Origin of the sequence: Dactylosporangium cerinum (assembly GCF_042653625.1) — a bacterium.
Taxonomy (GTDB): Bacteria; Actinomycetota; Actinomycetes; order Mycobacteriales; family Micromonosporaceae; genus Dactylosporangium; species Dactylosporangium cerinum.
This window is the reverse complement of record NZ_JBHSIU010000046.1, coordinates 452,335-494,127: the sequence shown is the minus strand read 5'-3', so window position 1 is coordinate 494,127 and position 41,793 is coordinate 452,335. Positions and strand designations below refer to the sequence as shown.

Here is a 41,793-nt window from a genome sequence, read left to right as displayed (position 1 = left end):
CAGCATCGATCCCGGTGGCGGCGCCTCGACCCGGGCCGGCAGGCGCTGCTCGCCCTGGCCCACCTGCGCAACGGCGACACCTACACGCGCCTCGCCGCCGGGTTCGGGATCGGGGTCGCCACCGCCTGGCGATACGTGCGGGAGGCGATCACGTTGCTCGCCGCGGCCGCCGATGACTTGGCCGCGGCCATGGCACGCATCCGTGCCGTCGCCTTCGCGATCCTGGACGGCACGCTCATTCCGATCGATCGCGTCGCCGATCAGCGGCCGTACTACTCCGGCAAGCATCACCGACACGGGGTCAACGTGCAGGTCATCGCCGATGCCGCTGGACGACTCGTCTGGGCGTCGCCGGCGCTGCCGGGCTCGGTCCACGACCTGACCGCAGCCCGCACCCACGGCATCATCGACATCCTGACCAGCGCCGACGTCATGACGTTCGCTGACAAGGGCTACCAAGGCGCCGGCGGGACGGTCCGCACACCATTCAAGCGCCACCGGCACCGGCTGAGACTATCTCGCCGGCAGAAGGCGGTGAACAAGGCGCACGCCAAGATCCGCGCCTGCGGCGAGCGGGCGATCGCCGCCCTCAAGACCTGGAAAGTCCTCGCAAAGTTGCGTTGCTGCCCGCGCCGAGCCACCACGATCGTGCAGGCCATCCTCGTTCTGCACCACGTCGAGACCGGCCGCCACGCACGATGAAAGTGGCTCATTGGACACGAGACGTCACCTTCCTAGAAGACGACTCCCAGCTCAGGACCGCAACCGCACCACGAGTCCGGGACAGCTCCGCAACCTCGCCTAGAAACACCTTCTGCGGCATCTGGCAAACCGTAATCAAATCGGACACTCCCGGACAACACCGGCCGTGCCAGTGAACTGGGTATCCTTCGATTTGTCGGAAGGGTGCCCAGGTATTTATGGGCGTCGTCCACTCCAGGACCATCGGACGCTGCCGCACAGAATGTGGTGCTGACGAGGCGCAACCCTCGTCAGCGATACACGTCGCCTTATGAGCGTGGCCCCGAGCCCTACTTGGTTGAGCGCCCCATGCCGCCCAAGCCCGCCGTGGCGGTGATCTGTTTCATCCACGCAGCGATCTGGGGCTCGTCGAGGTCTTTCTCGGACGCCAGCTCCACGCCGCGGGTTGCCTTGCCCATGCCGATTGGAGTCACCGGCGGTACCGGGTCCAGCAGTGTCGAACCGTTGATGAACATGAGCTTCACGTGGTCGGCGAAGGCGCCGCAGCTGAAAGACCACCCCTTACCGACGCCGTAGTACGCCTGCCCCCATTTCACCGCCCGCTTGACGTCCGGCAACGTACTGGCCGCGAGAGCATCGATTTTTTCCGCGATACCCCGTTGGGGCTGCGGAAGGCTTTCGATGTACGCGAAGACCGGCACGTCGCCGACGGCCGCCTTCGCTGAGCTCGCCGCACCGGTCATGTCCGCCGGCAACGGTTCGGGGCCGGTCAGCGTCGCTCTCGTATTCGCCTGTTGTCCCTGGGGCTGGCCTGCCGTCGGCTCGTTCTTCCTCACAGGAGCTCCTTCTGTCTGTGCCCGGCGACGTCTGCTGCACCAAAGGGTGTATGACCGGGCTGCCACTCGGCAACACATTCGCCCGGCCGCCCAGGGGTACCGCACTTGCCGATAAGTGCGCGGCTCGGTCGGCGCGGAAGCCTCGGCGACCGGCCGCTCCACAGGTTTTGGTCGACAACTGTCCTACCTGGAGCCTCGCACCCATCGATCACCGGGTCTACCATACCTGCCCTGAGCTGCAAGATCAGCTTGGAAAGGCTCATTGTCCACAGCGGACTGCGCGGAGCTTGCTCATCAGTTCTTCCTCGCTGTCACCATCGCGAAGGTGAGGAACTCGCCGGCGTCGGCGGCGAGTAGGTCGATCACCGCCTGGCGATTGTTTGGTGAGCCAGTCCAGTCGCCTGTGTGCTCGGCCGCTGCCTGTGTCCATAGCAGCCAGTCCCGCCAGCCATCTTCCTGCAGTCGTGCCGATGTGACGGTCACGAGTTCGGTGACTTCCCACTGAAAGCGCCACCACTCGGCGGTGTGCCAGGCGATCGGCTCCCAGCCGAACAGTTCCTTGATGCGCTCGCGGATCGCCCCGAGTTCCCGGACCTCCTGGGTCATTCCCGGCGTCGCCACTCCGAGTTGGCCGCCGGGCCGCAGGAACCCCGCGAGGTATGGCAGGTACCAGTCAAACGCGCCGAAATACTTGAACGTGTCGATGATGACGATGGCGTCGAAGCTGTTCTTCCCGAACGGCAGGTTGTGCGCCTCGGCCCGCACGGCGGTCACCTGGCCAGAAACGCCAGCGTCGGCAAACACGGCCGCTGCCTCATCCGGCGCGATCCACCAGTCGGCCGCCACGACCCAGACGCCGTACTCACGGGCCAGGAACACGGACGTTGCTCCCTTGCCGGAGTCCAGTTACTCACCCTGCCGACAAGGACCTGCAAGGCGTCGATGCCCAGGCACGCCGTGCACCGACGGCCTGTCCATAGCAAGGTGTCGCGACGGCTCAGGACACGAAAGACACTGAAGAATGTGTCGCCATAGTCCCTTTTGTACGGTTAGCGAGATACAGGCGCCGCTGGTCCTGCCGCCGGATGGTGCGGTGCAGGTGCAGGTGTGGGTCGGTGGACCGCAGGAGTCGGGCCGGCGTCCGGTCAACATCTACTCCCGCCCCGAGACCGACCAGAGCGACGGTGATGGTGACGGTGATGTCTGGGTGCGTCACGCCACCGGTGTGGTGTCCCCGGCGATGCCGACGCCCGCGTTTGACTTGACGGTGTGGCCTCCGCAGGGCGCGGTACCGGTGGATGTCGACGGCGTGTATGAGCGGTTGGCGGAGTCCGGGTTCGGGTACGGACCGGTGTTCCAAGGTATGCAGGCCGTGTGGCGCCGCGATGGCGAGGTCTTCGCCGAGATCGCCCTGCCTGAACCGGCCGCTGAGGAGGCCGGCCTGTTCGCGATACACCCGGCCCTGCTGGACGCAGCCCGACATCCAACGTTGCTCGATGCCAAACAGCCCGACAGCGACGGTATCGACGGGGACTTGCGGTTGCCGTTCGCGTGGTCCGGCGTGTCGTTGTTCGCTGCCGGCGCCGCGGTGTTGCGGGTCCGGTTGACGCAGGCAGGCGATGACGGGGTGGCGCTGGCGGTGGCCGACGGGACCGGTATGCCGGTGGCGATGGTGGAATCGCTGGTGCTCCGTCCGGTCACTGCCGAACAACTGAACATCACGGGTGGTGTTGCCCCGGCCTTCGGTGACCGTCTGTTCCAGGTCGACTGGTTGGTCCCGGCCGGGGCTGCGGCAGTGTCGGCTGAGGCGCGGTGGGCGGTGGTCGGTCCGGACGGGTCGGGCTTGGCTGCTGGCTTGCGGTCGGTCGGGGCGGGGGTGCAGCAGTATCCGGACTTGGCCGGGTTGCGGCAGGCAGTCTCTGATGGCGCGCCGGTGCCTGATCTGGTGCTGGCCGCAGACATCCCGGTCCCTGCTGATGGTGAGACCGGCGAGCGAGTGCGGGCGGCGACGGGTTGGGTGTTGGAGTTTCTGCAGTCCTGGCTGGCCGATGACCAGCTGGTCGCGGCCCGGCTGGTGGTCCTGACCCAGAACGCGGTCGCCGTCGACGCCGGCGCCGCTGGGACCGGTCCTGTCAACGACAGCAGTGGTGTTGATGTGGTGCAGGCGCCGGTGTGGGGGTTGGTGCGTGCGGCGCAGTCGGAGCATCCGGATCGGTTCGTGTTGGTGGATGTGGATGACCGGCCGGCGTCTCGGCGGGTGTTGCCGACGCTACTGGGCGGGGATGAGCCGCAGCTGGCGATCCGTGACGGCAACGCCTTCGCTCCCCGGCTGGCCCGGACCACACTGGCACCCCGGGAAGGCATCGACGTCACCGAACCGCACGACAGTGCTGGTGGTGGTTTCGGCGCTGGGACGGTGTTGGTGACTGGGGGGACCGGGGGTGTGGGGGCGTTGGTGGCCCGGCATCTGGTGGTCCGGCATGGGGTGCGGCATCTGGTGTTGACCAGCCGCCGTGGCCTTGATGCCCCGGGGGCGGTGCAGCTGCAGGAGGAGCTGGCGGGTCTGGGTGCATTGGTGCAGGTGGTGGCGTGTGATGTGGCTGATCGGGGTGCGGTGGCGGCGGTGTTGGCCGGTGTGCCGGACGACCGGCCGTTGACGGCGGTGGTGCATGCGGCTGGTGTGTTGGATGACGGGGTGGTTTCGGCGTTGACCCGGCAGCGGGTTGATGTGGTGTTGCGGCCGAAGGTGGATGGGGCGTGGCATCTGCATGAGTTGACCCGGGATCTGGACCTGTCGGCGTTTGTGTTGTTCTCCTCGGTGGCGGGCACGCTCGGTGCTGCTGGTCAGGGCAACTACGCCGCGGCGAACACGTTCCTGGACGGGTTGGCGCAGACCCGCCGGGCTGCGGGCCTGCCCGGGGTGTCCCTGGCGTGGGGGTTGTGGGAACAGGCCAGTGGGATGACCGGTCACCTCAGCGACACCGATCTGGCCCGGATGAGCCGTTCGGGTGTGACGGCGTTGAGTGCACAGCAGGGTCTGGAGTTGCTCGACACAGCGGTGTTGGCCGGGTTGTCCGCGCCGGCGAACCTGGTCCCGGCGCTGCTGGATGTCAGATCCTTGCGGTCCTCGGCTGCGGCGGGTCCGGTCCCGGCGCTGCTCCGCGCTCTGGTGCGACGTCCAGCCCGCCGGGCCCAGGCCAGCACGTCTACGGGTGGGTCCGTCCTGGCCCGGCGCCTCACCGGAATACCCGTCACAGAGCAGCAGACGCTGGTCCTGGACGTGGTCCGCGGCGAGGTCGCCGCGGTCCTGGGCCACGTCAGCCCCGCCGCGGTAGACCCAGACCGGGCATTCACCGAGGCCGGATTCGACTCGTTGACCGCGGTGGAGCTGCGCAACCGGCTAGGGACCGTGACCGGGCTGCGGCTACCGGCCACCTTGGTGTTCGACCACCCGACCCCTGCTGCGCTGGCCGCCTACGTGACAAAGCAGGTCGCTGGGACGCCCCAGGGCGGCTCAGTGTCCGCCGAGCTTGATCGGCTCGAGGCCGTCATGTCGGCCGCGAACCCCGCCGATCTTTCGGGCATCACGTCACGCCTTGAGGCCCTCCTCGCCAAATTCAGCCAGACACCGGATGCAGATGGTGCGAACGTCGCGGAGAAGCTCAAATCGGCTACTGCCGATGAGATCTTCGCCTTCATCGACAACGAGCTGTGAGAGCTCGCCGACGCCCATGCCGTCGCGGTCATCGATGCCGCTGCGGATGTAGAACAGGTGGTGGTGCACCCGGGATGGCCTGCTCGAACAGCGTCCGCACCACCCGATTCTCACCCGTGGCGGCCGGCGCCAAGGGTGGTTCGTGACGTTTGCGGGTGGCCGTTGCGGGTCAGTGTGCGGGCATGGCAGATCTGTTCCTGGTCACCGGGGCGACCGGCAAGACCGGCGCGTACGCCGTCCGTCAGCTGCGGGATCGTGACGCGCCGGTGCGGGCGCTCGTGCATCGGGCCGACGCGCGGTCCGCGGAGCTGGCCGCGGCGGGTGCTGAGGTCATGGTCGCGGACCTGCTCGATCCGGCCGCGGTGAGCGCCGCGACCCGCGACGTCACGGCCGCCTACTTCACCTATCCGATCATCCCGGGGCTGCTGGAGGCGACCACGATCTTCGCGCAGGCGGCCGCGGAGGCCAGGGTCGCGGCTGTGGTGAACATGTCGCAGATCTCCGCGCGCCGGGAGGCGGGCAGCCACGCGGCGCGGCAGCACTGGCTGGCCGAGCGGGTTCTGGACTGGTCGCCGGTCGCGGTCACGCACCTGCGGCCGACGTTCTTCGCCGAGTGGCTGATCTCCTTCTACCAGCCCGACGGGACGCTGCGGCTGCCGTTCGGTGACGGGCGGCACGCGCCGATCGCCGCGGAGGACCAGGCCCGCGTCATCACCGCGATCCTGCGGGAGCCGGCGCCGCACGCGGGGCGGGTGTACCGGCTGTTCGGCCACGAGGAACTGAACCACCACGAGATCGCGGCGGAGATGTCGGCGGCGCTCGGCCGGGAGGTCCGGTACGTGCCGGTCAGCCTCGACGAGTTCGGCGAGCAGCTGCGCGACCGCGGTTTCGGCGAGCACATCATCCAGCACCTGCGGGCCGTCGCCGTCGACTACCGCAACGGGGTGTTCGCCGGTACCAACGACGTGGTGCGCACGATCGGCGGGACCGAGCCGATGAGCGTGCGGGAGTTCGTCACCCGCAACAAGCAGTACTACGACGACCGGTCCACGACTGCCGTCTGGTGATGCGGGTGCGGTGGCCGCGCCGGAGGTGCAGGTGGAAGGCGGCATAATCTGGGGCATGCCGTCGAGCCCGGATGAAGCGCCCGCCCGCGGTCGGCGTGGGCGCCGGCCGGGGCAGAGCGAGACCCGGCAGGCGATCCTCGACGCGGCCCGGGCCCGGTTCGCCGCGGACGGCTTCACCGCCACGACGATCCGGAAGATCGCCGCGGACGCCGGCGTGGACGCGTCGCTCGTCATCCAGTTCTTCAAGTCGAAGGACGAGCTGTTCGGCGCCGTGCTGTCCGTGCCGCCGGCGGCGCTGGAGCGCATGACCGACGCCTGGGGCGGCCCGGCGGACGGCCTCGGGGAGCGCGTCGCCCGCGCCTTCCTCAGCGTCTGGGAGCAGGACCCGGAGGCGTCCGGGCCGCTGCTGGCGATGCTGCGCGGGGCGATCGCCCAGGAGCAGGCGGCGGCGCAACTACGGGACTTCATCGAGGCGCGGCTGATGCGGGGCGTACACGCCCACCTGCGCGACGATCATGACACCAGGCTGCGGGTCGGTCTCGCCTCGGCCATGCTGATGGGCATCATCGTCGCGCGGTGCGTTGTGCGCGTGCCGACCATCGCCGACGAAGACCTCGACGCGATCGTGGCCACGACGAGCGGCGCGCTGCAGGCGCTGCTCGTGCCCTGACGCGTTCGCAGGCGGTTCACAGCTGGGTCACGGCTGGTTGTACACGTTCACCGACACAGTGGGTGCTGACCAGGCAAAACTGTGCGTAGTGAGCGGAGGAACGATGCGGAACCAGCCGACTTTCCAGGGGCGGCCGCTGGCCCGGCCCGATGAGGAGCTCGTCGACCAGGGGCTTGGGTTCGACCTCGGGACCCTGATGGGGCGCCGGCAGATCCTGCGGGTGTTCGGCATCGGCGCCGCCGCGGTCGGGCTGGCCGCGTGCGGCAGCGACCCGACCTCCGAGACGGGCACGTCGTCGTCCACCGGGTCCACCGGGTCCGCCGGGTCCGCCGGGTCGTCCGGAGAGATCCCGGACGAGACCGCCGGCCCATATCCTGGCGACGGATCGAACGGGCCGAACGTCCTGCAGCAGAGCGGGATCGTGCGCAGCGATATCCGGTCCAGCTTCGGCACCGCCAGCGGCACGGCCCAGGGCGTACCGATGACGCTCGAACTGACGATCAAGGACCTTGCCAACGGCGGCAAGGCGTTCGCCGGTGTCGCCGTCTACGTGTGGCACTGCGACCGGGAGGGCCGGTATTCGCTGTACTCCGAGGGTGTCACCGACCAGAACTACCTGCGTGGCGTGCAGGTCGCCGACGCTGCCGGCAAGGTCCGCTTCACCAGCATCTTCCCGGCCTGCTACTCGGGGCGCTGGCCGCACATCCACTTCGAGGTGTACCCGGACCAGGCCGGCATCACCGCCGCCACGAACGCGATCGCCACATCCCAGGTGGCGCTGCCGAAGGATGTCGCCGACACGGTGTACGCCACCACCGGCTACCAGGCGTCGATCACCAACCTCGCCCAGGTCACCCTCCAGGACGACAACGTCTTCGGCGACGACGACGGCGTCAGCCAGCTCGGCACCGTCACCGGCGACGTCGCGGGCGGCTACGCGGTCTCGCTGACCGTCGGGGTCGACACCGCCACCAAACCGACCGGCGGCAGCATGCCCGGCGGCGGCGCCCCTGGTGGTCCGGGCGGCTCTGGTGGTCCCGGTGGCTCTGGTGGTCCCGGCGGCCCCCGCCCGAGCGGCGCGCCCTCCTGACGGGCATGATCGGTGGCGATGCCTACTGACCGGAGCCTCCGCCACGACCGTGTTTCCGCCGCCCTCGCGGGTCGCACCGACGACGAGCTGGCCGCGTTGCTGCAAGCCGCGCCCGCCGGCGCCGTCGGTGTCGGCGGCGGGTCGTCGGTGATCGACGTCGAGGGCGTGCCGGTGTTCGCCAAACGGATCCCGATCACGGACCGGGAGCTGGCCCATCCGCACAGCACGGCGAACCTGTTCGACGTGCCGGTGTTCTGCCAGTACGGCATGCACAGCGTGGCCGGGCCCGGCTTCAGTGCGTGGCGGGAACTGGCCGCGAACCTCGCCGTCACCGAAGGGGTGCTCGCCGGTGAGGCTGAGTGCTTCGCGCTGCTGCATCACTGGCGGGTGCTGCCCGGCCGCCCGCCCGTCGCGGACGAGCACCTCGACGTCGACGCCGTCGTCGCCCACTTCGACGGTAGCCGGGCCGTGCGCACCCGCTTCGACGAGCTGGCGGCGGCGACCTCGAGCCTCGTGCTGTTCCTCGAGTTCGCCCCGTTCGCACTGCCCGACACGCTGACCGACGCGGTGGCGAGGGCCGCGACCATCGAGCGGCAGTTGTTCGACATCGTGGGCTTCCTCGGTACCCGCGAAATCCTGCACATGGACGGGCACTTCGGCAACATCCGGGCCGACGACGAGCGGATCTACCTCGTCGACTTCGGCCTCGCCACGTCACCGCGGTTCGACCTGTCGGCCGCCGAGCGCGCCTTCGTCGAGCGCAACCGGGGCCACGACGCCGACTACGCGGCGATGCGGCTGGTGAACTGGCTGGTGACCGAGGTGTGCGAGGTGCCGGTGGGCGAGGGCGTCGCGGCCCGCAACGCGTACGTCGACCGGTTCGCGACCGGCGACATCCCGCAGGACGTGCCGCCGGTCGTGGCGGAGATCCTGGCCCGGCACAGCCCGGCCGCGGCGCGGATGAATGACTTCATCTGGCGGCTGTACGGCGGCGACATCCACGCGGAGTACTCCAGGACGTGATGCACCGGCGCTAACCGTGGCTGCGGCGCCGTCCACGTGATCGACCAGCAGCTCCAGGTCAGACCGTGGGACGCCGCCAGGGCGTTCAGCCGGATGCCGCAACGGCGGGGCCGGTCACGACTCGGAGGTCGTGACCGGCAGCCCTGTCAGCGTTCTCTGGTCAGTTGAGCACCTCGGTGGTGGTGGTCACCTTGAACGGCGCCCGGATGGCGAAACGGGAGCTGCCGAACAGGTCCTTCGCCGCGAGCACGACGGCCGTGCCCGCGCCGCCGCCACCGGCGACCTTCATGACCTTCACGCCGGCGGAGCTGGGCAGGCCCGACGCACGGTTGTACACGTAGCGGTACGCGTCGCTGCCGGTCTCGGAAGCGGGACCGTAGTACCACTGCTGGGAGAGCTTGCCCGGGTCGCACGGCTGCTGGACCAGGGCGGCGCCGGACACGATGGCTCCGGCCACGTCGATGCACTGGCCGGAGTGGCGGGCCCGCAGCAGGAACGTGCCGCTGTAGCCGGCCGCCGGTGACGCCCCGACGCCTTCGAGCGAGAACTGTGTGTTGTGCTGGCTCACGTGGCTCGGCCAGGCAACGATCGGCTCACCGTTGATGGTGACGCCACGGTTCACGGCCAGGCCGTCGCCGCTGTGCTGCGCGGTGAGCGTGTCGTAGTAGGTCGTCGTGGTGGTGGCCGATGCCGCTGCGGCCTGGGACGGCTCAGCCGAGGCGGAACCGGTCACCAGCAACGCCGCCGCAGCGGCGGCCGTCAATCCGAAGAACACCTTCATGGTCGTGATTCGCATCCGGTACTCCGATGTCGTTGGGTGGGACGTTGACATCAAGGAGTCTTTGCGAAACGGGACTGAGCGTTCGTGCACAAGTACACGGAGCGACTGTCGCCGCCATCACACGGACCTGTGCTCGTGGAATCTGCCTCACCGCGGTGCCTGGCAGCACCCCGCCCAACAGCGAAGACGGCGCGTTCGACGGAGGCCCGCGATGGCGCATGTCACCCGGTGCGGCGTTGTCCCGCCGCGATCCGCTGCCTAGCCTCGCGCCATGCCCGCCGCCTGGACCCTCGCCGTCGCCCGTGACGATCTCGCCCGGACCGCCCTCGTCGAAGGACCGGTGCCAGAGCCGGCCGACGGCGAGGTGCTGCTGCGCGTGGACCGTGTCGGCCTGACCGCCAACAACGTCACCTACGCCGTGCTCGGCGAGTCGATGCGCTACTGGGAGTTCTTCCCGCCCGAGCCCCGCGGCCTCACCGCCGCTCAGGGACTGGTGCCGCTGTGGGGTTTCGCCGAGGTGGCGGTTTCCACGGTACCGGGAATCGACGCCGGACAGCGCCTCTACGGCTACCTCCCGCCGGCCAGCCACCTGGTGGTGCGCTCGGTCCGGGTCGACGCGACCGGCTTCCGCGACGGCGCCCCGCACCGCGCCGGGCTGCCGTCGCCGTACAACGCATACCGGCTGACGACCGGCGACGCTGCCTATCGCAGCGACCAGGAGGACCTGCTGATCCTGTTCCGGCCGCTGTTCTTCACCTCGTTCATGCTCGCCGACCAGCTCCTGGACAACGACTGCCACGGCGCGGCGCAGCTGCTGCTGTCCTCGGCGTCGAGCAAGACCGCCTACGCCACCGCCTTCGAGCTGCGCGGCCGCGGTCCGCAACTGATCGGGCTCACCTCCGCGGGCAATGTCGCCTTCACCGAGTCGCTCGGCTGCTACGACCGGGTCGTGTCGTACGCCGACGTCACCGCCCTCGACGTGGTGCCGACCGCCTACCTCGACCTGTCGGGTGCCCCCGCCACCCGCGCCGCCGTCCGCGAGCACTTCGGCGACCGGCTCGTTCGCGATATCGCCGTCGGCCTCACCAACCAGGTCCCGAACGCCGACGCCGCCGGCGAGGTCTTCTTCGCGCCGGACCAGATGCGCAAACGGACCACCGACTGGGGCCGCGACGGCCTCGACCGCCGTTTCAGCGAGGCCTGGCATCGCTTCGCGGCGGTCGCCGCCGGCTGGGTCGACGTCGAGACCGGCCACGGCCCGGAAGCACTGCGAGCCGCGTGGCTCGACGCGCTCGCCGGCCGCACCCCACCCCGCACGGGCAGCATCATCCAACTCTGAACGCCCCGCCACCGCTGAGCTGCGTCGGGCTCGGCCGCTTGTTGTTGATCGAAGTCGCTGGCTGGTTGCCGGGGTGGCCGCCCGGCTCCTTCGTCATGAGTTGGTGTGGGTGATCGTTGTTTGAGCTCTAGCGTGATCCGGCCAGTGTTGCGTTGCGGGGACGTCCCGATGCCGAATTGGGGCGGCCACCGCCGTCGAGGGTGTCGGTCGGTGGCGCCAAACAGTCGCGGCGATGATCAGGATGCATCGGACGAGCTGCTGCAGTAGGCCACGGTGGAACCTGGCTCTTGAACTACCTGGTGAATCACTGACCGCCGGTGGACACCGATTCACCAGGTAGTTCAAGATCACCGCTTCAAGGTGTTGGTATGGGCGATGGTTCTGAGGATCCATGATCTGATCGGTGGCAGGGTCGGGTCGTGTTCCTTCGTGCGGCGCCAAACGGCCCGGGCCGATGGCCTTGGTCGGCGGCTGGGCCGGGGGAGCGCTGCGCCTCGGACGGAGATCGTCGCGCAACGTCATGGCTGTCCGGGCGTGGGGTCTGGGCCGACTGCGACGCGGGCCGCTGCCACACCACGCCCGCCCGCCGCCGTGATCACGGAAGGTCGATGGCGACCCAGGCTCCTCGAGGCAGGACGCGGCCCGGCGGAGGCGGCGTGGTGGGTGCGGGCCCGGCGGGATACGCCCTGCAGGCCGCGGCGTGGTAGATGCGGGCCGGCAGGACGCGGCCCGGCGGGGTGCGGCCCGGGAGGGCCGGTGGCATCAGCGGTCTTCGGGACGCACCCACTCCCGATGGTCCGGTGCTTCGTGCTGCGACTCCTCCTCGTCGTCGGTCAGGCCGCACTCGTCGGCGAAGGCCAGTAGCTCGTGGCGCCGGCCGGTGTGTGGCTCGGCTGCGGCGAGTTCGGCGAGGAGTTGGACGAGCCGGTCGCGCTGGTCGTCGGGCAGGGCGAGGAGGTGCGAGACGACGCTCTCCTGCATTTTGACCGCCACGTCCAGGTCGATCTCGTCCTCGTCGCAGGCGCCCACCCACCATTGCACGTCGACGAAGATGCCTGCGACGGCGGGCAGGGACGCGGCGGCTGCCTTGCCGGCCTCGATGCGGGCACGTTCGTCGGCTGGCAGGCGGGCGAGCAGCCAGTCGACGCTGCGTCGCATGCGGGCCAGTGCGTCGGCGTCGACGTCCGGTTCGTCCTGATCGTCGGTGACGTGGGCGTCGAGCCACGACAGGGTGTCGGTTGCGAGGTGGTAGAGGGAGCGGGCGAGTGCGGCGTCGCGCTCAAGGGTGGTCATGGACGGTGCCTCGGATCGCGTCTGTGGGGGCTCTGGTGGCGAGGCGATTGTCGCGGATGGGTGCGGCGCTGCTCGCGGGTGAGCACGTCGATCTGGATTGCCGGGCGGAAGCTCGCAGCCGGCCTGCACCGGAGGACCGCCTGCAGGAGATGCCGGCCGGGACCAGGTCGCGCACGGACGGACGGCGCAGCACGGTCCGGGCCGTCAGCAGCAGCGGCACACGGCGCTACCCGGTCTGGTGCGGCCACAAGACCATGCGGTGGGTGGTTCTGGCGGCGTGGACAGGCGCGTTCGCTCATTGGTCGAGGATGTCGGTCACGTCGTCGAGCTCGGCTGAGGCCACAAGACCGTGCGCTGGGTGGTTCTGGCGGCGTGGACAGGCGCGCTCGCCCATTGGGTTGAGGATGTCGGTCACGTCGTCGAGCTCGGCTGCGGCTGCCAGACCATGCGGTGGATGGTTCTGGCGGCGTGGACAGGCGCGCTTGCCCATTGGGTTGAGGATGTCGGTCACGTCGTCGAGCTCGGCCGCGGCCACAAGACCGTGCGCCCGGTGGTTCTGGCGGCGTGGACAGGCGCGTTCGCTCATTGGCCGAGGATGTCGGTCAGGTCGCGGAGCACCTCTGAGGCGGTCACGTCGTCGAGTTCGGCGAACGGCAGCGTGAGGTGCTGGGGGAGCCAGTCGCCCCACGCGCGGTGGTTCAGCCAGACGGTGGTGACCTCCTGCTCGGGGGAGATGTCGAAGGCGCCGATCGGGATGCCCGGGTTGAGGTCGATGACGACGGCGCGGCCGGTCGGGGTGGGGCGCCAGATCCAGCCCTGGACACCGGCGTCCTGGGGCACACCGCGCTGCCAGCCGCGGCGTTCGAGACCGAGGAGCGTCGTCGTGGGCACCTTGCGGCCGGCGAACCGGGTGAGCTCGGCGGACGCCCGCTCCTCGGCGGTCAGCGCATGCACCGCGCGGCCCAGCTGGGCGAAGGGCTGGAGGATCTCGTAGTCGGCGAACACCTCCGCCCATCCGGCGACCTGCGAGCCGAGCTGCCGTGGGTGGGCGACGGCGACCGTCGCGGCGGGCGGCAGGTCGAAGGCGTTGTCGTCGGCGTCGGCGAAGGTGCCGTCCTCGGCGACCCGGAACGCGACCGGCGAAGCGTCGCCCGCGCCGCCCGGCGAAGCGTCGCCCAGGCCGACCGCGTCGCCCGCGCCGCCCGCGCCGGCCGGCGAAGCGTCGTCGGTGGAGGCCGTCCACACGAGGCGGCGCACGATGTGGCCCAGGAGGGGATGGGCGACGAGGTGGTCGCGGAACGAGGACGCGGGCCAGTGGCGTTGCGACACCATGGCGGCCTCGAGGCGGTGGATCTGGTCCGCGGCGATCGTGCGCACGTCCTTCTTCAGGCCGCTGTAGCGCAGGTACGCCGCCGGGGCGAGCGTCTCGTCGTCGCGGGTGCCGGGCTTCGGCAGGTCCTTGCGGCGGGCGCCGGTGGGGTCGGTGACGTAGGGCTTGAGGTGCTCGTCGAAGCCGACCACGAACTGCCGGGGGCCGTAGTCCAGGCGCAGGGTGCCGGTCGCGTCCAGGCCGAGGTCGGGGACGAGCCGGTCGGCCAGCTGCTCGGCGGTGAGGCCCAGGCCGGCCGCGACCTCGGCGACCTTCTCCGTGGCGCGCTCCTTGAGGCCCTTGAACTTCGCCTTCTGGGCGATGCCGTGCAGGTGGGTCAGCGCAAGGTCGGTGCCGATGCCGGCGAGCACGTCGAGGCCGGTCACCGCCTTGGCGTGGCCGCCCTCGCCGGGCCAGGCGCGGATCACCGGGGACAGCCGGCGGACGGTGTCGTCGTCGCCGAGCCACTGCAGCGCCTGCAGGGGCCAGGGCTCCTTCGGCGGCGCGCCGACGGACTGCCACTGCGTGAACAGGGCCCAGGCGAACTCGGCGACGGAACGCCGGTCGAGCTGGGGGAGCACCAGCGGCACGCCGGCATACACCTCGCCGGGCCGGGAGATGGCCAGCATGGTGCAGAAGTGCCGGGTCGGCTCGGTGCCGAGTGCGGCGGAGCGGTCCGCGAGCAGGATCCGGGGCAGCAGGCTCGGGTCCGCCCAGGCCGGCAGGTCGGGCATCCTTGCCGGGAGGGCCTCCAGCGAACCCTTGCCCAGCAACGACTCCAGGGCCGCGGCTGCGGCGGGGCCGTGCGTTGCGCCGGCGGCGAGGACGTCGTCGCGGTGCCGGATCGGGATCGCGCGCAGCGCCTCCTCGGCGGCCCGGCGGGCGGGGCCGGACGGGCCGAACGCGGCCGGGGTCAGCGCCCGGGCGGCGTAGGCCGGGTGCCGGTCGAGCCAGGCCAGCACCAGGCCGCGCAATGACTTGAACCGGACCAGGGTGGCGGCCATGTGCGTGGCGACGTCGGGGCTGGCGAACGGCAGCAGCAGCTGCGTGCACGCGGCCGCGTTCTTGCCGGCCAGGTGCAGGGCGGCGGGCAGGGCGGCCAGCTCGTAGCGGGCGGCGAGTTGCGGGAACCACTGCGGGGAGTCCCAGATCCGCTTCGGTTGCCACGCCGGCAGCAACGAGGCGATGAGCGCCGAAGGCCCGGTGATCATGAGGGTGGCCTCGTAGTGGCCTTGCAGGTCGCCGGCCCGGAACTGGGCAACGGCCGCGTCGAACGACCCCTCCAGGTTCCACCACGCCGCGGGCTGTGCGCGCATCGCGGCCCAGGTGTCGCGCTCGCCGGGCGCCCAGTCGACGACGGGCTCCGCGGCGGCGGTGAGTCCCTTGACGACCACCGGCTTGGAGGAGGCGCGCCGGGCCGTCCAGGGCGGCGTGACCAACACCTCGGGCAGCGCTGACGGCGGGGCGTCGGGGACGGCGCTCAGGTCGGCGAGGATCGCCTCGACCCGCTGCCGCGCGGGCGGTGGCAGCGCCGGCAGCTCCGCGGCGACGAGATCCTGGTTGGCGAGGACGTGGACGCGCAGCAGGTCGCGGGCCGCCCGGCCGTCGGCGGCGGCGAGGAGGCGCAGCGCCCGCCGCGGGTAGCGGCGGGCCGCGTCGAGGGTGGCGAGCGGCACGTACTTGCGGTCGAGGCGGGCGACCAGCGCGGCGAACGCCTCGTCGGTCGGAAACTGGGCGAGCATCCCGAGGAGCCGCTGCTGCACGTCGGCGGCGAAGGTGCCGGAGTCGAGCCAGGCAAGGGCGTGCGGGGTGACGGCGGTGCCGGTGCCGTCGACGGCGGTCGCGACGGCCTCGGGGTCGCGGGCCATCCACCAGCCGTTGGGCGGCGCAACCCGGTCCAGCTGCTCGGCGGTGTCGGCCGAACACCACAGCAGTTTGCGCAGATACTGCTGGTCGCCCCCGCCGAGGGCGGCACAGTCGTCATCGACCCACGATCCCTGGCCCGGGGCCAGGAACGACGTGGCGATGCGGCGCTGTAGCGACAGTCCCCGGTGGCCGTCGAGCGCGGCTACGGCAGCGGCGTGCTCGTCGTCGGCCGCGACGGCGAGGGCCGCCCGCACCCGCGTGGCGAGCATGAGCCAGTGCCGGGCAAACCCCCAGCCGTCGGCGCTGTGCCACAGCAGGCGCGGCGGGACCGCCTTGCCCATGTCCGTGTGCCCGCCGACCTCCACCCCGAGCGCCTCGACGGTGGCCTCGGCGGCGAACGCGACGCCGCGCGAAGCGATCCACAGGTCGGCGAGACCGTCAAGCCGTGCGGTCCTGTCCCAGCCCACGTGGAACAGCACCACCGCCGCGACGACCCCGGCGCCGGCGGCCGGCCCGGTGGCCGGGTCGACCTGATACGCCCGCCCGGCCGCGACGAGCCTGGGGTCGCTGTCAGCGTGGGTCAGCCGGGTCTCGATCACCGGTGCCGCCGCCGTGATCATGGCTGTCCCCAGGGCAGGGTCGAGCTTCAGTGCCGGCCCGGGCGCTCCGCCGCGGCGCGGGATGAACACCTTGCGCCACGCGGCGGAGAACACCAGCAGATCCTCGTCCATGCCGGTGACTGTAACGACGAGGTCTGACAAAAATCTCAGCCGCCGACGTACTCCGCCAGGTGCGTGCCGGTCAGTGTCGACTTCGCGGCCACCAGCGATGCAGGGGTCCCCTCGAACACGACCCGCCCGCCGTCGTGCCCGGCGCCCGGCCCGAGGTCGATGATCCAGTCCGCGTGCGCCATCACCGCCTGGTGGTGCTCGACGACGATGACCGATTTGCCCGAGTCGACAAGGCGGTCCAGCAACCCCAGCAGGTGCTCGACGTCCGCGAGGTGCAGCCCGGCGGTCGGCTCGTCGAGCACGTAGATGCCGCCCTTGTCGGCCATGTGGGTCGCCAGCTTGAGCCGCTGCCGCTCGCCGCCGGACAGCGTCGTCAGGGGCTGGCCGATGCTGAGGTATCCGAGCCCGACGTCGGAGAGCCGGGTGAGGATGGCGTGGGCGGCCGGAACATGAGAGGCCCCGGGACCGAAGAACGACAACGCGGTGGATACCGACATCGCCAGGACCTCGCTGATGTCCGAACCACCGAGCTTGTGCTCCAGCACCGATGCCTCGAACCGCTTGCCCTCACACACCTCGCACGTGGTGGCGACGCCCGCCATCACCACCAGGTCGGTGTAGATGACGCCGTTGCCGTTGCAGTTGGGGCAGGCGCCCTCGGAGTTCGCGCTGAACAGCGCCGGCTTCACCCCGTTGGCCTTCGCGAACGCCTTGCGGATCGGGTCGGCCAGCCCCGTGTACGTCGCCGGGCTGCTGCGCCGTGACCCCTTGATCGGGCTCTGGTCGACCGAGACGACGTTCGCCGAAGGGGGAACGGAACCGTGCACCAGGGAACTCTTCCCCGATCCGGCCACCCCGGTCACCACGCACAGCACCCCGAGCGGGATGTCGACGGACACGTCGTGCAGGTTGTGCAGCTTCGCGCCACGGATCTCCAAGACCTCAGAGAATGGGCGTACCGAGGATTTCAAACAAGAACGGTCGTCCAGGTGCCGGCCGGTGACCGTACCACTGGACCGCAGACCGTCGACAGAGCCCTCGAAACACACGGTGCCACCGCCCGAGCCCGCCCCGGGACCCAGGTCGACCACGTGGTCGGCGATCGCGATGACCTCGGGCTTGTGCTCCACCACGAGCACCGTGTTGCCCTTGTCGCGCAGGCGCACCAGCAGTTCGTTCATCCGCTGGATGTCGTGCGGGTGCAGCCCGACGGTCGGCTCGTCGAAGACATACGTGACGTCGGTCAGTGGCGAGCCCAGGTGCCGGATCATCTTCACCCGCTGCGACTCACCGCCGGACAGCGTGCCCGACGGCCGGTCCAGCGACAGGTATCCGAGGCCGATCTCCACGAACGAGTCGAGCGTGTGCTGCAGCGCGGCGACAAGAGGCGCCACCGACGAATCACCAATAGAGCCGACCCACGACGCCAGGTCGCTGATCTGCATCGAGCACGCGTCGGCGATGTTCTTGCCGTCGATCTTCGACGAGCGGGCCTCCTCGCTGAGCCGGCTGCCGCCGCACTCGGGGCAGACCGCGAACACCACCGCCCGCTCCACGAACGCGCGCACGTGCGACTGCAGCGCGTCGACGTCCTTGGACAGCATCGACTTCTGGATCTTCGGGATGAGCCCCTCGTACGTGAGGTTGATGCCGTCGACCTTGATCTTCGTCGGCTCCCGGTGCAGCAGGTCGTGCAGTTCCTTCTTCGTGTACTTGCGGATCGGCTTGTCCATGTCGAAGTAGCCGGAGCCGCTGAAGATGCGCCCGAACCAGCCGTCCATGCTGTACCCGGGGATCGTGAGCGCGCCCTCGGACAGGGACTTGCTGTCGTCGTACAGCTGCGAAAGGTCGATGTCGTTGACCTTGCCGCGGCCCTCGCAGCGCGGGCACATGCCGCCGGTGATGCTGAAGCTGCGGCGCTCCTTCACCGTCTGGCCGGCCTTCTTGATCGTGACGGCGCCGGCGCCGCTGATCGAGGCGACGTTGAACGAGAACGCCTGCGGCGAGCCGATGTGCGGCTGGCCGAGCCGGCTGAACAGGATGCGCAGCATCGCGTTGGCGTCGGTGGCGGTGCCGACGGTCGAGCGCGGGTCGGCGCCCATCCGCTGCTGGTCGACGATGATCGCGGTGGTCAGCCCCTCCAGGACGTCGACGTCGGGCCGGGCGAGCGTGGGCATGAACCCCTGCACGAAGGTGCTGTAGGTCTCGTTGATCAGCCGCTGCGACTCCGCCGCGATCGTGCCGAACACCAGCGAGCTCTTGCCCGAGCCGGACACCCCGGTGAACACCGTCAGCTGCCGCTTCGGGATCTCGATGCTGACGTCCTTGAGGTTGTTCACCCGCGCGCCGCGCACCCGGATCAGCTCGTTGCTCATCTCGTCTCCAAATCCGTCCGACTCCCGTCCACGCTATAAGGTGCGCCGTGCTCGTCCGCAACAGATGACAGCAGACGAGACCCGACGACCCGAACCGTGTGTCGCAGCTCAGGACCCCCGACGACCCGGAACGGCACCGGCAACGCCGCCAGCTGTTCGGCATACCACCACGGATTCCCGGTCGTCCCGGTGAGGCGGCACGTGTCCGCGTCGACTTCTTCGAGTTTCCCCAGCGCCCGCGGTACGCGACCCGCCACCGCCGACAACGGCGCGGCAAGGATCAGCGAGACCGTGTACTCCCAGCCGACCGCGAGATGCTCCTCCAGCACGGCCACGGGGTCGAACGGCGCCGGCGGCGCGAACCCGTCGGCTGACACCTCCACCCGCTGGACCCGGTCGATCCGGTACGCGCGGCGCGCCCCGGCGGAATGCGACCAGCACACCAGATACCACCGCCCGTGCCGCACGACCACCGCCCACGGGTCGACCAACGCGTCCCACGAACTGCCGGAGCCGGTCCGATACCACACCCGCACCTGCTGGAACTCCGTGCAGGCCTGCACCAGCGTGCTGGTGGTCTGCGGGTCGGGCCGGGCGGCGGCGCGGTCCGGTGCCGGTGCGGTGGCCTTGCGGACCGCGTCCGCCTGCGCCGCGACCTGCGCCGGCAGCGCCCGCACGATCTTGCCGAGGGCCGCGCCGACCGGGGTGGCCGGGTCGCTCGCGTCGTGGTGGCCGTCGAGGACCGCCATGACCAGGCTGAGGGCCTCATCGGCGGTGAACGTCAACGGAGGCAGCCGCAGGCCACGGCCGACGCTGTATCCGCCGTAGGGCCCGCGGACCGACGAGATCGGGATGCCGGCGTCGCGCAGCACCCCGACGGTACGCCGGGCGGCCCGTTCCGACACGCCGAGCCGGGCGGCCAGCCGATCGGCGGTGATCCCCGGGTTGGCCTGCACGACCTCGAGCGCGAGCAGCGCCCGCGCGGCGGGACCGGGGCCGGAATCCACTGCATCACCTTAACCGGACGCGAAACGTCCGGAACCCGCCCTACGGTGCGACGCATGGCCTTCCTGGATGAGCCGTCGGCGACCGCCGGCGAGACCGAGATGCTGCTGTTCGCCCTCGAACGATCCCGCGCCCAGTTCGCCTGGAAGAGCGGCGGGCTGGACGCGGCCGGGCTGCGCCGCCCCCAGCCGCCGTCCACGCTGACCCTCGCCGGGCTGCTCAAACACCTGGCGCTGGTGGAGGAGCTCTACACCATCGACTTCACCGGCGAGGCGCCCGGGCCGCCGCTGGACGCGCCCGAGGCGAGGACCGACCCCGACTGGGTGTGGCGCAGCGCCGCCGACGACACCCCGGAGTATCTCTACGGCCTGTGGCACGGCGCGGTCGCGCACTCCCGGGCCGCGCTCGCCGCCGCGCTCGCCGACGGCGGCCTGGACCAGCCGGCGAAGTACACGACCGACGACGACGGCAACCCGCCGAACCTGCGGCGGATCGTCGTGGACCTGCACGACGAGTACGCCCGCCACGTCGGCCACGCCGACCTGCTCCGCGAGGCGATCGACGGACTCGTGGGCGAGGACCCGCCTTTGGGAAAGCTTTCGTCCGCGTGAAGAGTTGCGCATGCGCCGTCACATGGCTTGCCGAAAAGGTTTTCGCCCAGTTGACTCCTCCGGCATGGACCTGCACGGCAAGCGCCGCTTGATTGTCGTTTTCGGCGTCGGTACGGCGGCAGCCATCGCCCTCGCCTCGACCGTCTACTGGTTCACGGGAGCCGGCGGCGACGACGGGACGCCGCAGGCCCGCGCCCAGCAGGCGGGCCTGCCCTCCGAGGGCGCGCAAGCCCTGGGCGCCGCCGCCTCAGGATCCGTTTCGCCGTCGGCCTCGACCGCCGGTGCGTGCGCCCGCCCGGTCGGCGCGGCACCGGCGGTGAAGGTCACCGACGTCCCGGTGGGGGCGGGCGTCACCGGCTACGGGCGCGAGGGCGACACCGACCCGCTGCCGATGGCGATCGCCGCCCGCCCCGACGGCGGGTCGTGGCTGGCCTGGCTGGGCACCGACGGCAAAGTCCACCTCGGCCGGCTGGACTGCGCCGACAAGCTCGTCGGCACCCCGACCACGTTCACCGGCATCGACCTGCAGGACGTGCAGGCCGACGCCAACGGCGGGGTCCTGCTGCTCACCCGCAAGGGCAACTGCGGCGGCGGCACCCTGTGCGGCGGGTCGTCCAGCCCGTGCAACACCATGCACATGATCCGGTTCGACCTGAACGGGCAGCAGGTGTGGGAGCGGCAGGTGACGAACCTGACCGGCGGCCGCACCGGCTACGACGACGGCGCCCGGTTCGTCTGGTGGTATCAGCACCACGGCCGGCTCGCGTACGACGGCACCAACTACGCCGCGTACTTCGGCGTCGCCATCACGGTCAGGAACGGCGCCTGCGTCGACATCCACGAGGGTGACCGGATGCAGGTCGTCGGCCCGAACGGCGCACTGGTGCCAGGCCACGACAGCTTCGAGGTCGGCTGCAGCCACAGCTGGACGACCCGCATCGCGTGGGACCCTCGGACGAAGCACTTCGCGATGGTGTGCGCCACCGACAACGCGTGCCGCATCGCGCAGCCGAACCCGTACCGGACCGTGGCCGCCGGCACCTGCGACGGCACCCTGTTCGGCGGCGACCTCGTCCTCGCGCAGGCGAAGGGGTACTGGACCGCGTGGAGCCAGGGCGGGACGGCCCGCCTCGAGCACTTCAGCACCGGCGCGTCCGACCAGCGCGTCAGTACCGCGGCGAAAACGGCACATCCACACCTGGTCGCCTACGGCAGCGGTCGCATGCTGCTGGCGTGGGAGTCCGGCGCCTCGATGACCGCGCAGGTCTACGACACCGCCGCCGGCAAGACGGTTGGCGGCACGTTTCCGATCGGCGTGAAGGACCACGCGTATCAGGCGTTCAAGGCCTACGCGGACGGCAGCGTCGCCTACCCAGCCGCCGGCAACGCCACCACGATCAGGGTCGCCCGGGTGATGCCGATGGGCTGATCGTCGCCTGCACGTCGCGGGGTGTTCACCGACGTACCGCGATGATGGACGCCATGGTGTTGAACAGACGCGACGTCCTGGCGGTCACCGGTCTCGGCCTCGTCGGCGGCGGGGTCGGTGGCGCGTTCCTGAGCCCCGGCCAGGCCGCCGCCGCGCCGGGCGGGAACGGCCGGCCGATCGACGGGTACGGCCCGCTGAAACCGGCCGGCCGGGAGCTGGCGCTGCCCGCCGGGTTCAGTTACCGGACGTTCGGCGCCGCCGGCACCAGGATGAACGACGGCCTCGTGACGCCCGGCTGCCACGACGGGCAGGCGCTGTTCGCCGCCGGCCGGGGCAGGGTGCGGCTGATCCGCAACCACGAGCTGGACCTGGACATCCCCGGTGTCACGCGGCGCGCGCTCGGCCCGCGCGACGCCTACGACCGCGCGGCGCCGGCCGGGTGCACGTCGTCGCTGTACGACATCGCCGCCGGCCGGCTCGTCGAGAGCTTCCTCGTGCTCAACGGCACGCTGTCCAACTGCAGCGGCGCGCCGACGCCGTGGGGCTCGTGGCTGACGTGCGAGGAGACCACCGACGGTGTCGGCGCCGGATACGAGAAGCCGCACGGTTACGTGTTCGAGGTGCCGGCCGACGCGCGGGGACCCGTGTCGCCGGTGCCGCTGAAGGCGATGGGCCGCTTCGAGCACGAGACCGCGCCGGTCGACCCGCGCACCGGGATCGTGTACATGACCGAGGACAACGGCGACCCGGGCGACGGCTTCTACCGCTTCGTGCCCAACCGCACCGGCCGGCTCGCCGCCGGTGGGCGGCTGCAGATGCTCGCCGTCACCGGCGACAAGGACTACGACACGGCCACCGGCCAGCGGGTCGGCGAGGTCCTCGACACCCACTGGGTCGACATCGACGAGCCGGACCCGACCGACGCCGAGGACAACCCCGGCGCCGTCTACTCGCAGGGCCGCGCCCGCGGCGGCTGCCGGTTCCTCGGCCTCGAGGGCTCCGCGTGGGCGGACGGCGGCGTCACGTTCGTCGCGAGCGAGGCCGGCGACGGCGGTAACGGCCAGGTGTGGCGGTACGTGCCGGACGGCCACGACCGCGGGACGCTGCAGCTGCTGTTCGAGTCGCCGAACCCGAAGACCCTGAACCAGCCGGACACCGTCGCCGTCGCCCCCGACGGCACGATCCTGCTCGCCGAGGACGGCGACGGCGAGGACGAGGACGGCGGCGACAACTGGCTGCGGGTGCTCACCCCGTCCGGCGGCATCGCCAACCTGGCCCGCGTGATCGAGCCCCTGGACCTGCATTACTGGAACCCGGAGGACTTCCCGAATCCAGGGCCGACCGGCGCCAGCGAACTGGCGGGCGCCGCGTTCACCGCCGACGGCCGGCACCTGTTCATCAACGTGCAGTACCCGGGGGTGACCTGTGTGATCACCGGCCCGTGGCACAACGGCCGGCGATAGGGCTGCCATCCTTGCGGGATGGAGCAGGGGTACCGGCGCTCGGCCGGTTCGGCACGGGGCGAGGCACGGCGGCAGGCGCTGCTGGAGTCGGTCACCGAGGACCTGGCGGAACACGGCCTGGTGGACTTCTCGCTGCGCCGGGCCGCCCGGGCCGCCGGCACCACCCACAAGGTGCTGCTGTACTACTTCGACGGCGTCGACGACCTGCTGGTGCAGGCGGTGGACCGGCTGCGTGCCCGCCGCATCGACAACAGCATGGCGGCCGCCGCGCTGCAGGCCGGGCAGGGCACCCTGGCGGCCCGGATCGAGGCACTGTGGCCGGTGCTCGTCGACCCGCGCTCCGGGCACCGGGTGCTGGAGCAGTCGACCGGGCTGGCGATGTACGACCCGGCCCGCTACTCGAAGTTCGGCCGTGAGGCGACGCAGCAGTACCTGCCGCCGCTGCTCGCCCTGTGCCCGCCGGAGTGGTCCGAGCGGCGCCGCACCGAGGTCGCCGAACTGATCCTCGCCACGCTGCGCGGGCTGCTGCTCAACCGGGTCATCGGCGCGGACCCGGCGAGCGTCGAGGCCGGTTTCGCCGCGCTGCTGCGCGCCCTCGAACGCGAAGAGGCGGCAACCTGACCCTGCGCTGTTGCGCGCCCTCGAACGCGAAGAGAGGCGGCAAGCTGACCCTGGCCGCAATGTGAACCATGTGGTTCACTTGGTGCATGGCCGTCATCGAACTGTCCGCGGGAACCATCGACTACCAGGACACCGGCGGTGACGGGCCGGTCGTCCTGCTGCTGCACGGGCTGCTCATGGACGGCTCCCTCTGGGACGCCGTCGTGCCCGAACTCGCCGGACACCGGTGCGTGGTCCCGACCCTGCCGCTCGGCGCCCACCGCCGCCCGCTGCCCGGCGCGGACCTGTCGCTACCTGCGGTGGCCAGGCTGGTCACCGAGCTCGTCGAACGCCTCGACCTGCGCGACGTCACTCTCGTCGGCAACGACACCGGAGGCGCGATCGCCCAGCTGATCGCCGCCGATCCGACCAGGACAGAGCGCTTCAGCGGCCTGGTGCTGGTGTCCTGCGAGGCGTTCGACAACCTCCCGCCCGGGCTCACCGGCCGGACCCTCGCCGTCACCGGCAAGCTCCCGCCCGCCGCGTTCAAGGCGTTCATGCAGCAGATGCGGCTCAAACCCATGCGCCGGCTGCCGCTCGCGTTCGGCTGGCTGACGAAACGCGGCGACGCCACCACCGCGCGCTGGATCCGGCCCGTGCTCGACGTGCCGGGCATTGCCGCGGACACCGTCCGGGTGCTGCGCGCCGCGTTCGCCGACCGGGACCTGCTGGTCCGCGCCGCGGCGGGCCTGCCGGCGTTCGACCGGCCCGCCGTCGTCGTCTGGGCGGCCGGGGACCGGGTCATGCCACCGGAGCACGGCCGCCGCCTCGCCGGGCTGCTGCCGCAGGGCCACCTGGTCGAGGTCCCGGACAGCTACACCCTGATCCCGCTCGACCAGCCGGCCCTGCTCGCGAAGGTCGTGCGGGAGCTCACGGCCTGACGTTGTGGTTGCCGGCGAACAGGTTCCCCGGGTCGAACCGGCGCTTGACCGCCGCGAGCCGCCGGTAGGTCTCCGGCGGGTAGACCGCGGTGACGTCCCGGCCGGAGAGGAAGTTCGCGTAGGCGCCGGTGACGTGCGGTGCCAGCCGGCCCCAGATCGCCGCCAGCCCAGGACCGGCGGCCTCGACGACCGGCGGCGGACCCACGACCGTGGTCGCGACCATCAGTTCCGCGCCGCGGTGCGCGTAGGCGGTGGCGTCCGCCGGGACGCGGGACACCGCGCCGCCGACGCTGCGCACGGCGATGATCGGTGCCCCCGCCGACGTGGCGACCTGGGCAAGGACCGCCACGGCCGCCGGCACCGACGCCGGGTCGACGAACGCGCTGCGGGTCACCAGCCGGATGCCGGGCGGCGGAGTCCCGCCGTCGACCAGTGTGTCGGCGTACCGCTGCAGCCTGACGTCGTCGTCGAGCACCGTGCCGAGCCGCCGGATCGGGTCGATGGCCTGGGCCGCGAGCTCCGGGTCGTCGCCGTCGAAGGTGACGAGGACCTCGACCGGCGCGGCGGGCCCACCAGCGAACGGGTTGGCGAGATTCGCGATCGAGGTCAGCTCCTCGGGGGCGGTGCGCAGGTGATCCGCCCAGCCGCGCAGCACGGCCGCTGCCTGCGCCGCGGGGAACGTGATGCGGCCGTGGAACACGTCGGTCGTGCGGTGCGCCACGAACTCGAACGCGGTCACGACGCCGAAGTTGCCGCCGCCGCCGCGGATCGCCCAGAACAGCTCCGGGTGCTCCTCCACGCCGACCCGCGCGACCGAACCGTCGGCGAGGACCAGGTCCGCGGCGACCAGGCTGTCCAGGGTCAGGCCGTGCTTGCGGACCTTCCAGCCGATGCCGCCGGACAGCGTCAGCCCGCCGACGCCGACGCTCCTGGTGTCACCCGAGGAGATCGCCAGGCCGTGCGGGTCGAGGGCGGCCGTGACCTGACCCCAGGTGGCGCCGCCGCCGATCCTGACGAGGTGCCGGTCGGTGTCGAGGACCTCGACGGTCGCGAGGTTACCGAGGTCGATCACGACGCCGCCGTCGTTGGTGCCGAAGCCGGCGAAGGCGTGCCCGCCGCCGCGCACCGCCAGCGGCAGGCCCGCGCCGGCGGCGAACCGGACCGCCGCCTGCACGTCACCGGCCGTCTTCGGGCGGAGCACGTAGGCCGGGCTCCCCGACGCGAGGACCGTGCGGCTGGCCGCCGCGTACTGCGCCGCGCCCGGTTCGATGATGTCGCCGCCGAAGTCGCGATCCAGAGATGTCATGAGCGGGTTCCTTCCATCAGAGGGAGTTCGCTCAAGTGACGCGGGCGGGACGGCTCGTGTGACCACGCCGCCGTGTGACACACGACATCGGCCGGGGCTGTCACAAGACGGCGCCCACGGGCGTCATGTGCCCGGCACCGTCACATGTGGAGGAACCATGGACCCGGCAACGGAGGCGTTCGTCGCGCACCGCAACCTGCTGTTCACCGTCGCCTACGAGATGCTCGGCTCGGCCGCGGACGCCGAGGACGTCCTGCAGGAGACCTGGCTGCGGTGGGCGGGCGTCGACCTCGACACCGTCCGGGACCACCGGGCGTTCCTGGTGAAGATCACCACCCGGCAGGCCCTGGACCGGCTGCGCGCGCTCGACCGGCGCAAGGAGTCCTACGTCGGGCCGTGGTTGCCGGAGCCGCTGCTGACCGCGCCCGACGTGGCGGAGGACGTCGAGCTCGCGGAGAGCGTGTCGATGGCGATGTTGTTGGTGCTGGAGACCCTCGCGCCGACGGAGCGGGCGGTGTTCGTGCTGCGGGAGGTGTTCGCCCTGGAGTACGAGGAGATCGCGGAGGCGGTCGACAAGAGCCAGGCGGCGGTGCGGCAGATCGCGCACCGGGCCCGCGCGCACGTCGCCGCCCGCCGCCCGCGCGGGGCCGCGTCGGCGGCGCAGGCCCGCGACGCGCTCACCGCGTTCCAGCGGGCGGTGGAGACGGGCGACCTGCAGCCGCTGCTCGACATCCTGGCGCCGGACGTGGTGTTCATCAGCGACGGCGGCGGACGCCGGCAGGCCGCCCTGGTGCCCGTGGTCGGCATGGACCGGGTCGCCGAGGTCCTGGCCAGGATCCCCGCCCTGACGTCGCTGCGGCCGGCGCACGTCAACGGCTACCCGGCGCTGATCTTCCACGTCGACGGCGAGGTCGACACCGTCGTCGCGGTCCGCGTCGACGACGGCCGGATCACCGGGCTCTACGCCGTGCGCAACCCGGACAAGCTGTCCCGCCTGGAGCGGGAGACGACCCTGCACCGGTGACGGGTCAGTACCCGATCGCGGCGGCCGCCACCGATCGCAGGTAGGCGGCCGCCGGCGGGCTCAGGTACAGGTCCGCGAGGCCGGCCGGGGACTCGCGGAACAGGATGCCGTAGAGAGTGACGGCGTCCAGGTAGATGGCGGCGTCGTTGGGGTGCTTGCCGTCGGGGGCGATGAGGTACGCCGTCCCCTTGGCCGCGATGACCGTCTCGAACGCGTCGCCGATCGGGGCGAGCAGGTTCGGTGTGCTCAGCGCGGCGGACAGGGCCGCCGCGTGGGCGTCGATCGCGGCCTTGGCGGCGGCGCGGGACGGGAACGGGGCCGGGTCGACCAGGGCCCAGTTCTTGACCAGCACGACCCGCCCGCCCGGTTTCAGCGCCCGGGCGAACGTCGGGGCATACGTGTTGAGCAGCGTGTCCGTCGCCGCCGCCGGATTGGTCGCGAGGAGCGTGCTGTACTCCTGCAGCACGATGAAGTCGTATCGCCGGCCGCCGCCCAGCGGGGTCGCCAGGAGCCCGTCGTCCCAGGTCTGTCGCAGCGTGTAGCCGGAGTGGATGACCTCCGTGACGTGGATGGTCCGGCCCGCTGTCTCGGCCAGGTGCCGCACCAGCTCCGGGGTGTCCTCGCCGGCGGCGTTCATGGTGCCGAGCAGGCTGTTGCCGACGAACAGCACGTCGACGGGCGCCGGGGTGGCCGGGGTCGCGGCGACCGTGAAGCGCACCGTGACCGGGGCGCCGGCTTCCTCGGCGTGCACGGTCAGGGTGTAGGTGTCCGGAGTCGCCGGCAGGCGGACCTGGTACGGCGCCCGTTCGTCCGTGCGGGTGACGCCACCGCCCGCCGCGCCGATCAGCGTGAACGTCACGCCGTCCGGGTCCGCGCCCGGGGCGAGGTCGGCGCGCAGGTCGAGGTCCCGGCCGGCCAGCCGGGTCAGATCGACCACGGTGCCGTCGGTGACCGGGCTCAGACCGAGGACCGGCCGGCCGGTCGCGTCGTTGATCAGGGAGACGCCGCCGATGACGCGGGTGTCGCCGGTGCCGTTCGCGGACACGTGCGGGGCGGTGGTTGCGGCGAGCGCGGCGACCCCCAGGGCGGCGGCGGCCCACCACCGGCGGCGGAACGGCATCGTGCGGTGACTCCTCGACCAGTGGAAACGTCCGCCCAGGGTGCGCACCGCCGCCGGCGCTGTCAATCACGTGCGCCCCGGTTCGTCCGATCGGCGCCGTGGACGGCCCGGGAGTCGGACGTCAGGCGCGTGGGCCGGCCCCGTGCAGCCGCCGCCGGCAGGCCGCCGCTCAGGTGACCCCGCCTACGCTGTGACGTGGGTCACGTCGTTCGTCCGGTGCGCTTGATCGGCCGAAGGACCTTCGAGCACGCCCGTCGCGTGCCTTCAGGCTGGAGGTATCGATGGCGCCCGACGTCCATCCGGACGACCTGCTCGGCGCGTACGTCATGGACGCGTGCGCCGGGACCGACGCGGCGGCCGTGGCCGCGCACCTGGCAGGCTGCCCCGGGTGTGCCGCGGAGGCCGACCGGCTCCGCACGGCCGCCGAGTGGGTGGGGGAGCTCGCCGACCGCCGCCCGCCGCCCGAACTGCGGGCCCGCGTCCTGGCGGCGGCCCGGGCGGCCCGCCCGCCGTGCGACGCCGAGATCGAGGGGCTGCTCGCGCCGTACGTCGCCCAGGTCGCCGCGTTCGACCGGCTGCTCGGTGGCCTCGCGGGTCCGCTGTGGCTGCGCCCGGTCGGGCCGCACGCCTCCGTGCGCGCGCTCGTCACGCACCTGCGGGCCAACGACACCATGGTCGCCGCCGCGACGGGGGCCGGCGACCGCATCGTGCGGCGCGGCCGGCCGGACGAGTCCACAGTGGACGTGCGACGGCGCTGGCGGTCGCAGGCGGACGAACTGGTCCGCACCGTCGCCGCGGCCGAACCGCCCGCCCTGGACCGGCCCGCGCCGCTGGCCGGACGGGCGCCGGCCTGGCGGCCGCTGCGGGAGGCGCTGACGCAGCGGGTGTTCGAGACCTGGATCCACGCCGACGACGTGCGGACCCTGCTGGCGCTGCCGCCGGAGCCGCCACCACCGCGGCAGCTGCGCCGCATCGCGGACTTCGCCCTGCGGCTGCTGCCCGCGGCGATGGACGCGGCCGGCCGGGGCCGCCCGCATCAGGTCCTCCGCCTGACGCTGACCGGCCCGGGCGGTGGCGAACGCCTCGTCGCGCTGTCCGCGGCGACCCCGACCACGGGCAGCACCGTGGTCGCCGAGGTCACCGTGGCCGCGGAACTGTTCTGCCGGCTCGTCGCCGGCCGGGTCGGCACGCTCCCGGCGGGCGTGTCCGTCGGCGGCGACCCCCGGGCCGCCGCCGACTTCCTCGGGGTCGCCGCGACGATGGGGTGCGACTGACATGTGGGACGCACCGGAGGACGACGACCTGCGCATCCGTGACGCGCTGATGGCCGGGCGCGAGAGCGCCCTCGCCGAGGCGTACGACACACACGCCGGCGCCGTGTACGGACTGGCGCTGCACATCACCCGCGACACCGGCGTCGCCGAGGACATCGTGCAGGAGGTCTTCGCCGACCTGTGGCAGCGCCCCGAACGCTTCGACGCGTCCCGGTCCCGGCTGCGCGGCTGGCTGTGCATGATCGGCCGCCGCCGCGCCATCGACTGGCTGCGCCGGCAGCGGACCAGCGAACGGTACCGGCACACCGTCGCCGAACCCGACGTCGTCCTGCCCTACGTGGAGGACGCGGTGATGACGTCCCTGGCGCACAAGCAGGTCCGCAAGGCCGTCAACGACCTGCCGGACACCCACCGCCGGGCGGTCCTGCTCGCCTACTACCAGGGCCTGACCTACCGCGAGGTCGGCGCGGCCCTCGGCATCCCCGAGGGCACCGCCAAGTATCGCCTCAGCAGCGCCCTGCGCCGCATCGCGGTCCAGCTCGCCGACCAGATCGACTGAAGGATCGCCGGCCGATTCGGTCAGGAGCCGCACCTGGATGGACGCTATGGTGGCCGCGTGGCGCATCCCATCATGTTCGACGACGCCGACCCGATCCTGGCCCGGCTGCGGGAGCTCGCCCTGGCCCTGCCCGACGCCGCGGAGAAGATCTCCCACGGGCATCCCGCGTTCTACACGACCAAGGTCTTCGCCTACTACGGCGGCTCGATCAAGGTCGACGGCGTCTACCACCAGCACGAGCACTCGGTGATCGTGCTGGTCGACCCGGCCGAGCGCGAGGCGCTGCTCGAGGACGCCCGCAGCTACGTGCCGGCGTATCTCGGCCCGTCCGGCTGGATCGGCGTGGACCTCGCCGAGGACACCGACTGGGCCGAGATCGGCGAGCTGCTGGACGCCAGTTACCGCCGCACCGCCGGCCGCCGCCGCGTCGCCGCCCTCGACGCCCGCCCGTCCTGACGCTCAGTCCCCGGCCGCCTCGAAGATCCTGGTAGTCGGCGCGCCCGCCAGGGCCGGCGCCCGCTGCGGGTCCGCCCACACGGTCGTGCGCAGGAACCGCAGGAACCCCTCGGCCGCCTCCGCCGTCGGGAAGTCCAGGTCGACCGCCACGTACTTCTCGTCGTCGACGGGCCGCAGGACGCGGTGACCGAGCACGCCCGCGGCGCTGCGGGCCTCGGCGAAACCGTCGAACGCGCGACGCCACAGCGCGAAATCGACGATCGGGTGCTCAATTCGTAAGGTCGTCATGGCATCCGACGCTAAAGACCACCGGGCGCGCCGCCCATCCCAGAAGTCTGGGATCCTTATCGTGGGGTGGTGTACGCGGCGACGGCGGAACGGGTGCGGCGCATCGGCGCGGCGGCGACCGGCTCCCGGACCCTGCGGGAGCTGGCACTGGCCGAGATCGGCCGGGCCGTGCCGTTCGACGCCCACGTCTGGGCGCTGACGGACCCGGAGACCTCCGTCGGGACGGACCCGCTCGCCGCGGTGCCACCGGCGCTGATGCCGGCACTGCCGCAGCTGATCCGCCTCAAGTACCTCACCACGACCAACCGGTGGACGTCGCTGACCGGCGCCGCCCGGCTCGCCGAGCCCGCCGACAGCCTGCTGTGGCGCGAGCTGCTCGCCGCCCACGGGGTCACCGACGTCGCCTCGGCGGTGTTCCGCGACCGGCACGGCTGCTGGGGTTTCCTCGACCTGTGGCGCATCGGCGGCACCTTCACCGGCCCGGAGCTGGCGTTCCTCGACGACGTCACCGGGCCGCTGACCGGCGACCTGCGCCGCTGCCAGGCACACACCTTCACCGTCACCGGCGGGCCCCGACCGCCCGGACCGGTCGTGCTGCTGCTCACCCCGGACCTGCGGGTCATCGAGCAGACGCCGCACACCCACGAGCAGCTGACCCGGCTGCTGCCGCCGGACGCCGGCCGGCAGCCTGTCCCGGCCGGTGTCTACAACGTCGCGGCGCAACTCGTCGCGGCCGAGGCCGGCGTCGACCCGCACCCACCGTCCGCCCGCGCGCACCTCGCCGAGGGCCGGTGGCTCACGGTGCGCGCCGCCCGCCTCGACGCCACCGGCAGCGCCGGCGCCCCGATCGCGGTCACCATCGAGGAGGCGTCCCCGGCGGAGCGGACGGCGGTGTTCGCCCGCGCGTGCGGCCTCACCCCGCGCGAGACCGAGCTGCTCACCCACCTGACCGGGGGCGCCGACACCCGCGCCGTGGCCGCCGACATGTTCCTGAGCCCGAACACGGTCCAGGACCACCTGAAGTCGATGTTCACCAAGACCGGCACCAACAGCCGGCGCGCCCTGCTGTCCCGCGCCCTCGGCACCGGCTGACGGCTCAGTCCCACCGGCGGGCGACGAGGTGCCGGGCGTTCGGCCGGTGCGACCACACGCCCGGCGGGGATGCCGCGAGGAACTCGGCGCGGAGCCGGTCGACGAACGCCGCACCACGGGCGGTGGCGAGGGGGCGGCCCGGTCCGGCGCGGGTGTGGGCGTCGAAGAACGTGGCCGCGTCCGGGTGGGACATCGGGTGAGCGGGCCGCTCGTCGCGCTCCACAACAAGGCCCGCGGCCGTCAGCGCCGGGACGAGCCGGTCCTGCCAGCCGTCGTCGCCGGCTGGCACGTGCCCGTGGACGACCTCGCCCAGCCGGGCGAAGGGGCCGTCGGCTTCGGTGTACCGCGGCCAGAACAGCACCGAGAGCACCCCACCCGGACGCAGCGCCGCCGCCCACGACCCGATGGCCGCGTCGGGTGCGGGCAGCTGCTGCAGGCCGAACACCGACACGACCGCCGCGCAGCGGCCCGTCCAGCGCTCACTGAGCGTCGAGGCGTCACCCTGTTCGACGGTGGCGCGTGGGCACGCCGAAGCCCGCGCCGCGGCCAGCCGGACCATCCCGGCGGACAGGTCCAGGCCGGCGACGACACGGTCGGGCAGGCCCGCGGCGAGCACGGGCAGCTCGGGGAACGTGCCGCAGCACGGCACCAGGACCGGGCCGTCCGGCAGCGGCCCGGCGGTGACCGCGGCCACGGCGTCGGCGACCCACGGCGCGAAGCGCGGCACGTAGTACGCCTCGTAACCGGCGGCGGCCTCGTCCCAGCCGCGGGCGAGCCGCGCCAGCCGGTCCTCGTCACCCATGCCCCGCACGTTCCTTTCAGCCCCGGCCACCCCGCGGGTTCATTCTGCCGGGCCGCGGCGCATCAGGGCCGGGCCGCCGATGCCGCGGGTAGGCTTGCCGCCGGGGGGCGTCACACAGATGGGGGCACGCATGGGATTCTTCGACCAGCTCAAGAGCCGCACACAGGAGATGAGCGGCCAGCTCAAGACCCGGGCCGGCCAGTTCAAGAGCAAGGAGTTCGCCAACGCCAGCATGGCGATGTGCGCGCTCATCGCCGCCGCCGACGGCAGCATCGACCCGGCCGAGCGGCAGCGGACCGAGGGCGTGATCACGAGCAACGACATCCTGTCGATCTTCCCGCCGGACGAGCTGCGGCAGAAGTTCGCCTTCTACGCCGACCGGCTCATCCGCGACTTCGAGTTCGGCAAGGTCGAGGCGATCGCCACGATCGCCAAGCTCAAGTCGAAGCCGGACCACGCCCGCGCGGTCATCCAGATCGGCATCATCATCGGCGGCGCGGACGGCAACTTCGACGACAACGAGAAGAAGGCCGTCCGCGAGGCGTGCTTCGCCGTGGGCATCGCGCCGACGGAGTTCGACCTCTGATCCTTCCGGGCATCGGCTGCGGGCGGTGGGCCGGCCGGCCGGCGACGGTCGCGCCGTGCCCCGCCCGTAGGTCATGATGTGGACCTTCTCCGCAGCCGACGCGTCGGAAGTTGAGGTTGCATGAGCCAGGCCGGCGCGACCACGAAGGGCGCCGCGCGGCGCTCCCAGATCCTCGACGCCGCGACCGCCATCCTCGTGGAGGAAGGGCAGGGGCACCTCACCCTGCGCAGCGTCGCCGACCGGGTCGGCATCCGCCTCAGCAACGTCCAGTACTACTTCAAGACCCGCGACTCCCTGGTCGCGGCGCTGCTGGAGCACTACCTGACCGGGACCCTGCAACGGCTGTCCGCGCCGCTGTCGGTGCTGACGCTGCCGGAGGTGGTCCGGCGGGTCCTGGACGAGCAGTGCGACCGCAACGCCAGCGTGTTCTTCACCGAGCTGTGGTCCCTCGCCGGGCACAGGCCCCAGATCGAGGCCGCGGTCCGCACCTTCTACCGCACCTACGAGTCCCTGGTCGCCGAGCAGCTGCGCGCGGCCCGCCCGGAGCTGCCGCCGGCCGAGCTCGCCGCCCGCGCCAGAGTCTTCGTGATGCTGCTGGAAGGCGCGCAGCTGTTCCGTGCGGGCGTGGCCGCCGACCCGGACGCCCCCTCCGACGCCCTGCTGTACAAGATCGCCACCGGCCTCCTGGCCTGACCTGTCACGCCGCGGCACTGTACGCTTCCGCCGTGCCACCAACGGGGAACTTGAAGAGCAAGCGATCGCGCTGGGTGGGCAATCTCGTCATGCTCGCCATCGCGGCGGTGGTGGCGATCGTCGTGCGCACATATGTGGTGCAGACGTTCTACATCCCATCGGGGTCGATGGAGCAGACGCTGCTGGTGAACGACCAGGTCATCGTCAACAAGGTCAGCTACCGGTTCCGGGACCCGGCCCGCGGCGAGATCGTGGTGTTCCGGCCGCCGCCGGCGTGGAATGCGGGCGCGGGCGAGGACTACATCAAGCGGGTCATCGGCGTCGGCGGCGACCGCGTGGTGTGCTGCGACGACCGGCACCGGATCACCGTCAACGGCGAGGCGCTCGACGAGGACTACCTGTTCCCCGGGGACGTGCCGTCCGTGACGCCGTTCGACGTGACCGTCCCGGCCGGGCGGCTGTTCGTCCTGGGTGACCACCGCGGCTCGTCCGCCGACTCCCGGGCGCACCTGACCGCGTCGAACGGCACGGTGCCGGTGGACCGGGTGGTCGGGCGGGCGTTCGTGACCTCCTGGCCGCTGTCGCGCTGGCGGTCCCTGAGCGTCCCGGCCACCTTCGAGGACGTCCCCGACCCGCACTGACCGCCAACGTGGTGCCACACCGTCGCTTCGACAACAGCCGCGCGGTCACGCGTCGCGGCGGTGGAAGGTCGCGGCGGCCACGAGCAGGGCGCAGGCCGTCCACACCGCCGTGGCCGCGGCGCCGCGGGACGGGTCCAGGGCGGCGGTGCCCGGCAGGTAGGCGGCCACCCCGGCGGGCAACAGCGGCCCTGCCACGTAGTACCCCGCCAGCAGCAGCACCGTGGCGGCCTCCGCGTGCCGGACCAGCCCGCCGACGGCGGCGGCGAACAGCGCCGTCAGCGTCAGGTACACCACGGCGAACGGACGCACAGCGGGCAGGGCGACCAGGGCGGCGAGCGGCACGCAGCAGGCGGCCAGGGCCAGCACCTTCGCCGTGAACAGCGGCAGCCGCCGCGGCATCGCGAGCAGCGTGGTGCGGAACTGGTCGCCGCCCTGGTGCTCGGACGCGGCGGACAGGACGCCGAGCACCACGAAACCCGCCTGCGTGTAGCGGATCGGCTCGAGCGGGGGCAGGTCGAGGGCCGCGAGCAGCACGGCGGCGGCCACCGTCAGCACCGCGGTCAGCCGCAGCGACGGCAGCGTCACCAGCTTGAGCAGCTCCGCGACGATGGGCCTCACGGGTCGCGCCGGTGGAACAGGACCGCGCCGATCGCGAGCAGCGCGGCGATCCAGGCGGTCATCACCAGGCCGGCGGTCAGCGGGGCGATCCGGACCGGGAAGTCGGCGGTGGTGAGGAACATCTGCGGGCCGACGATGTCCGGCAGGTACGCGGCCAGGTCGGTGACCTTGGTCAGCAGGTACGACACCGAGACGACCGTGCTGTTGATGATCAGGAACGTCAGCGGGACGATGCCGTTGCGGGTGATGAGCGTGATCGCGAACGACAGCAGTGCGATCAGCGTCCAGTACAGGACGGCGGCGGCGACCCGCGCGGGTGCGGGGGCCGGCACGTGCGGGTGCAGGACGTGGGTGAGTGTCAGCGTGGCGGCCGCGGTGACCGCCGCCTGGGCCGCGGCGACGAGGACCAGCGCGACGGACTTCGCGGCCAGCAGGCGCAGCCGGCCGGGCATCGCGGTGAGCGTCGTGGTGAGCTGGCGGGCGCGGGGCGCGTCGGGCCCGGTCGACGTGTACTCGCTGCTGATCACGACCACGCCGAGGACCATCGGGCCGATGAGCCCGATGCCCAGGTCCTGCAGGCCCAGGTCGGACGGGTCGGCGATGGTGCCGTCGGCGATGGCGCCGCGGACGTACGGCGCGTTCAGCAGCACGATCACCGGCGCCAGCAGGGTGCCCAGGACGAGGCCGATCCAGGCGGTCGGCAGGCCCAGGAGTTTCCGCAGTTCCGCGCCTACCATGATGACCCTGTCAGGGCGAAGAACGCGTCCTCGAGCGTCGCGTGCGCACCGGTGACGTCGGCGAGCGTGCCCTGCACCAGGATCCGGCCCTGATGGATGACGACGACATCGTCGGCGATCGACGCGAGCTCGCCCATCAGGTGGCTGGACAGCAGCACGGTGCGACCCCGGGCGGCCTGGTCGCGCAGGAACTCCCGCATCCACCGGATCCCGGCGGGATCGAGGCCGTTGACCGGCTCGTCCAGGACCAGCACCGAGGGGTCGCCGAGCAGCGCGGCGGCGAGCCCGAGCCGTCGGCTCATGCCCAGGGAGTAGCGGCCGGCGCGCTTGCGGGCGTCGCCGGTGAGGCCGACGACGTCGAGGACCTCCCGGACGCGCGAGCCGGGCAGGCCGTTGCTGGCGGCGACCCAGCGCAGGTGCGCGCCGGCCGTGCGGGCGCGGTGGGCGCCGCTGCCGTCCAGGAGCGCGCCGACGGTGGTGAGGGGGCGGCGCAGGTCGTGGTACGGCCGCCCGCAGATCAGCGCGGTGCCCTGCTGGGGTCGGTCCAGGCCGAGCAGGACCCGCAGCGTCGAGGTCTTCCCGGCACCGTTCTGCCCGAGGAACCCGGTGACCCGCCCCGGCCGGGCCTCGAACGTGACGTCGTGCAGGATCTGCGCCCTGCCCCTGCGTTTGCTGACGCGATCGATCGTGATCATAGGGCGAGTCAACCGGCCCGGCGGTGCCCGTGCATCGGGCCGGACTCGGAACCCGGCGGTCGCCTCGGACCGTGGGCCGTCAGACCCTGGTCTGAGAACTACAGTCGGGCTGGTGACAGCGCATCCGCGTCCCTCGGGGCGTTCCAGCGTCGCGCCGGTGGTGATCGTCGTGGCCGTGGTCTTCGGCCTGGCCATGTGCACGGCCGGCGGGGACGGACCGGCCGCGGTCGCGGTGCCGTGGCTGATGGTCACCGCGGCCGTGGCGGCCGCGGTGTGGGCGGTGCGCCGGGCCCGCAAGGACCGCAGCGCCTACGAGGCGCGGCTGACCGCGTGGGCGGCGTCGGAGGCGGTCCTGGCGGAGCGCCTGCGGATCGCCCGCGACCTGCATGACATCGTCTCGCACGGGCTGGGGCTCATCACGGTCCGCGCGGCGGCGACCCGGCACCTGCCGAAGCCGCCCGAGGTGGCGGCGGCGCTCACCGACATCGAGGACGCCGGCCGGCACGCGACGGCGGAGCTGCGCCGCATGCTGACGGTCCTGCGGTCGCCGGATTTCGACGAGCGCGCACCGCTGGACGGGATCGACGACCTGCCCCGGATCGTGGCCGGGGCGGCGGTCGCGGGGCTGCGGCCCCGGCTCACCGTCGACGCGCTCGGCGAGGTGTCGCAGGGCGTGCAGGTCGCCGTGTGCAGGACCGTGCGGGAGGCGCTCAGCAACGCCGCCCGATACGCGGGACCGACGGACGTGCGCGTGCGGGTGCACCGCGACGGGGCGTTCGTGGTGGTCGCGGTGACCGACGCCGGGCCGGCGGAGGGCGGCTGGCAGGCGTCGCCGGGCGCCGGACACGGCCTGGACGGCCTGCGCGAGCGGGTCGGCAGCCTCGGCGGCACCCTGACCGCGGAGCGGGTCGACGCCGGCTTCCGCGTCACCGCCCGCATCCCGGACGAACCCGCGTGACCGCCATCCGGGTCCTCCTGGTGGACGACCAGCCGCTGCTGCGGCACAGCCTCGCGATGATCATCAACAACGCGCCGGACCTGGCCGTCGTGGGGGAGGCCGGCGACGGTGCCGACGCGGTGGCCCGGGCCCGCACCACCCGCCCCGACGTGATCCTGATGGACGTGCGCATGCCGCACCTGGACGGCCTGCAGGCGACCCGCCGCATCTGCGCCGACCCGGTCCTGGCCGGCGCCCGGGTGCTGGTGCTGAGCATGTTCGAGCTCGACGAGTACGTCTACGAGGCGCTGCACGCCGGCGCGTCCGGCTTCCTGCTCAAGGACGCCCGCCCGGAGGAGCTGCTCGAGGCGATCCGCCGCACGCATCGCGGCGAGTCGCTGTTCGCGCCGTCGATCCTGACCCGGCTGGTCGCGCACTACGTCGCGGCGCCCCGCCCGGACCGCCCCACGCCGGCGCTGCGGCGGCTGACCGGCCGGGAGGTCGAGGTGCTGACCCTGATCGGCGGCGGCCTGTCCAACGACGAGCTTGCCACCGCCCTGATGATCTCCGTGAAAACCGTCAAATCGCACATCACGCACCTCATGGCGAAGCTCGCCGCCCGGGATCGCGCACAGTTGGTGATCGCTGCCTTCGATGCGGGTCTGGTACGCCCACGAGGCTGAAACGGGGTCGCGCCGGTCGAATCTGTAGCGGTACAGTGCCCGCATGACCCTGGCCGCTCCGCCGCGTCAGCGGCCGCTCACCCGTGCGCTCGTGCCGCTCGGGCTGATGTTCCTCGCCGTCGGCATCTCCGTCGCCGTCATCTTCCCGTTCCTGTCGCTGTTCCTCAGCACTGCCGTGCACGCCGACCCACTGCGCGTCACCATTTTCCTCGTCGCGTCGCCGCTGACCGGCGTGCTCATCGCGTCGCCGATCGGCCGTGCGTCGGACCGCTGGCCCATCCGCCGCAAGATTCTGATCGGCGCCGCCCTGGCCGGCCTGGCCGGCAGCGTGGCGACGATGTTCATTCGGGACTACTACGTGCTGCTCGCCCTGAACATGCCCCTGTTCGCGGTCGCCGGCGTGTTGTTTCCGCAGTCGTTCGCATATGCGCGGCAGGTCCTCGAACGCGACAGCCCCGGACACGCGGCCATGGGCATCAGCGCGTTGCGCACGGTGTTCTCCCTCGCCTGGGTCGGCGGTCCGGCGCTCGCGGCGGTCCTGCTGGACGTCGGTGGTTTCCGGCTGGTGTACGCGATGGCGGCGGTCACGTATGCCATCGCCGCCCTGGTCGCGGTGGTCTGGCTGGAGGACATCGACCCGCCCGCCCCGGTAGTAGTCGACGCCGGAGGGGATCAGCCGGTGGTGTCGAAGGACGCGTCGTCGCCGGCCAGGTGGGTCATCCCGCTCACTGTTGTCGCATTCGTCCTGATGCAGGTGCCGATGACCCTCGGCGTGCAGGCGCTGCCGCTGTTCGTCGCCGAGGACCTGCACAGCGACGCTTCCAGGGCCGGTCTCATCCTCGGTCTCTGCGCCGCCCTGGAGATCCCGCTGATGCTCGGCCTCGGCGCCCTGACGACCCGGTTCCGGCTGCGGCCACTGCTCCTCATCGGCGCTGCGTGCGGGGTCGCCTACTATGCGATCGCCTTCGTCGCTCCCAACATCTGGGTGCTGGCCTCCGCCCAGATCGTCAACGCGCTGTTCATCGCCGCGATCTCCGGTGTCGGCATCTCCTACGTGCAGGACCTGCTGCCCAACGAGCCGGGCCGGGCCACGACGCTGTACACCAACACGTTCCCGATCGGGTCGATCCTGGCCGGGCCGCTGTTCGGCGTGGCGGCGTACCTCGGTTACCGGTCCGCCTTCGGCATGGGGTCCGCCCTGCTGGCCGCCGGCCTGGTGCTGTTGTTCGTCGCGGGCGTCGGGGCCCGGCCGTCGCGAGCGGCAACCTGACCGACACGGTAGTGCGGGACGAGCGGACGCGCGCTACCGTTCCGAGCCATGAGTTCCGTTGCACTGGCGGAGGAGCTTCTCCTGCTCGCCTACGATGACGACACCGGGAAGGCCACCGGCTCCCACATCGGCCTTGACCTGGGCATGGCCGCTGCGGTCCTGGTCGATCTGGCGCTCGCCGGCAGACTGGCGTATGCCGGGGGCATGATCGTGGTCGTCAACGGGTCGCCGACCGGCGAGCCGATCGCCGACGAGGTGCTCGGCCGGGTCGTCGCCGACACGCCGCACACGCCGGCGTCGTGGGTGCAGCGGCTGCGGCACGGGCTGCGCGACCGGGTCCTCGCCGACCTGTGCGCCCGGGGCATCCTGCACGACGTCGACGAGACCACGCTCGGGTTCATCCACATCCACCGCTATCCGACCGCCGACGCGACCGTGGAGACGGAGCTGCGCGACCGGCTCGGCCGGGCGCTGACCAGCGACGAACTGCCCGACGAGCGCACCGCTGCCCTCGCCGCGCTCGTCGCCGCCGCCCGGATGGAACCCGCGCTCTACCTGTCCGGCGACGAGATCGCCGCGGCGCACCAGCGCCTGGAGCAGATCAGCGACGCCGCGGGCTTCACCGGCGCGGTCAGCATGGAGGAGTCCTCGATCCGGCCGTCGGTCGCGCTCGTCGTCAGCGTCCTGGTGAAGGCGATCCAGACCGCCCTCGGCACCGCCCGCACCTGACCCGTTGCGGCGGCGGGCTGTGGTCCGCCGCCGCTCAGTACCATGGCCCGATGCGCCACGTGACCGACCAGCAACGGCGTGCCCGGCTCGCGGTGCGGCACGCGCTCACGGCGGCGGCCCGGGTCGGCACACCTGAAGCCGCCACCACGGCGATGACCGTCCTGCACGCCACGGAACCGGCGACGGTCCACCTGTCGTGCTGGGCCCGCGTCACGTCCGTGACGGTCGCCGACGTGGACCGCGTCCTGTACGGCGACCGCACCCTGGTCAAACAGCTCGCGATGCGCCGCACCCTGTTCGTGTTCCCGCGTGACCTGCTGCCGGCGGCCTGGGGGAGCGCGTCCGCGCGGGTCGCCGCCAACGAGCGCGCCCGCCTGGCCAAGGACGTCGTCACCGCGGGCATCACCACCGACGGCCCCGCCTGGCTTGACCGCGCCCGCGCCGAGGTCCTCGACGCCCTCGCCGGAATCCCCGACGGACACCCCGCCACCGACCTCCGCCGTGCCGTGCCGATGATCGACGCCCACCTCGCCGTGACCAACGCCGACCCGCGGGCCGCCTCACGCGTCCTCACCTGCCTGAGCGCCGCCGCCGACATCGTGCGCGGCGTCAACGCCGGCGGCTGGTACACCTCACGCCCGCGCTGGGCCCTGATGCGGCAGTGGCTGGACGACACCCCCGCGCCGTTGACCGCCGCCGACGGCTACCTGGAGCTGGTCCGCCGCTGGCTCTTCACGTTCGGCCCCGGCACCGAGGACGACCTCGTCTGGTGGCTCGGGTCGACCAAGGCGGCCGTGCGCGCGGCCCTCGCCGGCCTCGGCGCCGTCGCGGTCTCCCTCGACCACGGCGCCACCGGCTGGCTCCTGCCCGACGACGTCGACGACGTGCCCGACCCGGGCCCGTGGGCGGCGCTGCTGCCCGTGCTCGACCCGACCGTCATGGGCTGGCAGCACCGCGACTTCTACCTCAGCCCGCACCGCGCCGAGATCTTCGACCGCCGTGGCAACGCCGGCACGACCGCCTGGGTCGACGGCCGCGTCGTCGGCTGCTGGGTCCAGGACCCGGCCGGCGTCGTCGAGGTGCGCCTGCTGGAGGACGTCCCCGCCGCCGCCCGCCGCGCCCTCGACGCAGAGGCGTCCCGCCTCACCGCGTGGCTGGACGGTTTCCGCGTGCCCTCGGTGTATCATTCGCCCGCCATGCGCGCCCCGGCCTGACCGGTTCAGGCATCCGGTTGGGCCGGGAGGAGCCGAGCGGCGACGTCGTTGGCCCAGAACCGGTATCCCTGAGCTGACGGGTGGAAGCGGTCGGTGCTGAAGAAGCCTGCCGGTGGCGTCCCGGCGGGGGAGCCGATGAACGTCGTTGTTCGTGGGTTCCGCC

The 41,793-nt window shown here is 72.1% G+C and carries 41 protein-coding genes (1 of these 41 only partly in view); 25 read left to right on the top strand and 16 right to left on the bottom strand.

What is annotated here, in order from left to right:
- Window positions 1-702, top strand: a 702-nt coding sequence (locus ACFPIJ_RS36105) for a transposase family protein (protein WP_380122064.1), incomplete at its 5' end; no start/stop codon positions are given.
- Between the two features lie 329 nt (window positions 703-1,031).
- Here ACFPIJ_RS36105 and ACFPIJ_RS36100 read toward each other — a convergent pair.
- Complete coding sequence (locus tag ACFPIJ_RS36100) at window positions 1,032-1,538, bottom strand: DUF1801 domain-containing protein (RefSeq protein WP_380122062.1); 507 nt, start codon at window positions 1,536-1,538, stop codon at window positions 1,032-1,034.
- 294 nt (window positions 1,539-1,832) lie between these two features.
- A complete protein-coding gene (locus tag ACFPIJ_RS36095) occupies window positions 1,833-2,444 on the bottom strand; it encodes an SAM-dependent methyltransferase (RefSeq protein ID WP_380122095.1) in 612 nt (203 codons plus the stop codon).
- 187 nt (window positions 2,445-2,631) lie between these two features.
- On the opposite strand from ACFPIJ_RS36095, the gene ACFPIJ_RS36090 reads away from it, so the two are divergent.
- The 5 genes from ACFPIJ_RS36090 (at window position 2,632) to ACFPIJ_RS36070 (ending at window position 9,103) form a co-directional block, all read left to right on the top strand.
- Window positions 2,632-5,253, top strand: coding sequence for a type I polyketide synthase (locus ACFPIJ_RS36090; RefSeq protein ID WP_380122060.1), 2,622 nt, complete (start codon window positions 2,632-2,634; stop codon window positions 5,251-5,253).
- Between the two features lie 182 nt (window positions 5,254-5,435).
- Window positions 5,436-6,320: an NmrA family NAD(P)-binding protein gene (locus ACFPIJ_RS36085; RefSeq protein ID WP_380122058.1), complete on the top strand. Its 885-nt coding sequence runs from the start codon at window positions 5,436-5,438 to the stop codon at window positions 6,318-6,320.
- Window positions 6,321-6,375: 55 nt separating this feature from the next.
- Window positions 6,376-6,990 carry a TetR/AcrR family transcriptional regulator gene (locus ACFPIJ_RS36080; RefSeq protein WP_380122056.1) on the top strand — a complete coding sequence of 205 codons (615 nt, stop codon included), beginning with the start codon at window positions 6,376-6,378 and terminating at the stop codon, window positions 6,988-6,990.
- 103 nt (window positions 6,991-7,093) lie between these two features.
- Window positions 7,094-8,080, top strand: a complete 987-nt coding sequence (locus tag ACFPIJ_RS36075; protein ID WP_380122054.1) for an intradiol ring-cleavage dioxygenase — start codon at window positions 7,094-7,096, stop codon at window positions 8,078-8,080.
- An 18-nt stretch (window positions 8,081-8,098) separates the two neighbouring features.
- Window positions 8,099-9,103, top strand: coding sequence for a protein kinase family protein (locus ACFPIJ_RS36070; RefSeq protein ID WP_380122052.1), 1,005 nt, complete (start codon window positions 8,099-8,101; stop codon window positions 9,101-9,103).
- 160 nt (window positions 9,104-9,263) lie between these two features.
- On the opposite strand, the gene ACFPIJ_RS36065 is transcribed toward ACFPIJ_RS36070, so the two are convergent.
- Window positions 9,264-9,899, bottom strand: coding sequence for an RICIN domain-containing protein (locus ACFPIJ_RS36065; protein WP_380122050.1), 636 nt, complete (start codon window positions 9,897-9,899; stop codon window positions 9,264-9,266).
- 256 nt (window positions 9,900-10,155) lie between these two features.
- On the opposite strand from ACFPIJ_RS36065, the gene ACFPIJ_RS36060 reads away from it, so the two are divergent.
- The gene (locus tag ACFPIJ_RS36060; RefSeq protein ID WP_380122048.1) at window positions 10,156-11,223 is read left to right on the top strand and encodes a DUF2855 family protein; all 1,068 of its coding nucleotides are present in this window, start codon (window positions 10,156-10,158) and stop codon (window positions 11,221-11,223) included.
- 762 nt (window positions 11,224-11,985) lie between these two features.
- On the opposite strand, the gene ACFPIJ_RS36055 is transcribed toward ACFPIJ_RS36060, so the two are convergent.
- From ACFPIJ_RS36055 to ACFPIJ_RS36035, 5 genes are all read right to left on the bottom strand, one after another.
- The gene (locus ACFPIJ_RS36055) at window positions 11,986-12,516 is read right to left on the bottom strand and encodes a hypothetical protein (RefSeq protein ID WP_380122046.1); all 531 of its coding nucleotides are present in this window, start codon (window positions 12,514-12,516) and stop codon (window positions 11,986-11,988) included.
- 295 nt (window positions 12,517-12,811) lie between these two features.
- Window positions 12,812-13,102, bottom strand: a complete 291-nt coding sequence (locus tag ACFPIJ_RS36050; RefSeq protein WP_380122044.1) for a hypothetical protein — start codon at window positions 13,100-13,102, stop codon at window positions 12,812-12,814.
- Window positions 13,099-16,482: a DUF4132 domain-containing protein gene (locus ACFPIJ_RS36045; RefSeq protein WP_380122042.1), complete on the bottom strand. Its 3,384-nt coding sequence runs from the start codon at window positions 16,480-16,482 to the stop codon at window positions 13,099-13,101. Before ACFPIJ_RS36045 ends, ACFPIJ_RS36050 begins: the two co-directional genes overlap by 4 nt.
- Window positions 16,483-16,517: 35 nt before the next feature.
- The gene (locus ACFPIJ_RS36040) at window positions 16,518-18,857 is read right to left on the bottom strand and encodes an ATP-binding cassette domain-containing protein (RefSeq protein WP_380122040.1); all 2,340 of its coding nucleotides are present in this window, start codon (window positions 18,855-18,857) and stop codon (window positions 16,518-16,520) included.
- Window positions 18,854-19,864 carry a helix-turn-helix transcriptional regulator gene (locus ACFPIJ_RS36035; protein WP_380122038.1) on the bottom strand — a complete coding sequence of 337 codons (1,011 nt, stop codon included), beginning with the start codon at window positions 19,862-19,864 and terminating at the stop codon, window positions 18,854-18,856. Before ACFPIJ_RS36035 ends, ACFPIJ_RS36040 begins: the two co-directional genes overlap by 4 nt.
- Before the next feature lie 54 nt (window positions 19,865-19,918).
- Here ACFPIJ_RS36035 and ACFPIJ_RS36030 point away from each other — a divergent pair, with 54 nt between their 5' ends.
- The 5 genes from ACFPIJ_RS36030 to ACFPIJ_RS36010 all read left to right on the top strand — a co-directional run bounded on the left by ACFPIJ_RS36030 (window position 19,919) and on the right by ACFPIJ_RS36010 (window position 24,906).
- Window positions 19,919-20,473 carry a mycothiol transferase gene (locus tag ACFPIJ_RS36030; protein WP_380122036.1) on the top strand — a complete coding sequence of 185 codons (555 nt, stop codon included), beginning with the start codon at window positions 19,919-19,921 and terminating at the stop codon, window positions 20,471-20,473.
- A gap of 64 nt (window positions 20,474-20,537) precedes the next feature.
- The gene (locus ACFPIJ_RS36025) at window positions 20,538-21,902 is read left to right on the top strand and encodes a hypothetical protein (RefSeq protein ID WP_380122035.1); all 1,365 of its coding nucleotides are present in this window, start codon (window positions 20,538-20,540) and stop codon (window positions 21,900-21,902) included.
- Window positions 21,903-21,955: 53 nt separating this feature from the next.
- A complete protein-coding gene (locus tag ACFPIJ_RS36020; protein ID WP_380122033.1) occupies window positions 21,956-23,365 on the top strand; it encodes an alkaline phosphatase PhoX in 1,410 nt (469 codons plus the stop codon).
- Between the two features lie 18 nt (window positions 23,366-23,383).
- Window positions 23,384-23,986, top strand: coding sequence for a TetR/AcrR family transcriptional regulator (locus ACFPIJ_RS36015; protein WP_380122031.1), 603 nt, complete (start codon window positions 23,384-23,386; stop codon window positions 23,984-23,986).
- 86 nt (window positions 23,987-24,072) lie between these two features.
- On the top strand, window positions 24,073-24,906 hold the full coding sequence (locus tag ACFPIJ_RS36010; RefSeq protein ID WP_380122029.1) for an alpha/beta fold hydrolase: 834 nt from the start codon (window positions 24,073-24,075) through the stop codon (window positions 24,904-24,906).
- Here ACFPIJ_RS36010 and ACFPIJ_RS36005 read toward each other — a convergent pair.
- Window positions 24,896-26,212: an FAD-binding oxidoreductase gene (locus tag ACFPIJ_RS36005; RefSeq protein ID WP_380122027.1), complete on the bottom strand. Its 1,317-nt coding sequence runs from the start codon at window positions 26,210-26,212 to the stop codon at window positions 24,896-24,898. The genes ACFPIJ_RS36010 and ACFPIJ_RS36005 overlap by 11 nt on opposite strands.
- Before the next feature lie 157 nt (window positions 26,213-26,369).
- Here ACFPIJ_RS36005 and ACFPIJ_RS36000 point away from each other — a divergent pair, with 157 nt between their 5' ends.
- Window positions 26,370-27,236, top strand: coding sequence for an RNA polymerase sigma-70 factor (locus tag ACFPIJ_RS36000; RefSeq protein WP_380122026.1), 867 nt, complete (start codon window positions 26,370-26,372; stop codon window positions 27,234-27,236).
- Window positions 27,237-27,240: 4 nt separating this feature from the next.
- Here the strand turns inward: ACFPIJ_RS36000 and ACFPIJ_RS35995 are convergent, their stop codons facing one another.
- A complete protein-coding gene (locus ACFPIJ_RS35995) occupies window positions 27,241-28,356 on the bottom strand; it encodes a hypothetical protein (RefSeq protein ID WP_380122024.1) in 1,116 nt (371 codons plus the stop codon).
- 281 nt (window positions 28,357-28,637) lie between these two features.
- On the opposite strand from ACFPIJ_RS35995, the gene ACFPIJ_RS35990 reads away from it, so the two are divergent.
- The 3 genes from ACFPIJ_RS35990 to ACFPIJ_RS35980 are packed head-to-tail and all read left to right on the top strand — an operon-like array spanning window position 28,638 to window position 30,645.
- Window positions 28,638-29,630 (top strand): zf-HC2 domain-containing protein, encoded by a 993-nt coding sequence (locus ACFPIJ_RS35990; protein ID WP_380122022.1) that lies wholly within the window; start codon window positions 28,638-28,640, stop codon window positions 29,628-29,630.
- Between the two features lies 1 nt (window position 29,631).
- Window positions 29,632-30,189: an RNA polymerase sigma factor gene (locus ACFPIJ_RS35985; RefSeq protein WP_380122020.1), complete on the top strand. Its 558-nt coding sequence runs from the start codon at window positions 29,632-29,634 to the stop codon at window positions 30,187-30,189.
- Window positions 30,190-30,246: 57 nt separating this feature from the next.
- Window positions 30,247-30,645: an MmcQ/YjbR family DNA-binding protein gene (locus ACFPIJ_RS35980; RefSeq protein ID WP_380122018.1), complete on the top strand. Its 399-nt coding sequence runs from the start codon at window positions 30,247-30,249 to the stop codon at window positions 30,643-30,645.
- Between the two features lie 3 nt (window positions 30,646-30,648).
- On the opposite strand, the gene ACFPIJ_RS35975 is transcribed toward ACFPIJ_RS35980, so the two are convergent.
- Complete coding sequence (locus ACFPIJ_RS35975; RefSeq protein WP_380122017.1) at window positions 30,649-30,933, bottom strand: hypothetical protein; 285 nt, start codon at window positions 30,931-30,933, stop codon at window positions 30,649-30,651.
- A gap of 69 nt (window positions 30,934-31,002) precedes the next feature.
- Here ACFPIJ_RS35975 and ACFPIJ_RS35970 point away from each other — a divergent pair, with 69 nt between their 5' ends.
- Complete coding sequence (locus ACFPIJ_RS35970) at window positions 31,003-32,025, top strand: helix-turn-helix transcriptional regulator (protein ID WP_380122015.1); 1,023 nt, start codon at window positions 31,003-31,005, stop codon at window positions 32,023-32,025.
- A 4-nt stretch (window positions 32,026-32,029) separates the two neighbouring features.
- Here the strand turns inward: ACFPIJ_RS35970 and ACFPIJ_RS35965 are convergent, their stop codons facing one another.
- Window positions 32,030-32,827: a class I SAM-dependent methyltransferase gene (locus tag ACFPIJ_RS35965; protein ID WP_380122013.1), complete on the bottom strand. Its 798-nt coding sequence runs from the start codon at window positions 32,825-32,827 to the stop codon at window positions 32,030-32,032.
- 130 nt (window positions 32,828-32,957) lie between these two features.
- Between ACFPIJ_RS35965 and ACFPIJ_RS35960 the strand changes: the two genes are divergently transcribed.
- From ACFPIJ_RS35960 to lepB, 3 genes are all read left to right on the top strand, one after another.
- Window positions 32,958-33,413, top strand: a complete 456-nt coding sequence (locus tag ACFPIJ_RS35960) for a tellurite resistance TerB family protein (protein ID WP_380122011.1) — start codon at window positions 32,958-32,960, stop codon at window positions 33,411-33,413.
- 120 nt (window positions 33,414-33,533) lie between these two features.
- Window positions 33,534-34,106 carry a TetR/AcrR family transcriptional regulator gene (locus tag ACFPIJ_RS35955; RefSeq protein WP_380122010.1) on the top strand — a complete coding sequence of 191 codons (573 nt, stop codon included), beginning with the start codon at window positions 33,534-33,536 and terminating at the stop codon, window positions 34,104-34,106.
- A gap of 89 nt (window positions 34,107-34,195) precedes the next feature.
- Complete coding sequence (lepB, locus tag ACFPIJ_RS35950; protein WP_380122093.1) at window positions 34,196-34,747, top strand: signal peptidase I; 552 nt, start codon at window positions 34,196-34,198, stop codon at window positions 34,745-34,747.
- A 45-nt stretch (window positions 34,748-34,792) separates the two neighbouring features.
- Here lepB and ACFPIJ_RS35945 read toward each other — a convergent pair whose 3' ends face one another.
- Genes ACFPIJ_RS35945 through ACFPIJ_RS35935 form a run of 3 tightly spaced genes read right to left on the bottom strand, consistent with a single transcriptional unit; the run spans window position 34,793 to window position 36,797 of the window.
- Window positions 34,793-35,365 (bottom strand): hypothetical protein, encoded by a 573-nt coding sequence (locus tag ACFPIJ_RS35945; protein ID WP_380122008.1) that lies wholly within the window; start codon window positions 35,363-35,365, stop codon window positions 34,793-34,795.
- On the bottom strand, window positions 35,362-36,102 hold the full coding sequence (locus tag ACFPIJ_RS35940; protein ID WP_380122006.1) for a hypothetical protein: 741 nt from the start codon (window positions 36,100-36,102) through the stop codon (window positions 35,362-35,364). Before ACFPIJ_RS35940 ends, ACFPIJ_RS35945 begins: the two co-directional genes overlap by 4 nt.
- Entirely contained in the window at window positions 36,096-36,797 is a 702-nt protein-coding gene (locus tag ACFPIJ_RS35935; protein ID WP_380122004.1) for an ABC transporter ATP-binding protein, read from the bottom strand. The genes ACFPIJ_RS35940 and ACFPIJ_RS35935 overlap by 7 nt, the downstream gene beginning before the upstream one ends.
- A 112-nt stretch (window positions 36,798-36,909) precedes the next feature.
- Here ACFPIJ_RS35935 and ACFPIJ_RS35930 point away from each other — a divergent pair, with 112 nt between their 5' ends.
- From ACFPIJ_RS35930 to ACFPIJ_RS35910, 5 genes are read left to right on the top strand one after another with little or no spacing between them, the layout of a single operon-like run.
- The gene (locus ACFPIJ_RS35930; protein WP_380122002.1) at window positions 36,910-37,755 is read left to right on the top strand and encodes a sensor histidine kinase; all 846 of its coding nucleotides are present in this window, start codon (window positions 36,910-36,912) and stop codon (window positions 37,753-37,755) included.
- Window positions 37,752-38,417, top strand: a complete 666-nt coding sequence (locus ACFPIJ_RS35925) for a response regulator (RefSeq protein WP_380122000.1) — start codon at window positions 37,752-37,754, stop codon at window positions 38,415-38,417. The genes ACFPIJ_RS35930 and ACFPIJ_RS35925 overlap by 4 nt, the downstream gene beginning before the upstream one ends.
- A 43-nt stretch (window positions 38,418-38,460) precedes the next feature.
- Entirely contained in the window at window positions 38,461-39,687 is a 1,227-nt protein-coding gene (locus tag ACFPIJ_RS35920) for a sugar efflux transporter (protein WP_380121998.1), read from the top strand.
- 48 nt (window positions 39,688-39,735) lie between these two features.
- A complete protein-coding gene (locus ACFPIJ_RS35915) occupies window positions 39,736-40,416 on the top strand; it encodes a GOLPH3/VPS74 family protein (RefSeq protein WP_380121996.1) in 681 nt (226 codons plus the stop codon).
- Window positions 40,417-40,466: 50 nt separating this feature from the next.
- Window positions 40,467-41,630, top strand: a complete 1,164-nt coding sequence (locus ACFPIJ_RS35910) for a winged helix DNA-binding domain-containing protein (protein WP_380121994.1) — start codon at window positions 40,467-40,469, stop codon at window positions 41,628-41,630.
- Window positions 41,631-41,635: 5 nt separating this feature from the next.
- On the opposite strand, the gene ACFPIJ_RS35905 is transcribed toward ACFPIJ_RS35910, so the two are convergent.
- A protein-coding gene (locus tag ACFPIJ_RS35905; RefSeq protein WP_380121992.1) for an SGNH/GDSL hydrolase family protein crosses the window boundary here: on the bottom strand, window positions 41,636-41,793 show its 3' end. The gene runs 577 nt beyond the window's last position; the window shows 158 of its 735 coding nt (coding positions 578-735); its start codon lies beyond the right edge, outside the window — the gene reads right to left on this strand; it ends in the stop codon at window positions 41,636-41,638.

Coding starts and splice junctions, on each gene's coding strand:
- ACFPIJ_RS36085 (WP_380122058.1), top strand. CDS start 5,436: ATGGCAGATCTGTTCCTGGTCACCGGGGCGACCGGCAAGACCGGCGCG.
- ACFPIJ_RS36080 (WP_380122056.1), top strand. CDS start 6,376: ATGCCGTCGAGCCCGGATGAAGCGCCCGCCCGCGGTCGGCGTGGGCGC.
- ACFPIJ_RS36075 (WP_380122054.1), top strand. CDS start 7,094: ATGCGGAACCAGCCGACTTTCCAGGGGCGGCCGCTGGCCCGGCCCGAT.
- ACFPIJ_RS36070 (WP_380122052.1), top strand. CDS start 8,099: ATGCCTACTGACCGGAGCCTCCGCCACGACCGTGTTTCCGCCGCCCTC.
- ACFPIJ_RS36065 (WP_380122050.1), bottom strand. CDS start 9,899: ATGCGAATCACGACCATGAAGGTGTTCTTCGGATTGACGGCCGCCGCT.
- ACFPIJ_RS36060 (WP_380122048.1), top strand. CDS start 10,156: ATGCCCGCCGCCTGGACCCTCGCCGTCGCCCGTGACGATCTCGCCCGG.
- ACFPIJ_RS36055 (WP_380122046.1), bottom strand. CDS start 12,516: ATGACCACCCTTGAGCGCGACGCCGCACTCGCCCGCTCCCTCTACCAC.
- ACFPIJ_RS36050 (WP_380122044.1), bottom strand. CDS start 13,102: ATGAGCGAACGCGCCTGTCCACGCCGCCAGAACCACCGGGCGCACGGT.
- ACFPIJ_RS36045 (WP_380122042.1), bottom strand. CDS start 16,482: ATGGACGAGGATCTGCTGGTGTTCTCCGCCGCGTGGCGCAAGGTGTTC.
- ACFPIJ_RS36040 (WP_380122040.1), bottom strand. CDS start 18,857: ATGAGCAACGAGCTGATCCGGGTGCGCGGCGCGCGGGTGAACAACCTC.
- ACFPIJ_RS36030 (WP_380122036.1), top strand. CDS start 19,919: ATGGCCTTCCTGGATGAGCCGTCGGCGACCGCCGGCGAGACCGAGATG.
- ACFPIJ_RS36025 (WP_380122035.1), top strand. CDS start 20,538: ATGGACCTGCACGGCAAGCGCCGCTTGATTGTCGTTTTCGGCGTCGGT.
- ACFPIJ_RS36020 (WP_380122033.1), top strand. CDS start 21,956: ATGGTGTTGAACAGACGCGACGTCCTGGCGGTCACCGGTCTCGGCCTC.
- ACFPIJ_RS36015 (WP_380122031.1), top strand. CDS start 23,384: ATGGAGCAGGGGTACCGGCGCTCGGCCGGTTCGGCACGGGGCGAGGCA.
- ACFPIJ_RS36010 (WP_380122029.1), top strand. CDS start 24,073: ATGGCCGTCATCGAACTGTCCGCGGGAACCATCGACTACCAGGACACC.
- ACFPIJ_RS36005 (WP_380122027.1), bottom strand. CDS start 26,212: ATGACATCTCTGGATCGCGACTTCGGCGGCGACATCATCGAACCGGGC.
- ACFPIJ_RS36000 (WP_380122026.1), top strand. CDS start 26,370: ATGGACCCGGCAACGGAGGCGTTCGTCGCGCACCGCAACCTGCTGTTC.
- ACFPIJ_RS35995 (WP_380122024.1), bottom strand. CDS start 28,356: ATGCCGTTCCGCCGCCGGTGGTGGGCCGCCGCCGCCCTGGGGGTCGCC.
- ACFPIJ_RS35990 (WP_380122022.1), top strand. CDS start 28,638: ATGGCGCCCGACGTCCATCCGGACGACCTGCTCGGCGCGTACGTCATG.
- ACFPIJ_RS35985 (WP_380122020.1), top strand. CDS start 29,632: ATGTGGGACGCACCGGAGGACGACGACCTGCGCATCCGTGACGCGCTG.
- ACFPIJ_RS35975 (WP_380122017.1), bottom strand. CDS start 30,933: ATGACGACCTTACGAATTGAGCACCCGATCGTCGATTTCGCGCTGTGG.
- ACFPIJ_RS35965 (WP_380122013.1), bottom strand. CDS start 32,827: ATGGGTGACGAGGACCGGCTGGCGCGGCTCGCCCGCGGCTGGGACGAG.
- ACFPIJ_RS35960 (WP_380122011.1), top strand. CDS start 32,958: ATGGGATTCTTCGACCAGCTCAAGAGCCGCACACAGGAGATGAGCGGC.
- ACFPIJ_RS35955 (WP_380122010.1), top strand. CDS start 33,534: ATGAGCCAGGCCGGCGCGACCACGAAGGGCGCCGCGCGGCGCTCCCAG.
- lepB (WP_380122093.1), top strand. CDS start 34,196: ATGCTCGCCATCGCGGCGGTGGTGGCGATCGTCGTGCGCACATATGTG.
- ACFPIJ_RS35940 (WP_380122006.1), bottom strand. CDS start 36,102: ATGGTAGGCGCGGAACTGCGGAAACTCCTGGGCCTGCCGACCGCCTGG.
- ACFPIJ_RS35935 (WP_380122004.1), bottom strand. CDS start 36,797: ATGATCACGATCGATCGCGTCAGCAAACGCAGGGGCAGGGCGCAGATC.
- ACFPIJ_RS35920 (WP_380121998.1), top strand. CDS start 38,461: ATGACCCTGGCCGCTCCGCCGCGTCAGCGGCCGCTCACCCGTGCGCTC.
- ACFPIJ_RS35915 (WP_380121996.1), top strand. CDS start 39,736: ATGAGTTCCGTTGCACTGGCGGAGGAGCTTCTCCTGCTCGCCTACGAT.
- ACFPIJ_RS35910 (WP_380121994.1), top strand. CDS start 40,467: ATGCGCCACGTGACCGACCAGCAACGGCGTGCCCGGCTCGCGGTGCGG.